This window comes from Streptomyces sp. NPDC090022, from assembly GCF_044748145.1.
In the GTDB taxonomy this organism is placed as follows: domain Bacteria; phylum Actinomycetota; class Actinomycetes; order Streptomycetales; family Streptomycetaceae; genus Streptomyces.
The window spans coordinates 1-43,782 of sequence record NZ_JBIVFN010000005.1 but is presented as its reverse complement, the minus strand read 5'-3'; the positions used below and the strand labels follow the sequence as shown (position 1 = coordinate 43,782).

The window sequence follows — 43,782 nt, the reverse complement described above, 5'->3', positions numbered from 1 at the left end:
TGCCCAGATTGGACAGCGAACGAGCGAGGTCGGGTTCGTAGGCGGCCGGATTACCCGCCACCAGCCGACGCCGGATCTCCACCGCCTCCAGCTCGGCGGTCAGAGCTTCAGCCTGCCGCCCCACCCCCGACAGCCGGTTGCCCAGGTTGGACAGCGCTGTAGCGAGGTCGGGTTCGTGGGCGGCCGGGTCGCCGGCCGTCAGCCGACGCCGAATCGCCACCGCCTCCTCCGTGGCAGTCAGAGCCTCAGCCCGCCGCCCCACGCCCGACAGCCGGTTGCCCAGATTGGACAGCGATGCAGCCAGATCGGCTTCGTAGGTGTCCGGTTCACCGGCAGCCAGCCGACGATAGACATCCACCGCCTCCTCAGTGGCAGTCAGAGCCTCATCCCGCCGCCCCACCCCCGACAGCCATGCCCCCAGGTTGGACAGCGCAGCGGCCAGATTGGGCTCGTTGGCAGCCGAGCCGCCGGCGGCCAGCCGACGGTAGACATCCACCGCCTCCTCAGTGGCGGTCAGGGCCTCATCCCGCCGCCCCACCCCCGACAGCCATGCGCCCAGGTTGACCAGCGCAGCGGCCAGCTCAGGTTCATGCGTGGGGTCAGTGCGCGTGAGGTCGCGCCAGACTCCCACAGCGTGTTGGCCGGAGGTGAGGGCTTCGTCGCGCAGTCCGGCGTAGTACTGGCGGATCGCGAGGGTCCCGTGGATGCCGGCACGTGTGGCGGGGTCGTCGGTGGTGGCCAGGCGGTGGTGGGCAAGCCGTGCAGTGATGGCGGCGATGCCGACGTCGAGGTCGGTGTACCGGTCGGCGGGGAGGTGGGGCTCGATGGCTTCCAGAACGGTCAGGTCGAGATTGTCGAGGCCTGCCAGAGCGGCCAGCGCGGTGCCGCCTGCGTGCAGGGCGAGTTCGGGGCGGTTCCTGAGCAGGGGGTAGAGCTGGCCGGTGGCGACGTGGGGCCAGCGGCGGGCAGTTTCGATCAGTACGGTCAGCGCGTCGCGGGTCCACGGCGCGGGAGCGCTGGGGTCGGCGGTGGCCAGGAGGCGGTGGGCGGCCTGATCGGCCCAGTCGTCGGTGACGGCCCCGGGCACCGGGTGGCGGGTGTCGTCGGGACCGGCCGGGGTGGACAGGCCGAGGAAGTCTTCGCCGAGGCGGTCCGGGTAGAGCGGTTCCAGCACCGTCACGGCATGGGCCGGCGCGGGGTAGCAGTAGCGGTGGTCGTCCAGGAGCGTATTGGCGGCCGCCGTGGAGTCGGCAAGCCCGACGTGCTGGAGGGCTGTCCAGCCGTGGGGGCGTGCCAGGGGGCGGGTGAGGGTGGCGGTCAGGACCGTGCGCCCCATCGCCTCGGGGGTGGTGGTCAGCGGCTGCGAGGGGCGCTGGTGCAGGGCGTTCCAGTGGGCCCGTTCGCGTTTGAGGAGGTAGGCGGAGGCGCGGGCGGGGTCGGCGGGGGCGCTCTCGTGGTGGAGGTCGGCGTCCACGGCGGCCAGGGCGGCGATGTGGATGGTCAGGACCTGGGCGTAGTCCTCGTCGGTGTCCAGGTCCGGGGGCGTGGCGATGCGGTCGGCGCGATCTGCCGGCAGCCCGAGGTGGTCGGCGAAGCGGTCCCGGGCCTGGTGGAACAGGTCGGCGCGCGCGTGCGGGTGATCAGCCAGCGGTGGTAGCGGGTGGGCTTCGGCCGGGATGTCGAGCGTGTCGGCGATCCAGGTGTCCAGGCTCTCCCACCAGACTCCGGCCGGGCGGGCGAGCAGCAGGATGCGTACGGGCTGGCCGGTGCGGTGCCAAAGGGGTTCCTGCAGGAGCTTGCGCAGGTCGGGTGTGGGCCAGCGTTCGGCGTAGTCGACGACCAGCAGGATTCCGTTGCCCGCTTCGGGGGGCTCGCTGGTGCCCATGGAGTCTGCGCCGGTTTCGTTGACGGCGGCCTGCCAGACGGTCCACCCCGCCTCGCGGCTCATGCTGGCGAAGTGGGCGGCCAGGCGGGTCTTGCCCTGGCCGCCCGGTCCGTGGACCAGCCTGACGGCGAGCTTCTCCGCCGGTGCGTCGCGCCAGCGGGCCAGCTCGCCCAGGTCGTGGTGGCGGCCGGTGAAGGGCACCACCTGATGCGCGGCCCGCAGCAGCCGGGAGGGCTGCTCGGCCAGCACCCGGGCGCGTACCGGGCGGGCGTCGCCGGGGAAGTCCTCGATCCGGTAGGCGGGCTTCCACTGGTAGACGAACTGGACGTGCTGGGTCGAGAAGGGCCCGACCTGCATGGCGGTCGGACCCTGGAAGGTGCTGTTGTGCACTCCGCCTGCCGTACCCGAGCCCGTTGCCGCGTCGGTCATGCCTGGGGGCCGAAGCGGACGTCCTGCCGGTTGTGGTTGCCGGCCTGGACGGCGGTCGGGCCGGAGAAGGTGTTCCCGGACACCAGGCCAACCCCACCAGAGGACTGCGGCACAGCTTCCTCCAGCAGGTGCCGGAGCTCAGCAGCCGCCCGGGCGCGCTGCTCGTCGTCGCCCATGTCCTCCAGCACGGCCTCGATACGGGTCTGCCACACGGCCTCCTGCCGTGTCCTGACCCGCTCGGCCGTGCCGCTGTCGGTGTCGTCGGCGGTGGCCAGGTCGGCCGCGCTGCGGTCCAGCCGTTCCAGCTCCCCGCGTTCGCGTTCGGCGTCGCCCCGGCCGAACCACCGCGCCAGCCGACCGCGCAGCCCGTACCACGCGTCGTTTCCCGCCGCCTGTACCACCGCGGCTCCCCCCGCTGCGGCCAGTGCCGTCATCGCCTCGGGCAGCATCGTGTCCCCCTCCTGCCGTCGCTCACTCGGTCTGAGACCGTAGCGTCCTACTTGCTGGTACGCAGCGCCTTCATCCGATAACGCTCGGCCACCGCCGCCCGGTTCCCACCCACCGCCGGAGAACCAGGTCAGCGCCCGACCAGGGCCTCCAACACCCGCGCCACCGCCGGGGCCGACTCCGCGCCGGTGCGGGTGGCCGCGATCACGTGGCGCGTGGGGCGGTCGTCGGGCAGGGGGCGGACCACCGCCCCGGCGACCCGGGTGGCGGCCATGCGCGGGACGAGGGCGACGCCCATACCGGCCGCCACCATCGACAGGATGGCCGTCCAGCCGGTCGCCGTATGGGCCTGTTCCGGGACGAAGCCCGCCGCCTCGCACGCCGTCCGCGTGATCTCCGACCAGGGTCCGGAGCCCCCGTAGATCCACGGGTCCGAGGCCAGGTCGGACAGGCGGACCTCGGCCGCCCCCGCCAGCCGGTGGTCCGGGGGCAGGGCGACGTCCAGGGGGTCGACCAGGAGCGGGGTCCGGGTGAAGCGCGGGTCGCGTGCCGTCGGGGCGTGGGCCGCCAGCGTCAGGGCGAGGTCCACCTCACCGGCGGCCAGCAGCTCGTACGCCTCCGCCGCCTCGGCCTCGCGGACCCGGATCGACACCCCCGGACACGACTCCCGCAACGTCGTCACGGCCGGGACGACCAGGGCCGGGATGGCGGTCGGGAAGGCGCCGACCCGTACCTCCCCGGCCTCACCCGCCCGGTACCCGGACAGCTCCGCGTCCGCCCGCTCCAGTTGGGCGAAGACGGCCTCCGCGTGCCGCAGGACCAGTTCGGCGGCGTCGGTGAGGCGGACCCGGCGGCCCTGGGGTTCCAGGAGCGGCACGCCCAGCGACCTGGCCAGGCCGGTCAGCGCCTGCGAGACGGCCGAGGGCGTCATGTGCAGCGCCTCGGCGGTTGCCGTGACCGTGCCCCGGTCCGCGAGCGTCCGCAGGATCCGCAGCTTCTTGATGTCCCACTCCGTCATGCGGCCGAACCTACCGGCGCGCCCCCAGCGCCACCCCACCCAGGATCAGCGCCATGCACAGCAGCTGCGCGGGGCCGGTCGGTTCGCCCAGGAGCAGGAAGCCGAGGACGGCCACGCACACCGGTTGCAGGTAGTAGACGACCCCGGCCCGGGCGGCGCCGATCAGGGTGATCGCCTTGTTCCAGGCGAAGAAGGCGACGGCGGACGAGAAGATCCCGACGTAGAGGAGCGGGCCGACCGTGCCGGCGTCGGCCTCGAAGCCGCCCTGCACGGTGACGGAGACGGCGTACGCGGGGGCCAGCATCAGCGCGCCCAGCACGAAGGTGGTGAAGAGGAAGGCGAGTCCGCCGATCTCCTCGGGCTTGCGGCGCAGCAGCGCGCTGTACGAGGCGAAGGACAGGGCCGCGGCGAACATCCACAGGTCGCCGGCGGCGAAGTCGAGGCCGGGCGAGCCGTCGCCGACCAGCAGCAGGACGCCGGACGCCGCCACGAGCAGCCCCACCGTGCGGCGGGCGCCGAGCTTCTCGCCGCCCACCCGGGCGAAGACCGCCATGATGACCGGCGAGGCGGCCATGATCATGCCCATGGTGCCGGCGGGGGTGGTCAGCCCGGCCTGGTGGACCAGGGTGTTGTAGAGGGCGACGCCGAGCAGGGCGGCCAGGGCGACGTACCCGAAGTGGCGGCGGATCGCCGCCCGCTGGCGCCAGGCCTCGCGGGCGGCGAAGGGGGCGACGGCGAGCAGGGCGATGACCCAGCGCCAGAAGACGGCCTGGACGGGCGGTACGGAGTCGGCCATGCCGCGGGTGGCGACGAAGCTCCCGGACCAGACGACCGTCGCGACCAGGGCGAGGAGGACGCCGAGCCCGGCCGCCCCCTTCGCCCGGGGGGCGCGCCGCGGGGTCGCGGCGGCGGTCGCGGCGGCGGTCGCGGCGGTGCGGACACGGTCCAGGACGGGCACGTCGGGTCTCTCCTCTGAGGTCGGCGGGCTGTGCCGTCCTACCGTCGCACCCGCTCATCCGTCAGGTCCATCGAAATGTTCCGATGGGTTTCTTCAGTAGAACTGAACGTTTCCTTGGGGGCCCGGGGCGGCAGCTGGCCGACCACGGTGGCGGCGAAGGCGATGACCATGCCCGCGATCTGCACCGGTCCGAGCGCCTGGCCGAGCGCGGCCCAGCCGATGACGGCGGCGGTGAGCGGGGAGAGCGGGCCGAGCAGGGTGACGGAGGTGGCGGAGAGCCGGCCGATGCCGCGGAACCACAGCCAGTACGCGATACCGGTGTTGATCAGCATCATGTAGCCGTAGCCGAGGAACGCCCGGCCGTCGAGCACCGGCGGCGCGCCCTCGATCAGGGCCGCGACCGGGATGATGACCAGCCCGCCGGCGGTGAGCTGCCAGCCGGTGACGGCCAGCGGGCCGACCCCCTCCGGGCGCCCCCACCGCTTGGTCATGACGGTGCCGGAGGCCATGGAGGCGGAGGAGATCACGCCGGCGATGACGCCGACCAGGTCGAGGCGGGCCTGCGCGGTGAGGACGACCATGCTCACGCCGAGCGCGGCCACGATGGCGGCGAGCACGGTCCGCAGCCGGGCCCGCTCCCCCAGCAGCAGCGCGGCGAGTCCGACGACGAACAGCGGGCCCGCGGCGCCGAGGACGGCCGCGACACCGCCGGGCAGCCGGTAGGCGGAGAGGAAGAGCAGGGGGAAGAAGGCGCCGATGTTGAGCGTGCCGAGGACGGCGGACTTCCACCACCACTCGCCCTTGGGCAGGGTGCGGGCGAGGGCGGTGAGCAGCAGTCCGGCGGGCAGGGCCCGCATCACGCCGGTGAACAACGGCCGGTCGGGCGGCAGGAGTTCGGTGGCGACGAAGTAGGTGGAGCCCCAGGAGACGGGGGCGAGGGCGGTCAGGGCGACGGTGCCGAAGCGGTTCATGACGGTAACTCCCCGGACGGGTCCAGCCGTTGGGTGTGGCTGAGGTCGTTGTCGAGCGCGATCGGTGCGAACTTCAAGCGTGGGTCCCGTCACTCAAGCGGCGGCCGGGGCCGGGCTGCGCGCCGGATCAAAGTAGATCACTGGCAAGTAGCTTATCGCTAAGCTACTTTCCGTCAAGCCACTTTCTTGCGATCGATCGAGGGGGAACCGGATACTGGGGTCCATGAGCGAGACCCCCGCGCACAGCCGCCGCGACGCCGTCGACGCGATCACCGACCAGTGGTTCGCGGTGCGCCCGGAGCTGGAGACCGGCCCCATGGCCGTCTTCGGCCGCATCTACCGGATCGCCCGGACCGTGGGGGACGAGATGGAACGGGCGTACGGGCGCCACGGCGTCTCGCGCGGCGAGTTCGACGTCATCGGCACGCTGCGCCGTTCGGGTGAGCCGTACACGCTGTCGCCGCGTCAGCTCTCGGCGACGCTGATGCTCACCACGGGCGGTATGACCGGGCGGCTGGACAAGCTGGAGAAGGCGGGGCTGCTCTACCGGCAGCCCGATCCGCACGACCGGCGGGGCCTTCAGGTGGTCCTGACCGAGCGCGGGCTCGAGGTCGCGGACGCGGCGGTCGAGGCCGGCCTGGAGGTGCAGCGCGCCGCGCTGGCGGACTGGTCGCCCGAGGAGGTCGAGCTGCTCGGCGGCCTGCTGCGCCGGCTGATGGCCACCGTCTGAAGCCCCGCCGCGGCACGCGGATCAGAGCACGACAAAGCGCCGGAGATCCCCTGGATCTCCGGCGCCCGGTACGCCCGGCGTCAGGCCTGCGGCTGCTTGCGCGACTTGTCGCCGATCATCACGAGGCCCGCGATGACCAGGAACAGCACGATCGGCAGAATCACGAACAGGCCGATGGTCGCGGCCATGCTCAGGGTCTGGCCCGGGTCGTCGCCGTCGTCGGGGGTCACCGCGAGCGCGGGAGACGTCATCAGCAGCATCATCAGCGTCGTTCCGGCCGTGACGGCGCCGGCGCGCAGAGCGTTCTTCTTGTCCACGATGCAAACGTAGCGAACACCTAAACGAACCGCGCGCCCGGGGGTGCCGTACGGGGCCCCGCCCCCTCCCGTACCGCTCCGAGCAGGGCGTTCGCCCGCTGCGACGCCCGCAGCTCCTCCAGGGTCAGCGGCCGCCCCGCGGCGTCGGCGAGCGGCAGCCGCCAGTTGGGGTACTGGTCCCAGGTCCCGGGCAAGTTCTGGGGCCGCCGGTCGCCGACCGCGTCCGGCAGCCATACGCCGACCAGCCGGGCCGGGGTGCGCGCCAGGAACCCGTACAGCGCGGCGACGGCGGCCTCCTCGCCCTCCGTCGCGAAGCCGTGGGCCGCCAGCACCGCCAGCCACTCGGCGGTGTCGGCGGCGTCCTCGGCCTTCTCCTGCTCCGCCGGGCGGGTCAGCAGGCCCAGCCGGTCGCGCAGTTCGACGTGGCTGCCGCTCAGCTTGGCGGCGGTCGGCGGCAGATCGTGGGTGGTGACGGTGGCCAGGCAGTCCGCACGCCAGGCCGCGGGCTCCAGCGGCCGCCCGTCGCCGTCCCAGTCCCGCTCGAACCACAGCACCGAGGTGCCCAGCACCCCGCGCCGGGCCAGCGCCTGCCGGACCCGCGGCTCGACCGTGCCGAGGTCCTCGCCGATGACCACGACCTGGGCGCGGTGCGCCTCCAGCACCAGCAGGGCGAGCATGGCCTCGCCGTCGTAGGTGACGTACGTGCCCTCGGCGGGCGGGCTGCCCTCGGGCACCCACCAGAGCCGGAACAGCCCCATCACGTGATCGATGCGCAGGGCGCCGGCCCCGCGGAACAGGGCACGCAGCAGCGCGCGGTACGGGGCGTAGCCGGTGGCGGCCAGGGTGTCCGGGCGCCAGGGCGGCAGCCCCCAGTCCTGTCCGCGGGCGTTGAAGGCGTCCGGCGGTGCGCCCACCGTCATGCCGGGGGCGTACAGACCGGGGGCGGCCCAGACGTCGGCGCCCTCCGGATGGACGCCGACCGCGAGGTCGTGGACGATCCCGACGCTCATCCCGGCGTCCTTGGCGGCCCGCTGGGCGGCGGTCAGCTGAGCGTCGGTCAGCCAGGCGAGCCAGCGGTGGAAGTCGGCCCGGTCCTCGCCGGCCCCTTCGGCGCGGGCGCACCAGGCGGCGTGGGCGTCGAGGTCGGGGCCGGCGGCGGCGCGGTAGGCGGCGTAGGCGGCCTCGCGGGCGGGCTCGCGGGGGACGGCGTACAGCAGTTCCAGTGCGGAGCGCTTGACGGCCCAGACCGCGTCGCGGTCGATGTGGGCGCCCTTGTCCAGGACCTCGGTCCGCAGCCGCGCCCCCTCGTCCGCCAGCGCCGCCAGGGCCTGGCGCGCGCCGCAGCGGGCGTACTCGGGGACGTCCTCGACGCGCAGGTAGACCGGGTCCGGGAAGCGCCGCGAGGAGGGCCGGTACGGGGAAGGGTCGGTGGGCGTCCCGGGTACGGCGGTGTGCAGCGGGTTGATCTGCACGAAGCCGGCGCCGTGGGTGCGCCCGGCCCAGTCGGCCAGCTCGGCGAGGTCGCCGAGGTCGCCCATGCCCCAGGAACGCTCCGACAGCAGCGAGTAGAGCTGGACGAGCAGCCCGAGCGCCCGGCCGGGCACGGCTGGGGCGCGCTCGGGGGCCACGATGAGGGTGGCGGTGGCCGTCCGGCCGTCCGGCGCGGTGGCGTGGGCCCGGTGGACGCCCAGCGGGAGTTCCTCCCGCCACGGCACCTCTCCGCCGCCCTCCAGCCGTACCCGTACGGTCAGGTCCGGCGCCGTGAGGGCGGCCGGGGCGGGGCCGCCGGCCCACTGCACGACCGTCGGCGGCAGCAGCCGCGGCGGCGTGCCGGGCTCTCCGGCGTCGGCCCCGAGGGCCCGGAGCACGGCGTGGACCGTGCGTTCGGGCACCTGGACGGTGACGTCCCGGGAGGGCTGGTAGGAGGTGGCAACGCCATGCAGGCCGGCGAGCCGGGCCAGGTCCATCGGCATCCCCTGTCTAGTCGCCCGCAGCGGCGGCGGGCGTGGTGGGCTCGCTCGTCAACGGTGCCTCGTCGGTGAGCGGCGGCTCGCTGGTCAGCGGCGCATGAGCGGTATCGGCAAGCGGGGGCTCACTCGTGAGCGGGCCCCGGACCTGGCGGGGCACGGCGAGCGCTCTGACACGGGCGGTGGCGGGCACGGACGCCTCCTGGCGGGGGGTGCGGCGGACACCGCAGCCTTACCCACGGGCGGGCCGCACACGCCTGCCGCGGCAACAACCTGCCGGGGCTCCACCGCCGCTCCCGCACGCCTCGAACGCCGGCGGCGCGGCAGGCGCTCGCCGGCGTCCGGGGCCGCCCGGCGTCAGGAGGCCACGACGGCCGGTGCCGTGATGCGGGCGAGGGCGTCGTCCGCACCGTACGGCTGGAGGTACGGCATCCAGCGCGGATCCCGGTGACCGGTGCCGATGATCCGCCAGGCCAGGCCCGAGGGCGGCGCCGGCTGGTGCCGCAGCCGCCAGCCGAGGTCGACCAGGTGCCGGTCGGCCTTGACGTGGTTGCAGCGCCGGCACGCCGCGACGACGTTGTCCCACACGTGCTGACCGCCCCGGCTGCGCGGGATGACGTGGTCGACGCTGGTGGCGACACCGCCGCAGTACATGCAGCGGCCGCCGTCACGCGCGAACAGGGCGCGCCGGGTGAGTGGAACGGGCCCCCGGTAGGGGACCCGTACGAAACGCTTGAGTCTGACCACGCTGGGCGCGGGGACGACTCTGGTCGCGCTGTGCAGGTAGGCGCCGGATTCTTCCAGGGAGACGGCCTTGTTCTCCAGGACGAGGACGAGCGCGCGGCGGAGCGGTACGACGCCGAGGGGCTCGTACGACGCGTTGAGGACCAGGACATGCGGCACGGATGCCTCCTTGTACGCCGGCGGCGCGTGGCTCGCGCCGGGACGATCTGCCTTCAGTCTCTCCTTCCTGCTGGCCGGAGCGCCACCACGCGCCCGTAACGGGTCGGAGGTGTTTTCAACCACACCCCGTTCATCCCCAGGTGAGCCTCGTCTCTCCCTCGAACATCGCGAACTCCCGGCAAGGGGGTACGGGGAATGCCCCGTTAGTGTGGAAGGCCTGCCCGTGCACCCCGCTTCCGGGCAGGCCGCTACACCTGGAGGTTTCCCGTCGTGCCCTGGCCCGCCGCCGCTGCGCTGCCCCTGGCAGCCGACGTTCCGGACACATCCGCCACGGTCAAGGAGGCTCAGGAGAGCGTCACCAACGCCGCGAGCTTCATCGAGGAGAACTGGGCCACCTGGCTGAGCATCGGCCTGCGCATCCTGCTGATCATCGTGATCGCGCTGGCGCTGCGCTCGGTGGTCCGCAAGGCCCTGACCAAGCTGATAAACCGTATGAACACCAGCGCCGAGGCCGTCGAGGGCACGGCCCTGGGCGGGCTGCTGGTCAACGCCGAGCGGCGCCGCCAGCGCTCGGAGGCCATCGGTTCGGTCCTGCGGTCGGTGACATCGTTCCTGATCATGGGCACGGCCGCGCTGATGGTGCTCGCCGCGCTGAAGATCGATCTGGCCCCGCTGCTGGCGAGCGCCGGTGTGGCCGGTGTGGCGATCGGCTTCGGCGCCCGCAACCTGGTCACCGACTTCCTCTCCGGCGTCTTCATGATCATGGAGGACCAGTACGGCGTCGGCGACAAGATCGACGCGGGTGTGGCCTCCGGCGAGGTGATCGAGGTCGGGCTGCGCGTGACGAAGCTGCGCGGCGACAACGGTGAGATCTGGTACGTCCGCAACGGCGAGATCAAGCGGATCGGCAACCTCAGCCAGGGCTGGGCGACCGCCATGGTCGACGTCCAGGTCCGGCCGTCCGAGGACCTGCACCGGATCCGCGAGGTGATCCAGGAGGTCGCCGAGGCGTTCGCCAAGGACGAGCCGTGGAACGAGCGCCTGTGGGGCCCGGTCGAGGTGCTCGGCCTGGACGAGGTGCTGCTGGCCTCGATGACCGTGAAGGTGTCGGCGAAGACGATGCCCGGCAAGCAGTTCGGCGTGGAGCGCGAGCTGCGCTGGCGCATCAAGGAGGCGTTCGACTCGGCCGGCATCAAGATCGTCGGCGGCCTGCCGGAGGCGGACGACGAGGCGCCCGCCGCCGACCCGGCGGCGGCCGTGGCCGCGCCGTCGGCGCTGGCCAACCCGGCCTCGCCGCAGTCGCTGGCGACCACCCCGATCCCGCCGCAGGCCGCGCCCGTCGGCCCCAAGATCACCAAATAGCCGGATCCGCACCGCGCCGCTGCCCCCGCGTCCCTTTTCGCGGGGGCAGCGGCATGGACACACCCATTGACACGCCTCAAAACACGATAGGAAACTTACCTAACAGTTCACCTCACCGAGGGATTCCTGAGGGAGACACGACCGACATGCCCGCCGGCACCACCCCCGGAACACCCAGCCTCCTGCGCGCCATGAACGACCGGGCCGCGCTGGAACTGCTGCTGGCGCACGGCCCGCTGTCACGGACCCGGATCGGCCGCCTGACCGGCCTGTCCAAGCCCACCGCCTCCCAGCTGCTCGCCCGGCTGGAGGCCGCCGGACTGGTCGTCGCCACCGGCACCGCCGGAGGCCGCCCCGGCCCCAACGCCCAGCTGTACGCGCTCAACGCCCGCGCCGCCTACGTCGCCGGCCTCGACGTCACCCCGGAGCGGATCCTGGCCGCCGTCGCCGACCTCGCCGGCGACCGCGTCGGCGGCTTCGAGCTGCGCACCGCCGGATCCCGCGTCCCGGTCGTCGAACAGGTCACCCAGGCCCTCGGGGAGGCCGTCAAGGACGCCGGGCTGCAGCGCTCCGACATCCACCGCCTGGTCATCGCCACCCCCGGCGCCTTCGACCCGCACACCGGGCAGCTGCGCTACGCGAGCCACCTGCCCGGCTGGCACTCCCCCACCCTGCTCAGCGAGCTGGCGGCGGCCCTGCCGATGCCGGTCGAGTACGAGAACGACGTCAACCTCGCCGCGGTCGCCGAGCAGCGCCTCGGTGCCGCCCGCGGCCACCAGGACTTCGTCCTGCTGTGGAACGAGGAGGGCCTGGGCGCGGCCCTGGTGCTCGGCGGGCGGCTGCACCGCGGCTGGACCGGCGGCGCGGGCGAGGTCGGCTACCTCCCGGTGCCCGGCCACCCGCTGGTCCGGCAGGTCACCCGGGCCAACAGCGGCGGCTACCAGGAGCTGGCCGGCGTCCAGGTGCTGCCGAGGCTGGCCGCCGAGTACGGGGTCGGCCTGCCGCCTGCCCCGGAGGCCGGGGCCGCCATCGCGTACGGGGCGCAGGTCGCCGCCGGCGTGGCGCTGCTGGCCTCGGCCGCCGCCGACCCCGAGGGGGCGCACCTGGCGTTCCTCCAGGCGTACGCCACCGGGCTGGCCACCGGTCTGGCCTCGCTGGTCGCCGTACTGGACCCGGAGATCGTGGTGCTGTCCGGCGCCCTGATCGCGGCGGGCGGCGAACCCCTGCGCCGCCTCGTGGAGGCCGAGCTCGCCGAACTGGCCCCTTCGCGGCCCCGCCTGGTCACGGGCGAGGTGTGCGAGCGGCCCGTACTGCGCGGCGCGCTGGAGAGCGCGCTGGCCGCCACCCGCGACGAGGTCTTCGACACCTCCCGCTGAACCACCCCCGCACCACCCGAGCGCCACCGAAGCCCCACCCCCGCACGTCCCGCACGTCCCGCACGTCCCGCACGTCCCGCACGTCCCGCACGTCCCGCACGTCCCGCACGTCCGCACCGCCTGCCAGGAAGTCCTCCCGCACGGAAGCGAGACACCGTCATGCCCAGAGCCCGCCGCCTCACCACCGCCGCGACCCTGCTGACCGCGATATCCCTGCTCATGAGCGCCTGTACCGGTCAGAGCGGGAACGAGGCCGCCGACGATCCGAAGGCCGACGTCACGCTCAACTTCTGGCACGGCTGGTCGGCTCCGAGCGAGGTCGAGGCAATCGAGGCGAACATCGACCGGTTCCGGGCGGCGCACCCGAACATCAAGGTCGACGTCACCGGCAACATGACCGACGAGAAGATCAACCAGGCGCTGCGCGCGGGCGGCGACAAGGCGCCGGACGTGGTCTCCTCCTTCACCACCGACAGCGTGGGCAAGTTCTGCAACTCGGGCGCCTTCATCGACCTGAACCCCTTCCTGAAGACGTCGCAGATCGACAAGACCAAGGTCTTCCCGAAGACGCTGCTGGACTACACCCAGTTCAACGGCAACCAGTGCACGCTGCCGCTGCTCAACGACGCGTACGGGCTGGTCTACAACAACGACGCCTTCAAGGCGGCCGGCATCACCGAGCCACCCCGCACCTGGAGCCAGTTCACCGAGGTCGCGCAGAAGCTGACCAAGCCCAACGGCGACTCCTACGACCAGGTCGGCCTGATGCCCACCTTCCACGGCTACGAGACCACCCCCATGCGGCTGGCCGCGCAGTGGAGCCCGACGTACTTCGGCCCCGACGGCAAGTCCAACCTGGCCAAGGACCCGGCCTTCGCGAAGATGCTGACGGCGCAGAAGGACCTGGTGGCCAAGCTCGGCGGCTACGAGAAGCTGGAGAGGTTCCGGGCCGGCTTCGGTGACGAGTGGAGCGCCGAGCACCCCTTCCACAAGGGCCAGGTCGCCATGCAGATCGACGGCGAGTGGCGGGTGAACATGGCCAAGGAGGCCGGGGTCGGCTTCGAGATCCGCACCGCGCCGCTGCCCGTCCCGGACGACCAGGCGGCCGACTACGGCAAGGGCTACGTCTCCGGCACCATCATGGGCATCGCCTCGGGCAGCAAGAAGCAGAACGCGGCCTGGGAGCTGGTGAAGTACATGACCACCGACACCGAGGCGGTGGTGGCCTTCGCCAACGGCATCCACAACGTGCCCTCCACGCTGGCGGCCCTGGAGTCGCCGAAGCTGAACGTGACGCCCGAGTTCAAGACGTTCATGGACATCGCCCGGCACCCCAAGTCCAGCACCACCCCGGCCCAGCCCGACGGCGGCACCTACCAGCTGACCTTCACCGACTTCGCGTACGCGGTCGAGAAGGGCGACGTCGCCGACATCCCGGCCGGTCTCGCCAAGACCGACCAGCAGATCGACACGGACATCGCGAAGGCGAAGTAGCACCCCGATGAGCACCTCCCCGCACCCCCTGCGGACGAAGCGCCGGCGGTCCGCCCTGCGGACCGCGGCCTTCATGTCCCCGTGGCTGATCGGGTTCAGCGTCTTCTTCGCCTACCCGCTCGTCTCCACCGTGTACTTCTCCTTCACCAAGTACGACGGCTTCCGCCCGCCCGTCTTCAACGGGCTGGACAACTGGACGTACCTGTTCACCCAGTACCCGCTGTTCTGGCCGGCCATGGGCAACACCGTGTGGCTGGTCATCCTGATGACCGGCTGCCGGGTGCTGTTCGGCCTGGGCATCGGCCTGCTGATCACGCGGATCAAGACGGGTGCGGGCCTGTTCCGGACCCTGTTCTACGTGCCCTACCTGGCCCCGCCGGTGGCCGCGACCCTCGCCTTCGTCTTCCTCCTCAACCCCGGCACGGGCCCGGCCAACACCCTGCTGGACGCGGTCGGGCTGCCCACGCCCGGCTGGTTCACGGACCCCGACTGGTCCAAGCCCGCGCTCACCCTGCTCGCCCTGTGGGGCGTCGGCGACCTGATGGTCATCTTCATGGCCGCGCTGCTCGACGTACCCAAGGAGCAGTACGAGGCGGCCGAGCTGGACGGGGCCGGGCCCTGGCAGCGGTTCCGGCACATCACGCTGCCGAACATCTCGCCGATCATCCTGTTCGCGGTGGTCACCGGCGTGATCCAGGCGATGCAGTACTACACGCAGCCGCTGGTCGCGGGGAAGGTGGCGGCCGGTGTGATCGGCGGCTCGGGGCAGCAGTTCGAGCCGGGCTACCCGGACAAGTCCACCCTCACCCTCCCCCAGCTCGTCTACAACGCCGGCTTCCAGCGCTTCGACTACGGCACCGCGTGTGCCGTCGCGCTGGTCCTCTTCGCGCTGAGCATGGCCTTCACCGCGCTGCTGATGCGGCGCCGGGGCGGCCTGATGGGGACAGGTGACCACGCATGACCCAGGTGATCGAACGGACCGCCCCGCGCGGTCCGCAGGCCCCCGGCCCGGCCGGCCCGGCGGCAGCCGCCCGCCGCGCCCGGCGGCAGGCGGTCCTGCACTGGATCGCGGTGCACTCCCTGGGCGTGGCCGCCGCCCTCTTCTTCATCCTGCCGTTCGTCTTCCTCTTCCTCACCTCCCTGATGAGCGACCAGCAGGCGCTGACCCGCGACCTGTGGCCGCGCACCTGGGAGTGGGGCAACTACGGCACGGTGTGGGACACGCCCGGCTTCCTGACCTGGTGGCGCAACACGCTGCTGTACGCCGGGCTCGGCACCCTGTTGACCGTGGTGTCCTCGATCCCCGTCGCGTACGCGCTCGCCACGTTCCGCTTCCGCGGGCGCAAGCTGTCGCTGCTGCTGGTGATCGCCATGATGATGCTGCCGCCGCAGGTCGTGGTCATCCCGATGTACCTGTTCTGGGCCCAGCAGCTGGACCTGTCGGGCACCCTGTGGCCGCTGATCATCCCGACGGCGTTCGGGGACGCGTTCTCCATCTTCCTGCTGCGCCAGTTCCTGCTGACCATCCCCGACGAGTACCTGGACGCGGCCAGGGTCGACGGCTGCGGCGAGGTGCGCACCCTGCTGCGGGTGGTCCTGCCGATGGCCAGGCCCGCGATCGCCGCCGTCGCCCTCTTCCAGTTCTTCGCGCTCTGGAACGACTACTTCGGCCCGCAGATCTACGCCTCCGACAATCCCGCCGCCTGGACGCTCAGCTACGGACTGGAGTCCTTCAAGGGGGCGCACCACACCAACTGGAACCTCACCATGGCCGCCACCGTGCTGGTCATGGCGCCGGTGATCGTCCTCTTCTTCTTCGCCCAGAAGGCGTTCGTCGAAGGCGTCACCCTGACCGGAGTGAAAGGCTGATGACGTTGAAACTCGCAGTGGTGGGCGGCGGTTCCACCTACACGCCCGAACTGGTCGACGGATTCGCCCGGCTGCGCGAGACCCTGCCGCTCGACGAACTGGTGCTGATCGACCCCGCCGCCGACCGGCTGGAGCTGGTCGGCGGCCTGGCCCGGCGGATCTTCGCCCGGCAGGGACACCCCGGCACCGTCACGACCACCGCCGACCTCTACGCGGGGGTGGCCGGCGCCGACGCGGTCCTGCTCCAGCTGCGGGTCGGCGGACAGGCCGCCCGGCAGCAGGACGAGACCTGGCCGCTGGAGTGCGGCTGCGTGGGGCAGGAGACCACCGGCGCGGGCGGCCTGGCCAAGGCGCTGCGCACGGTGCCGGTGGTCCTCGACATCGCCGAGCGGGTACGGCGCTCCAGCCCCGACGCGTGGATCGTCGACTTCACCAACCCGGTCGGGATCGTCACCCGGGCCCTGCTGCGGGCCGGTCACAAGGCGGTCGGCCTGTGCAACGTGGCGATCGGATTCCAGCGGAAGTTCGCGGCGCTGCTGGACCTGGCGCCGGGCGAGCTGCACCTGGACCACGTCGGGCTCAACCATCTGACGTGGGAGCTGGGCGTACGCCGCGGCGGCCCGGACGGCCCCGACCTGCTGCCGGAGCTGCTGGCCGCGCACGGCGAGGCGCTCGCCGCCGACCTGGGCCTGCCGCGGGCCGTACTGGACCGCCTCGGCGTCGTCCCCTCGTACTACCTGCGCTACTTCTACGCGCACGACGAGGTGGTGCGCGAACTGGCGACGAAGCCCTCGCGGGCCGCCGAGGTCGCCGCGATGGAGCGGGAACTGCTCCGCATGTACGGCGACCCGCAGCTGGACGAGAAGCCGGAGCTGCTGGCCAAGCGCGGCGGCGCCTTCTACTCGGAGGCGGCCGTGGACCTGACGGCGGCCCTGCTGGGCGACGGCGGGTCACCGGTACAGGTCGTCAACACCCTCAACAACGGGACCCTGCCGTTCCTCGCGGACGACGCGGTCGTCGAGGTCCCCGCCCGCGTGACCGCCGCCGGCCCGGTGCCGCTGCCGGTACCGCGGCTGGACCCGCTGTACGCCGGCCTGGTCGCGCACGTCAGCGCGTACGAGGACCTCGCCCTGGACGCGGCGCTGCGCGGCGGGCGCGACCGGGTGGCCGCCGCGCTGCTCGCGCACCCGCTGGTCGGCCAGTTCGACCGGGCCGAGGGGCTCACCGACCGGCTGCTGGCGCACAACAAGGAGCACCTGGCATGGGCGTGAGGCGGCCCGCCGTGCTCGCGGTCGACGCGGGCAACAGCAAGACGGACGTGGCGCTGGTCGACGCCGACGGCACGATCCTCGGCACCGGCCGCTCGGGCGGCTTCCAGCCGCCGCGGGTGGGCGTGTCCGCGGCCGTGGACATCATCGGGCAGGCCGTGGCGGAGGCGGCCCGGGCCGCGGGTCTGCCCCGGCCGGCCCCCGGCGCCCCGTACGCCGACCAGGTCGCCGCGTGCCTGGCCAACGCCGACCTGCCGGTCGAGGAACGGCGGCTGGCCGACGCGCTCCGTGCGCGCGGCTGGGGCGCGGCCACCGAGGTCCGCAACGACACCTTCGCGATCCTGCGCGCCGGGGTGGACGAGCCGCGCGGTGTCGCGGTGGTCTGCGGCGCGGGCATCAACTGCGTGGGGATGCTGCCGGACGGGCGCACCGCGCGGTTCCCGGCGCTGGGGCAGATCTCCGGCGACTGGGGCGGCGGGGCGGGGCTCGCGGCGGAGGCGATGTTCCGGGCGGCGCGGGCCGAGGACGGCCGGGGCGGTCCGACCGGGCTGCGGGAGGCGCTGCCGGCGCACTTCGGGCTGGGTTCGGTGTACGAGCTCATCGAGGCGCTGCACCTGGGCACCATCGAGTACCGGCGCACCCACGAGATGGTGCCGGTGCTCTTCGAGGTCGCCGCGGCCGGCGACCCGGCGGCCCGCTCGGTCGTGGAACGGCAGGCAGACGAGGTGGTGGCGCTGGCGGCGGTGGCCCTGGCCCGGCTGGACCTGCTGGAGCAGGAGGCGCCCGTCGTGCTCGGCGGCGGGGTGCTGGCGGCCGGGAACCCGCTGCTCAACGGCCGCATCGAGGCGGGGCTGGCCGAACGCGCCCCGCACGCCCGGGTGTCGGTGGTGACCGCGCCGCCCGTGCTGGGCGCGGCCCTGCTCGGGCTGGACGCGCTGGGCGCGCCCCGGGAGACGTACGCGAAACTCCGTGCTCATTTCGGGTGATCGGGACCGCGCGTACGGCGGGTCTGGAACCGTGAGGGTCGTCAGGACGTATTGACGGTGAAGGGGCGGCCGACGTCGGATGCGCAAGATCCGGGGCCGGGTGCTGTGGAGGACCGTCGTTGCGGCCATACTGCTGCGCTGGGGGACAGTCGACGACCGAGGGGGAGGTCACGGTGGCCATCACGACGCGCGCGCCCGCGCCCGGAGGCGGGGCCGCCGTGCCGCCGCCCCGGCGGGGCACGGCCTTCCGGGAAGGCGTCGAGCGGCTGCGGGCTGCCGCCACGACCGAGCCCGGGCGGCTGCGGATCATCGGCGCCGTGCTGGCCGTCCTGGTGCTGCTGTTCGGCGCGGTGACGGTCGCGGAGGTCTCCGCCCGGTCGAGTGCCGCGCGGGACGTGGTCGGGCGCAGCCAGCCGCTGAGCGCGGTCGCGGCGGGCATCTACCGTTCCCTGGCGGACGCGGACACGGCGGCCTCCAGCGGCTTCCTCACCAGCGGCCAGGAGCCGCGGGAGATACGCGAGCGCTACGAGGAGGACATCGCGACCGCCTCGCGGCTGCTGGTGGAGGCCGCGGCCGGCACGCGGGCCGACGAGGAGTCCCGGCGTGAGATCGCCCTGCTCGGCGAGCAGCTGCCCCGCTACACGGGGCTGGTCGAGCAGGCCCGCGCCACCAACCGGCAGGGGCTGCCGCTGGGCGGCGCCTATCTGCGGTACGCCAACGAGCAGATGACCACCCTGCTGCTGCCGGCGGCGCAGCGGCTGTACGAGACCGAGACCGGCCGGCTCCACCGGGACCACGACGAGGCCCGCGCCTGGCCGTCGGCCTCGCTCGCGGCCGGCGTGCTGGCGATCGCGGGCCTGGTGTGGGCGCAGCGGCGCGAGTACCGGCGTACCAACCGGGTGTTCAACCAGGGGCTGGTGGCCGCGACGGCCGCCACCGTGGTGGTGCTGCTGTGGCTGGCCGTGGGGCACGGGGTGGCCCGGGCGGGGCTGGGCGAGGCCCGCTCCGACGGGCAGGAGTCGCTGAAGGTGCTGGGCGACGCCCGGATCGCGGCGCTCCAGGCACGGGCCAGCGAGAACCTGACGCTGATCGCGCGGGGCGCGGTGCTGGCCGAGGACAACAAGTCCGACAAGTACGACGTGGACTTCACCACGAACGTCAAGGCGCTGGACGCGGGGCTGGCGGCGGCGCTGGAGCTGGCCGACGACGACGCGGGGCGCGGCCCGGTCACCCGGGCGGCGGAGGGCGTCGCGCAGTGGAAGGAACGGCACGCGGCGGCCCGCGAGACCGACCTGCGGGGCGACTACGAGCTGGCGCTGCCCCAGGTGATCGGCGGCAAGGACAGCAGCGGCGCCTCCTTCGACGTGGTGGACGCCTCGCTGGCGCAGGCGGTGGAACACGAGCAGCGGGAGTTCACCCGCGCCGCCGAGGCCGGACTGGGCGCGCTCGGCGGGCTGATGACGGGTGCGGCGGTGCTGGCCCTGGCGGGCGCGACGGCGGCCGTCCTGGGCATCGGTCGCAGGCTTTCGGAATACAGGTGAGGCGGATGCGCGTGCGCGGGCGGCGAAACGTGGGCCGGACACCGGCGGCGGCTCCCGGGACCGGCGGTCCGGGAACCGGAGCGGCAGCGCGGGGCGGCCGTACGGGCCCGGCCCGGCTGCGCGGCTGGGGCGGGGTCAGCGCCATGGCGGCCGCCTGCGCGGTGACCGCCGCCGCGGTGCTGGTCCCGCTGGCCCGGGACGCGGCGGGCGGGTCCGCGGTCCGCGAGGCCGCCGCGGCCCCGGCCGCGCCGGGGGCCCCGGGGGCTCCGGTCGTACCGCAGGCCCTGGCCGACACCTGCCCGGACCCGGAGGCCAGCCTGCGCCCGGGCGGGGTGGACGGCGAGGCCATCGCCCGTATCCGGAAGGCGGGCAAGCTGGTCGCGGGCGTGGACCAGAACAGCTTCCGCTGGGGCTACCGCAACCCGGTCGACGGCAAGCTCGACGGCTTCGACATCGCCCTGGTCAAGGCCATAGCCAAGGACATCCTCGGCAACGAGAACGCGGTCATCTACCGGGCCATCCCCACCAACCAGCGCATCCCCGCCCTCCAGGAGGGCCGCGTCGACATCGTGGTGCGGACCATGACCATCAACTGCAAGCGGCTGGAGGACGTCGCCTTCTCGACGGCGTACTTCGAGGCCGGGCAGCAGGTGCTGGCCCCGAAGAACTCGGCCGTCACCGGGTTCGACGACTCCCTGCGGGGCAAGCGGGTGTGCACGGCGGCCGGCTCCACCGCGGAGGCCGAGCTGAAGAAGGACGCGCACGGCGCGCGGCCGCTCACCGTCCCCAACCAGCTGGACTGCCTGGTACGGCTCCAGCTCGGCGAGGTCGACGCCGTCGTCACCGACAACGCGCTGGCCGCCGGCCAGGCCGCCCAGGACCCCTCGGTCAAGCTGGTCGGCCGGCCGTTCACCCGGGAGTTCTACGGTGTGGCGATGAACAAGGACGCCACCGACCTGGTGCGCCGCGTCAACCAGGTGCTGGAGAACTACCGTGCGGGTGGCGACAACAGCGAGTGGATGAAGGCGTACGTCCTGTATCTGCGGGACGATCTGCCCGGAGTCACCGCTCCCCCGGCGCCCAAGTACCGGGACGGCTGAGCGCGTGGCGGGCAGGGAGAGTCAGGGTGCGGCGGATACGGAGGCGGGTTCGAGGGTGATGGACCGGGACGACGTCGACCGTGCGCTGGCCCGGCTGGAGGCCGAGCACGAGGCGGTCGAGACCTCGCTGCTGGCGCTCCAGGACCATGCCGGGCGCCGGCTGCTGGAAGGGGCCGAGCTGACGGGGGTGACCCGGGAGCGGTGGGCGGCCGCGGACGCGGACATCGCCCGGCTGTGGACGTACTTCGACGCCTACAGCGGGGCGCTGACCGCCGCCCGCAAGATCCGCGAGCGGCGCCGCTGGCCCGGCCGGGAGGAGCTGGCCGAGCTCACCGAGCGGCTGCGCGGCCCCGGGGTGCTGATCGCCGGCTCGGCCGCCGAGGGCGCCCCGCTGGCGGAACGCTGCTCGCTGGCCGAGCTGGTGGCCCGGATGAACGAGCTGTACGCGAGCTCGCTGGACGTGGTGGTGGCCGCCGACGCGGTCTGGTCGGCGCTGCCCGCCCGGATCGACCTGCTCGCCGCCGAACTGCACCGCACGCGCTCGCTCGCGCACTCGGTGGGGGTACGGCCCGGCGAGCACCCCTCGGGCGAGGACCTGGCCCGGATCACCGCGGAGCTGACGGCGCTGCGCGCGGAGGTGATCGCGGACCCGCTGGCCTTCTGGACCCCGGCGGCGGGCAGTTCCGCGCCGGGCGGCGGGCGGCCGGACACCGTGCGCTACGACCGGGCGGCGCGCGCGCTGGAGGACGTACGGCGGGAGATCGAGGCGGTGCTGGCGGTCCGCCAGGACGCCGAGGCGCGGCTGATCAGCCTGCGGGACGTCCTCTCGCGCGCGGACCGGACCCTGGCGGAGGCCCGCACGGCGCGCGGCGAGGTGCTCGCGAAGATCGCGGCCTCCGAGGTGCCGGCGGTCAGCGGGCCGCCCACCGCGCTGCAGGAGCAGCTGTCGGCGGCGGCCGAGTACCGCAGGAACGCCCAGTGGCACCGGCTCTCGCCGCTGCTGGAGTCCCTGGAGGAGCGGGCCGAGGACGAACTGCGCCGGGCCCGGGAGTCCTTGACGGCCGTGACCGCGCCCCTGGCGGTCCGGGCCGAGCTGCGCGGACGGCTGGACGCCTACCGGGCGAAGGTGGCCCGGCACGGGATGGCGGAGGACCCGCTGCTGATCGAGCGGTACGACGTGGCGCGGCGGATGCTGTGGAGCGCGCCCTGCGACCTGCGGGTGGCCGAACAGGCCGTGCTGCGCTACCAGCAGGCGGCGGCCGAGGTCCTGGTGCCGCGGCAGTACGGGCCCGACGGGCCGCAGGAGGAGGGCGCATGAGCCTGATGGGGACCGCGTGCGGCCGCGCCGGCTGTCCGGGCGCGTACGAGGACATGGGCGGCGGCGAGCTGTACTGCGACACGTGCGGCCTGGCACCGGCGGGCGGCGCGGCGGCTGCGGCTGCGGCTGCGGCGTCGCCGGGGGCCGCGGAGCTGGTGTCGCCGCCGACCGGGATGACGAGCGCGGCACGCGGCGGCGGCTCCGGCCGCTCGCAGTCGTCGCGCTCGTCGGGGTCCGCGCGCTCCTCGCGGTCCTCGCGGTCCTCGCGGTCGTCCTCCTCGCGCCGCTCGGTGTCGGGGCGGCTCTCGCGCGCCCTGTCGGGCGCCGGGTCCGGGTCGGGGTCGGGGTCGGGGTCGGGGTCGACGTCCACCCGGTCGGTCTCGGTGCGCAGTTCGGGCCCCGCCTCGGCGTCCTCGGGCCGCAACCGGCTGGGCGCCGGCCTGGTCGCCGTACCGGAGGTGCCGCGTCCGGACCCGTCGGCGGCGGTGCTGGCCGACCCCGAGGTGCCCGAGCGCAAGCGGTTCTGCTCGAAGTCGGACTGCGGTGCGCCGGTGGGGCGCGCGCGGGGCGACCGGCCGGGGCGGACGGAAGGGTTCTGCACCAAGTGCGGCCACCCGTACTCCTTCGTGCCGAAGCTGCGGGCGGGCGACGTGGTCCACGGGCAGTACGAGGTGGCGGGCTGCCTCGCGCACGGCGGCCTGGGCTGGGTGTACCTGGCGGTCGACCGTGCCGTGTCGGACCGGTGGGTGGTGCTCAAGGGCCTGCTCGACACCGGCGACCAGGACGCGATGGCGGCGGCGATTTCGGAGCGGCGCTTCCTCGCGGAGATCGAGCACTCCAACATCGTGCGGATCTACAACTTCGTGGAGCACCTGGACCAGCGGACGGGCTCGCTGGACGGGTACATCGTGATGGAGTACGTCGGCGGCAAGTCGCTGAAGGAGATCGCGAACGAGCGGCGCCGGCCGGACGGCCGCCGGGACCCGCTCCCCGTCGAGCAGGCGTGCGCGTACGGCATCGAGGCGCTGGAGGCGCTCGGGCACCTGCACAGCAGAAACCTTCTGTACTGCGACTTCAAGGTCGACAACGCGATCCAGCAGCAGGACCAGCTGAAGCTGATCGACATGGGCGCGGTGCGCCGGATGGACGACGGCGAGTCGGCCATATACGGCACGATCGGCTACCAGGCGCCGGAGGTGGCGGAGGCCGGGCCGTCGGTCGCGTCCGACCTGTACACGGTCGCGCGCACGCTGGCCGTCCTGACCTTCGACTTCCAGGGCTACACGAACGTGTTCGCGGACTCGCTGCCGGATCCGGAGCACATCGAGGTCTTCCGGCGGTACGAGTCGTTCTACCGGCTGCTGGTCCGGGCGACGGACCCGGACCCGGGGCGCCGGTTCGCGTCGGCGCAGGAGATGGCGGACCAGCTGACGGGCGTGCTGCGGGAGGTCGTCGCCCTCCAGACCGCCCGTCCGCGCCCGCACCTGTCGACCCTGTTCGGCCCGGAGCTTCGCGTCCCGGACACCCAGCTGTACGCCGACGGCGTGGGCACGGAGGTCTCCCGCCTGGGCCTCCGCACGGCGACGCCTCCGAGGGCAGGCCTGTCCACCCTCTTCCCCCGCCGCCGCCCGAAGGCAACGACGCCGGTGGCGCCGACGGCGAGGGCCGCCGCGGACCCGGCGTCCGCGACCGCCCGGAGCACCCCGCCGGGCCCGGGACCGACGACCGGTCCGGCGAGCCCGGCGCCGATGGGCGCGGCGGCACCCGCTGATCCCGCGCTCGGGCTCCCGGGCCGGCCGCCGGTGAGCCCGAGCGGCACGGCGGGGCCGAGGTCCCACGGAGCCCCGAGCACCCCGGCACCCCACGGGGCGCCCCCTGTCTCAGCTGTTGCCCCGGCTACGCCGGGCGCGCCGACCACCTCCGGCCCCGGATCGGCCCCCGTGCCCGTCGGCGCGTCGTACCCCGGCGGGGCGGCCGGGGCGTGGCACGGCGGGAGCTCCGGGACGGACCCGATGGCGGGCAGCGGGCCGGGGCAGGCCCCGTACCCCGGCGAGCCGTCCGCACCGTGGCCCGGCACGGACCCGGTCCCGGGTACCCCGGCATCACCCCGTCACCCCGACGGCCCCCCGTCCGGCGGCGCGTCGTACCCCGGCGGGGCGGCCGGGGCGTGGGCCGGCACTGCCACCGGGACGGGCCCGGTCACGGGCGCCCCCGCGGGGCAGGGCGGGGGCGTCGCCGGCGGCAGTGGGTCGGTGCAGGGCTCCCCGGGCGGGACATCGGGCGGGGGTTCCGGCTCCGTCGGGGGAGCCGCGTACGCCGGGGCGGGCCGGAACACGGCCGGCGTCGGAACGGGGTTGGGGACGGCCGTCACGCATGTGGCCGGGGTGGGCGTGCCCGGGCCGCGGCCCGCGCCGGCCGTCACCGTCGCGCCGCCCGCGGTGGCCGGCCCGGGGCGGGCCCCGGCGACCACGGGCGGGCCGGCCATGCCCGACGCGCGCGCCACCGCGCTGGCGCTGCCCGTGCCGCTGGTCGACCCGCGGGACCCCAACGCCGGCTTCCTGGCCGGTCTGCAGTCCTCCGCTCCCGCCGACCTGGCGGCCGCCCTCGCCGCCGCGCCCGCCGACTCCGCCGAGCTGCGGCTGCGTGAGCTGCGCGCCCGCCTCGAACTGGACGAACTCGGCGTGGCCGGCCGCACGCTGGCCGAGCTGGAGGCCCGCCACCCCGACGACTGGCGCGTGGTCTGGGCCCGCGGCATCGTCTCGCTCGCCACCGGCGACGACGAGATAGCGGCGCTGTCCTTCGACGCGATCTACGACGCCTTCCCCGGCGAGCCCGCGCCCAAGCTGGCGCTGGGGCTGTGCGCCGAGATCCTGGGACAGCTGGACAACGCGGCCGAGTACTACCACCTCGTCTGGATCACCGACCCCGCTTTCGTCAGCGCCGCGTTCGGGCTGGCCCGGGTCCAGCTGGCAACCGGGGACCGGGCCGCGGCCGTACGCACGCTGGAATCCGTACCGGAGAGTTCCATCCACTACACGGCCGCACGGGTGGCAGCGGTACGGGCACGCCTGCGCGACCGGGCGCCGCACGAGGAGCTGCTGCCCGACCTGACGGCGGCCGCCGCGCAGGTGGAGGCGCTGGGACGGGCCGGACTGGACGCGGTGCGCCACGAGCGGCTGGCCACGGAGGTTCTGGGCTCGGCCCTCGACTGGGTACTGTCGGGTAGCCGGGGTGCCGACCCCGGCCGGACCTCGCTGCTCGGCAGTCAACTGGACGAGCGGGGCCTGCGCTTCGGCCTGGAGCGCTCGTACCGCGTCCTCGCTCGGCTGGCGCAGCGAGGCGAGGAGAGGATCGAACTGGTGGAACGGGCAAACCGTTTCCGTCCCCGGACGTGGGTGTGAGTGATGTCGATGCATCGGCCGTCGGGCTGCCCCAGCTGCGCTGAACCCCTGGAGGAGGGTGACCGTTTCTGCGGCGTCTGCGGATACGACGTCTCCGCGCCGCCGCCGTCCCCGTCCACGGACGACGACCACCCGACGGTTCCGCTGGCCCCCGGCCACGGCGGACCGGCGGCCGGACCGGCGGCCGGACCATCCGTACCGGCCCCGGCGGCGCCCCCGGTCCCGTCGGCACCGCCGGCCACGGCCGCCGCGTGGGAACCGGCCGCCATGCCCGCGCCCCCGGCCGCTCCTCCGGTCCCGCCCGCCCCGCCCGCCGTGCCCGCGCCGGCTCCCCCGGCCGCCGCGCCGTACCCGGCCGCGGCCGGGTACGGCCAGGCGCCCGCGCCCGGCTGGGGCAGCGTGTCCGACGCCGCGCCCACCCTGGTCGGCGATGCGGCGGGCTGGCAGGCCACCGGGACCGCGCAGGCCGCCGCGGCCCCGGGCGGCTTCGGCCCGCCGGCCGAGCCCGTCGAGCCGGCCCCGGAGCCGGCCGAGCCGGCCGGCGCGCGGCCCGGACCCGGTTCCGACCGGCCGACGCGGTACGACGGACCGAGCGACGCCGCCCACCAGGCCCCCTGGGCCGCCGCCCACGCGGGCGATGCGCCGGACCCGGCCGGGCCGGCGGACCCTACGGGCCCGACGGGCGCCCCCGAGCCGGAGCCCGCCGCCCAGCCCGACAACGGCAGCGGCAGCGGCAGCGGCAACGGCAACGGGGCCAAGACCTGTGTCGCCTGCCGGGCCGGGCACGTCGGCACCGACGGCTACTGCGAGCACTGCGGCCACGCCCAGCCCCGCGAGCGCGACCACATGGAGGAGGAGCTCGGCAGCGTGGCCGCCGTCAGCGACCGCGGCCTGCGCCACCACCGCAACGAGGACTCCTTCGCGGTCGCCGCGACCGCGCTGCCGGACGGGTCCGCGGCGACGGTGGCGATCGTCTGCGACGGCGTCTCCTCGGCCAGCCGGCCCGACGACGCCTCCGCCGCGGCCGCCGCCGCCGCCAACGAGACGCTGCTCGACGCGCTCCCCCGGGGCACGCACCCCCAGGAGGCCATGCACGAGGCGATCCTGGCCGCCGCGAGCGCGGTCAACGCGCTCGCTCCCGAGACCCCCGGCGCGCAGAACGCCCCGGCCTGTACCTTGGTGGGCGCCGTCGTCAGCGGCGGCCTGCTGACCATCGGCTGGGTCGGCGACAGCCGCGCGTACTGGATCCCAGACGACCGTGCCGCCCACCCGCAGCGCCTGACCGAGGACGACTCCTGGGCCGCCCAGATGGTCGCGGCCGGCCTGATGGGCGAGGCCGAGGCGTACGCCGACGTCCGCGCGCACGCCATCACCGGCTGGCTGGGCGCCGACGCCTACGACCTGGAACCGCACACCAAGACCTTCAAGCCGGACCACCCCGGCGTGGTCGTGGTCTGCACGGACGGGCTGTGGAACTACGCCGAGTCCGCGCAGGAGATGGCCCACGTGATCCCGGCCGACGCCGCGCGGCGACCGCTGCACAGCGCCCAGGTGCTGGTGGGGCACGCCCTCGACGGGGGCGGCCACGACAACGTGACCGTGGCCGTCGTGCCGTTCGCCGTCCCGCCGAGCCCCGAGGCCTGATCCGTACCCCTGGAGTGGAGACGATGGCGAACTTCGCCAAGCCGAGCGTCCCGCGGTTCGCCGTGGAGGCGTACCAGAACGAGTTCCTCCCGGCGGGCGGCCGCGACGTCCACGCCATCGTCACGGTCACCGCGACCGGCGGCGCCACCGCCACCCGCGCCGTCGCCCCCGGCGGCGCGGCCGTCGTGATCATGGTCGACTGCTCGGGTTCGATGGAGTACCCGGCCGCCAAGATGCGCGGCGCGCGCGAGGCGACCGCCGCCGCGATCGACACCCTGCGCGACGGCACCGCCTTCGCCGTGATCGCCGGTACCCACGAGGCCCGGGAGGTCTACCCCGGCCAGGGCCGCCTCGCGCTCGCCGACGCCACCACCCGCGCGCAGGCCAAGGAGGCGCTGCGCGGGCTGACGGCCGGCGGCGGTACCGCCATCGGGACCTGGCTGCGGCTGGCCGACGCCCTGCTGCTGGGCTCCTCCGCGACCATCCGGCACGGCATCCTCCTCACCGACGGGCGCAACGAGCACGAGGAGCCGGCCGCGCTGCGGGCCCGGCTCGACGCCTGCGCGGGCCGTTTCACCTGTGACGCGCGCGGTGTCGGCACCGACTGGGAGGTCGAGGAGGTGACCGGCATCGCGAGCGCGCTCCTCGGCACGGCCGACATCGTCGCCGACCCGGCCCACCTGACCGAGGACTTCACGCACATGATGGAGAAGGTCATGGGCAAGGAGGTCGCCGACGTCGCCCTGCGCCTGTGGACACCGGTCGGCGCGGAGATCCAGTACGTCAAGCAGGTGGCCCCGGCCGTCCTGGACCTGACCGGTCGCCGCACGGACGCCGGTCCGCGGGCCGGTGACTACCCGACGGGCTCGTGGGGCGACGAGTCGCGCGAGTACCACGTGTGCGTGCGGGTCCCGGCGGGCGGCTCGGTGGGCCAGGAGATGCTCGCCGCCCGCCTCTCGCTGGTCCTGCCCGGCCCGGTCACGGCGATGACCCCGGCCGCGGCCCCGGCCCCGGCGCTCATCCGGGCCGTGTGGACGGACGACCTGGCCGCCTCCACCGCCATCAACCCGCACGTGGCGCACTACACCGGCCAGGCGGAACTCGCCCAGGCCATCCAGGCGGGCCTTCGGGCCCGCAAACTCGGCGACGCGGACGGCGCCACGGCCAAACTGGGCCGCGCCGTCCAGCTGGCCCAGGCCTCCGGGAACGCGGACACCGCGAAATTGCTGGCGAAGGTGGTGGATGTCGTCGACGCCGCTGCGGGTACTGTGCGGCTGAAGGCGACGGTCGCCGACGCCGACGAGATGACCCTCGACACGCGTTCGACCCAGACCGTCCGAGTGAAGAGAAGCTGAAGAGAAGCTGACGTCCCGACGCAGGGAGAAGGGGGAAAGGCCGACATGCCGACCTGCCCGAACGGGCACCAATCGGTCTCCGACGACTGGTGCGAGGTCTGCGGCCACCGCATGGCCCCCGCGAGCGCCCCCGCGGCGCCCCCCTCCTACGGCTACGACTTCCCGTCCGCGGGCGGCGACGCGACGGCGCAGGCGGAGCTCTGCCCGCAGTGCCGCACCCCGCGCGAGGCCATGGCGCCGTTCTGCGAGGAGTGCCGCTTCAACTTCCTGACGCGTACGGCGACCTCGTACACGCCGCTCGCGCCGCCGACCGCCACGCGTCCCCCGGCCTCCGCCCAGGCGTCCGCCCAGGCGTCCGCCCAGGCCGCGGCCCGGCCGGCGGTCCCGCCGCCGCCCCCGGCCCCGGCCCCGCCCGTGGCCCCGCCCCCGCCGCCCCCGGCTGCCCCTTCGCAGGGCCAGGGGCAGGGCCAGGGGCAGGGCCAGAGCCGTGGCCAGGGCTTCGGGCAGGAGCCGGACCCGTTCGAGTACCAGGGTTCGCGCCCCTCCCAGATCAACCGCCCGGCCGAGCCGCTGCACCGTGAGGACGACTGGGTGCTCCAGCCGCCCTCGCGGCAACCGCAGTCGTCGCCTCAGCCGCAGCCGTCCCCGTACGAGCGGCCGTCCCCGTACGAGCGGCCCCCGGCGTACGAGCCGCCGCGGTACGAGCAGCAGCCGCCGCAGGAGGTGCCGCACCAGTCCGGGGGCTGGAGCGCGACGATCGGCCCCGACCGTACGTACTTCATGGCGATGATGCAGCGCAGCGGACCCGAGGCCGCCGGGCTCAACCTGCCCGCGTACTCCCCGGAGCAGCACCTCCCGCTGGCGGGCGGCCAGATCACGATCGGCCGCCGCCGCGCCTCCACCGGCGAGTCCCCCGACATCGACCTGTCGGTGCCGCCGGAGGACCCGGGCGTCTCGCACCAGCACGCCGTCCTCGTCGAGCAGCCCGACGGCAGCTGGGCGGTCGTGGACCAGAACTCCACCAACGGCACCACCATCAACGGCGGCGAGGAACCGATCCAGCCCTACGTCCCCGTCCCGCTCGGCGACGGCGACCGCGTGCACGTCGGCGCCTGGACCACCATCACCGTCCACCGCGGCTGACGGGGCTGTCCTCGGTCTCCCCCAGGGGCCACACGTAGGGCCCCTGGGGATCGTCGAGCCAGGACCACTGCCCGTCGGCGCTGACCGTCACCCCGAACCGCTCGCGGCCGGGCCGGTCCTCGCCGCGCCACAGGTCCAGCGCCTCGCGCGGGTGCAGCGCTCCCGCCGTGAGCAGCAGCATGAACTGGAAGCGCTCGTTCTCCAGCAGCTCGTACGGCACCCCGCCGCCCGGGGCCGCCGCGCCCGCCCCGCGCAGCGGGACGAAGTAGGCGGAGGTGTGCAGGAAGTGCCCCTCGGCGAAGTCCGCGTCCCGCACGGTGAGCGCGATCAGCCCGGTCGAGAGCGGCGCGAGGATCCGCGCCCCCGGCCGGCACTGCCCGAGCCAGGCGTGCGGGATCCGCGGCAGGGTGCAGGTGACGATGATCCGGTCGTACGGCGCCCGGGCCGGGCAGCCGCGCGCCCCGTCACCGGCGACCACGGTCGGGTGGTAGCCGAGCCGGGCCAGGTGCGTACGGGCGGACTCGGCGATCTCGTCGTCCAGTTCGACGGTGGTGACCAGGCCGTCGCCGAGCCGGTGGCAGAGCAGGGCGGCGTTGTACCCGGTGCCCGAGCCGATCTCCAGGACGTTCTGCCCGTCGTGGACGTCCAGCGCGGTCAGCATCTTGGCCATGAGGGAGGGCTGGCTGCTGGAGGAGACCAGCTCGCCGTCGCGCATCCGGGTCGCCAGCGGCGTGTCCGCGTACACCCCGCGCACCCAGCGCGCCCGCAGCTCGGGGTCGGGGTCCTCGCCCCACAGCCGCTCGTGGCCGGCGCCGCGGCCGGTGTAGAAGAAGGGCACGAAGACGTGCCGCGGCACGGCCGCGAAAGCGGCCCTCCAGAGCGGATCGCCGAGCACCCCGGCAGCGGTCAGCTCCCGCACCTGGGCGGCGTGCGCCGCCTCGGGATCGACCGTATGCGCCTTGTGTGCGCCCATGGGTCCACTGTGCTGCGCCCGCGGGGCAAAGGCGAGCGGTCCTAGGACCGGGGTCCTCCGTCCGGGCGTCTGAGACGATGGTCGGGTGAACGAGATTCCGCAGGGCACGCTTCCGGAGAAGTCCTTCTACGAGCAGGTGGGCGGCGAGGAGACCTTCCGCCGCCTGGTCCGGCGCTTCTACCAGGGGGTCGCCGAGGACCCGTTGCTGCGTCCGATGTACCCGGAAGGGGACCTGGGGCCCGCCGAGGAGCGGTTCGCGCTGTTCCTGATGCAGTACTGGGGCGGTCCGACCACCTACAGCGAGAACCGCGGCCACCCGCGGCTGCGGATGCGGCACGCCCCGTTCCAGGTGGACCAGGCCGCGCACGACGCGTGGCTGCGGCACATGCGGGAGGCGGTCGACGAGCTGGCGCTGCCGCCGGAGCAGGAGGCGCAGCTGTGGCGCTACCTGACGTACGCCGCCGCATCGATGATCAATACGGCGGGCTGAGCGCCGAACGCCCGAGCCGGTCAGGCCCCGAGCGGGTCGGGCCCGAGCAGGTCAGGCCCCGAGAAGACAGGTCAGGCAGGGCGGACCGGGCTCACCGGGAGCGCGCCGAGGCCGCCGCCCGGCCGCCGGGTGGCGATCGAGCCGTACGGGGTGCGCAGGCGCAGCCAGCTGCCGGCGGCGAACAGGGCCACGGGGCCGGGGGCGCCGGGTGCGGGGGCCGGGGCGGGCACGGTGGCCCGTACCGGCCGCAGGAAGCCCAGGGACTGCGCGGCGTGCACGGCGCGCAGCGGCAGCTCGCTCTCGCCGAGCGTGCGGGACCAGATCTCGCGGCCGATGCGGTCGCGCTCGGCGCGGGTGCGCCGGTCGGCCGGCAGGGCCTCGTCACGGGCGCGGAACTCACGGACGGCGGCCGCGACCGCGGCCCGCATCGCCTCGGCACCCGGCAGTCCGGGCACCGGGCGCCAGCCGCCGCGGGGCGGCAGCACCCCGGTCCACGGCGGGCCGGTGACGGGGGCGGGTACGTCGGCGGTCCCGGCGGCCTCGTCCACCGACTCCAGCAGTTCGCCCGCGGAGACGGTCAGGTCCAGGGACACCGGCTCGGCGAGCCGGGCCGTACGGATGGCCAGCACCTCGAAGGACGGCGGCCGGCCGAAGACGGCGAGCGCGCCGCCGCCCGCCTGGAGGCGGACCGCGGCGGCGCGGTCGTAGTGCACCAGCCGTCCCAGGAAGGCGGCGAGATCCGCCGCCTCCCCGGCATCGGCGAGGCGCAGGCGCTGGGTCATGCCGCGAGGGGCCCTTCGGGACCGCCGGCGCTGTCGTCGACGTACTCCTCGAGGAAGCTGCGCTCCTCCTCGGTGATCCGGCGCGGACGCTGCGACTCCAGATCGAAGGGCACGACGACCGTGGAGGCGCGGACGTACACCACGTCCGCGTCCTTGACCTCGTAGGCGATGGTCAGCGAGGCCGCGCCTATCTTCGTCACCCACGACTCGATGGTGACCGGCTCGTGCCGGTGCACCAGCGGCCGCTTGTAGTCGATCTCATGACGGGCCACGACGGACCCGCCCTGGAACGACTGCGAGCCGTTGCCCGGCGCCAGCCGGAACATGAAGTCGATCCGGGCCTCCTCCAGATAGCGGAGGAACACCACGTTGTTGACGTGCCCGAAGGCGTCCATGTCCGACCAGCGCAGCGGGCAGCGGTAGATGTGACGGGTCACACTCAGCCTCGCGTGAGCTTCTTGTAGGTCGCGCGGTGCGGACGGGTGGCGTCCGGGCCGAGGCGCTCGACCTTGTTCTTCTCGTAGGACTCGAAGTTGCCCTCGAACCAGAACCACTTCGACTCGCCCTCGTACGCCAGGATGTGCGTGGCGACGCGGTCGAGGAACCAGCGGTCGTGGGAGACGACCACGGCCGCACCGGGGAACTCCAGCAGCGCGTTCTCCAGCGAACCCAGGGTCTCGACGTCGAGGTCGTTGGTGGGCTCGTCGAGGAGCAGCAGGTTGCCGCCCTGCTTGAGGGTGAGGGCCAGGTTCAGGCGGTTGCGCTCACCGCCGGAGAGCACGCCGGCCGGCTTCTGCTGGTCCGGGCCCTTGAAACCGAAGGCGCTGACGTAGGCGCGCGAGGGCATCTCGACGTTGCCGACGTTGATGTAGTCCAGCTCGTCCGACACGACGGCCCAGAGGGTCTTCTTGGGGTCGATGTTGGCGCGGCCCTGGTCGACGTACGAGATCTTGACGGTCTCGCCGACCTTGATCTCGCCCGAGTCCGGCTTCTCCAGGCCCTGGATCATCTTGAACAGCGTGGTCTTGCCGGCGCCGTTCGGACCGATGATGCCGACGATGCCGTTGCGCGGCAGCGTGAAGGACAGGTCGTCGATGAGGACCTTGTCACCGAAGGCCTTGGAGAGGTTGTTGACCTCGACCACGATCGAGCCCAGACGCGGGCCCGGCGGGATCTGGATCTCCTCGAAGTCCAGCTTCCGCATCTTGTCGGCCTCGGCCGCCATCTCCTCGTAGCGGGCGAGACGGGCCTTGGACTTGGCCTGGCGGCCCTTGGCGTTGGAGCGGACCCACTCCAGCTCTTCCTTGAGGCGCTTGGCGCGCTTCTCGTCCTTCTTGCCCTCGACCTTGAGGCGCTCGGCCTTCTTCTCCAGGTAGGTGGAGTAGTTGCCCTCGTAGGGGTGGGCGCGGCCGCGGTCGAGCTCGAGGATCCACTCGGCGACGTTGTCGAGGAAGTAGCGGTCGTGGGTGACGGCCACGACGGCGCCCTTGTACTGGGCGAGGTGCTGCTCCAGCCAGTTCACGGACTCGGCGTCGAGGTGGTTGGTGGGCTCGTCGAGGAGCAGCAGGTCGGGGGCCTCCAGCAGCAGCTTGCAGAGGGCCACGCGGCGCTTCTCACCACCGGAGAGGTTGGTGACCGGCCAGTCGCCGGGCGGGCAGCCCAGGGCGTCCATGGCCTGCTCGAGCTGGGCGTCGAGGTCCCACGCGTTCGCGTGGTCCAGGTCGTCCTGGAGCTTGCCCATCTCCTCCATCAGCTCGTCGGTGTAGTTCGTCGCCATTTCCTCGGCGATCGCGTTGAACCGGTTGAGCTTCTGCTTGATCTCGCCGACGCCGTCCTCGACGTTCTCCAGGACGGTCTTGGACTCGTCGAGCTTGGGCTCCTGCATGAGGATGCCGACGGAGTAGCCGGGCGACAGGAAGGCGTCACCGTTGGACGGCTGCTCGATGCCCGCCATGATCTTCAGGACGGTGGACTTACCGGCGCCGTTCGGGCCGACCACACCGATCTTGGCGCCGGGCAGGAAGTTCAGGAAGACGTCGTCGAGAATCACCTTGTCGCCGTGCGCCTTGCGCGTCTTGCGCATGGTGTAGATGAACTCAGCCAAGAGAAACCGTCCGGCAGATCGATGATGGGCAGATACAACCCATACTGCCTGACGTCGACCCCCGGGCGGAAACCCGTATGGTCAGCGCCCCGGAGCGGCGCGGCCGGCGCGATGGGCCCGCGGGGGTGCCGTCCGGGGTCGGGCGGCACCCCCGCGGGGAGGCGGAAGGTCGGCCCAGGTCAGCCCTCGGCGCCCGTACGGCGCATCCGGGCGGCGAGCAGCAGGCCCGCGCCCGCGACGAGCGCGGCGCCCGCGCCGCCGACGGCCCAGGGGGTCTCGGTGCCGGCGCCGGTGGCGGCGAGGGACTGGCCGGAGGCGTTCGCGCTCACGTGCGCGTTGCCCGAACCGGTGGCGACGGCGGGCTGCACGGTGGTGGTGCCGGTGCCCGCGCCGGTGCCGCCGCTGCCGCCGGTCGTGCCGCCGGTGCCGGTCGTGCCGCCGTCGGTGGGCTCGCCGGTGTTCTCCTGGGCCTTCTTGTCCTTGGCCCGCGCCTCGTGCTGGCCGGTCGCGAGGAACTCGGCCCGGTCGGCGGCGGAGCCCTTGAGCGCGGCGCGGCCGGCCTTGACCAGCTCGGGCCCGCCGCCGTGGATGATCTGGGCGATCAGGACGCGGCTGTCCTCGTCACGCAGCTGGTGCTGGGTGACGTCGAGGAAGTGGCGGGCGTCGGCCAGCGTGTGCTTCTTGTCGAAGAAGGCCTCGATCCCCTCGCGGAGGATGGGACCCGCGGTGTGCGTCAGGCGCAGGATCTCGATGCGGGCGTCGTCGAGGCGGATGCCGGGGACGTCCTTCTCCAGGAAACGGCGCATGTCGGCGGGGGTGCCGTCGAGGGCCTTGTTCGCGGCCTCGCGCATGTACCCGGTGCTCTTCGGGTCCGCGAGGATCCGCAGGATCGCCATCCGGTCCTCTTCGGCCTGCTTGTCCGCGTCGGAGGTCTGGCCGGCCGGCTTCTCGGCGGGCTTGTCCGCCGGCTTGTCAGCGGGCTTCTCCGCGGACTTCTCCGCGGGCACCGTCCCGGCCGGCGCCTGGTCGGGAACGGTCGGCGCCGGCGGCGGCACGGCCGGCGCGGGGGCCGTGTCGGCGGCGAACGCCGGGGAGGCGAGCAGGACGGCCGGAGCAAGGGCGGCGGTGGTGACCGCCGTGGCGATCCGGGACAGCTTCACAGACAGCACTCATCCTCGTGTGACTCATGGTGATCGATTCAGCGCCACCCTAAGGGCAGAACCGCATGATCATCACCCAATAATTACCGACCAGTAGCGAGATCTGATCGTTCCGGCCGGTAGACGACGAGCGCGTCCGGCAGTTGGTCGAGGACGAAGGCCCGCGGCGCGGGCGCGAACTCGCCGTCGTACGCGAGCGGGGTGCCCTCCGGGACCTCCGAGACCCGCAGGCTGCGCAACCGGGTGGCCGTGTGCACCGGCGACCGGCTCAGCGGGCCCGCGGCCGCCGCGGCCAGCAGCCGCGGCCCGGGGCGGCCGCCGCCGTAGACGAGGCGTACGTCGAGCAGCCCCTCGCCCAGGCTCAGCCGGCGCCGCGGGGCGGGGCCGGTGCCGTGGTAGGTGCCGTTGCCCGCGAAGAGCAGCCACACCGCGCGGGGGCGGCCGGCCAGCCGCAGCCGTACGGGGCGCTGCGCCCGCAGCACCCGGCCGGCGGCCAGCAGGGCGGCCGGACCGCTGCCGATCCGCGGGGTCCAGCGGAGCCGGTACCCGAGCAGCTCGGGGTAGACCCCGATGCTGAACGTGTTGAGGAAGTACCCCGGGGCGCCGTCCGGCTCCGGGCCCGGGGCGAACCGGCCGAGGCCGACGCGCACCGCCTGCCCCGCGGCCACGGCCCGGACCGTGTCCTCGGGGCCGGTGAGACCGAAGTCCAGGGCGAAGTGGTTGAGGGTGCCGCCGGGGAACACGGCGAGCGGGACCCCGGTGCGCAGGGCGGCGGTGGCCGCCGCGTTCACGGTGCCGTCGCCGCCGCAGACCCCGAGCACGGTGGCCCGCCGGGCGGCCGCGGCGAGCTCCGTCGTCAGCTCCGGGCCCGCGCACTCGACCACCTCGGCCCGGGGCAGCGCGGTGCGCACGCTGTCGAGGCCCGCCGTCGCGGCCGTGCCCGAGGCGGTGTTGACGACCACGACCAGCCCGGCACCGTCCGGCAGCGCCGGGGCCCCGGCCGCCGGCCGCTCGTCGCCGGGCAGCACCCGCGCCCGCTCGGCGACACGCGTCAGCCGTCGTACGCCGAACCCGGCGGCGACCCCGAGCGCGGCGCCCGCCAGGACGTCGCTGGGGTAGTGCACCCCGGTGTACACGCGGGAGAAGGCGACCAAGGCCGCGACGGGCGCCACCGCCACACCCCAGCCGGGATGATCCAGGGCCAGCCCGGCGGCGAAGGCGAACGCGGAGGCCGCGTGCCCGGACGGGAAGGAGGTGGTCATCGGCTGGGTGGCGAGCTGGCGGACCGCCGGAACCCCGTCCAGCACGGGCCGCGGCCTGCGCACCGACCACTTGCCGACGGTGTTGATGGTGCCGGAGGCCAGCGCGAGCGAGGCCATCCCGCGCAGCGCGGCCCGGCGCGCCGTGGCCGACCCGAACATGGCGAGGGCCGCGGCGGTCCCGCCCCACAGCAGCCCGTGGTTCGCGGCGCGCCCGAGCCGCGGCAGCACCCGGTCCCCTCCCGGCCAGTGCCGCCGTGCGACCACGTCGAACAGCGTCCGGTCCCAGACGGCGGGGGCGTGCCGCCAGGTCAGCGGCGTTCCATGAGGTGTCTCGGTCGTCATTCCGCACCTCTACCCGATTCCCCCGTGCGCTATCTTGAACACGTTCACATTGAACATGTTCAGTTCGATCACCGAACCGGACAGCAGGAACCGTGCGAGGAGCCGCGCCACATGACCACCCCGACCACCCGGCCGACGCCTCCGACCGCGACCCCGACCCCCACAGCGACCACCCCCACGGCCCGGCTCGTCCGCGCGCTGCGCCGGCCCAGGACGATCTGGAGCCTGCTGGCCGTACTCGCCACGCTGGTCGTGGGCGCCCTCGGCGTCGGCGTCTGGTACGCCTGCGTCCTCTTCCAGCTCTTCAACGGGACCCTGTCCGTGCCCTGCGCGGAGGCCACCCGCTTCGCCGCCGCCCAGCCGCTACCGGCATCCGCGCGCACGGCCGAGTGCCACCGGGGCCAGTGGCTCGGCGTCCAGTACACGGCCGAGTTCCACATCCCCCGCGAGGACTTCGAAGCCTGGCTCCGGGCCTCCTACCCCACCGCACGTCCGCCCTTCGCCTGCGAACCCACGGCCGATCTCTGCGTCGACGTGAGCATGCCCGCCGACACCACCCCGCCGGACGCGAAGGGGAGAGTCGTACGGCACCTCGCCGACGGAACGGTGATCGAAGCCTGGACCGTGCCCGACGGCACCCTCCGCGTCGAGCTGAGGGCCTACACCGTCTAGTCGTGCCGTGCCGCGACCGGAAGGGTTCACCGGGCACAGCGCCGGCGGTGTCCGGCCGGGTGCTACGAGGCGTCTTCCTCGTCCAGCGGCCGCTTGCGCAGCACCAGGACCACCATGCCGCCCAGCACCACCAGGCCCACCGCCAGCGCCGCGATCACCGGGGTGGCCGCCGAGCTGCCGCTGGCCGCGAGCAGGTCGTCGCCGTCCTCCTCCGGCGAGGTGGCCCCCGAGGCGCCGGCGGCCGCCGCGACGGTGACCGGCGTGCCGGGCCCGCCCTGCGCCTCGGCCTGGAGCGTCCGGGTCTGCGGCCACAGCGCCGTCGCGCCCGCCGTGGTCGACGACGCGCTGGACCCGGCCACGATCTGGGCCTGCGACCACTCGCCGCTGGTGAACACCCGGCCCACCGGGACCCGGGTGGCCCCCTGGACCGATACCGAGGCCGTGCCGTCCGGCGTACCCACCGGAACCTCGAAGTACAGCCGGCTGCCGTGCGAGGCCGCGGTGACCGGCCGCCCCTCGGCGTCGACCACCCGCACGCCCATGGCCCGGGCGGCGGCGTCCGGCGTGACCGTCACGCTCTGGGCACCCGTCCGTACGGTCACCGGTCCGATCCGGCTGCCGGCCGGGCCCGAGACCTGCCCGGGATCCAGGCTCAGCGACGCCGGCGGCTCGCTCATCCGCCCGGCCGACTTCTGCAGATAGTCGGCCAGCTTCTGGGCCGCCGGGTCGGTCGCCTCCACCTGGACCCCGTCGGCCAGCCGCCAGATCGCCACCTGGGTCCCGGCCGCCGCGCTCTCCGCGGTGAGCACGCCGGCGCCGGCCGCCTTCGCCAGTCCGGCCAGATCGTTCAGCTGGGGGTAGGAGTGCTCCAGCACCCAGCGGATCCGGCCCGCCTCCCCGTTGCCGCCGAGCGGGCTGCCGCTCCACGCGGTCTCCGTGTAGCGGGCCTGCGGCTGTGCGGACCCGGCCAGGCCGACCCCGTACGTCTGCAGCATCCCGCCGCCGTCGACGCGCATCTCGTACAGCCCGGCGGGAATCTGCCGCACGGCGCCGTCACTGGTGCGCAGGACCGCCTGTCCGTACGTCTTCAGGCCGTCCAGCACGGCGCTCGCGCCCTCCTGCGGCCGCTGCACCAGGCCGTCCCCCTCCGCGGCGGCGGCCGAGGCGCCGGGCGCGGTCGCGAGCGCGGCGGCGAGCAGTGCCACCGCGAACGGCCGCCGGGCGGCAGCCCGGACTCCACCACCACCGGCACGCGCACCGGCGCTGCCGGCGGTATCGGTGGCGGGCCCTTCGGAATCGGCAGGAACAGAAGAAGCGGGAACGGCAATCGACACAGTCTTCCCCTTCGGGCCAACGACCCAGATGCCCGTGTATTCCGGGGAATCCTATAGGTCTCGAACACCTAGACCACCGCCACCCTCTGAGCTTCCGTCAGGGGTGCGCCCACCTTGATCACCCTGCGGAACGCGGCGGTCCCCCGGGTCAGGTCGTGTCCGGCGGCGAACGCGTCGACCTCGGCGGTGACCCAGCGCTTGCCGTCATCCGTCTCGTCCCGCACCCGCAGCCGCCCGTGCAGCACCAGGGGCTCCCCCACCGACACCGACGCCGCGAGGTTGGCGGCCAGGGTCCTCCGCGCCCACACGGTGTAGAAGCTGGCCGCCCCGTCGGCCCAGGCCTCCTTCTGCCGGTCGTAGAACCTCGGCTGCACACAGAAGCGGAACCTCGCCGAAGGTCCGCTCGGCGTCTCGCGGTAGTCGATCTGGGTCGCCACATGACCCACCAGCGTCACCACGGTCTCGTTCATCCCGGTGTCCCCTCCTCATCGTCCCGGCACGTGCGAACCACGCGAGACCAGAGTGCGCCCGCCCCACCTCACCCCGCCCGCGCCTGTGGACTACTGACGGATTGTGGACAACTTCGCGCCCAGACCACCCGAACGGCCGGATCCACCCGAGCCACCACCCGACCCACCCGAGCCACCCGAGCCACCGCCCGGTCCGCCCGCGCCACCACCCGAACCGCCGCCCGAACCACCCGAACGGCCCGCCACCGCGCCCGCGGCCACGTTCACGTACTGCTCCCGCACCTCCTGATAGCGCAGCAGTTCCGCCGCCACCGGTTCCAGCACCCGGGCCCGCCCGCACCCGGCCGCCGCCTGCCGCAGCCGCTGCTCGGCGTCCTGCCCGTACCGCCGGGCCGGCCCCCGCGCCGCCATCGAGCAGGCCCACTCCACCAGCGGCCCGCCCACGATGCCCGCCACCATCAGCAGCACCGGCGGCAGCAGCCGCGGCGGAAGCACCCCGGCGATCTGCCCGACCAGCCACAGCCCCCCGAAGATCTGCAGCAGCGTCATCGCGGCCTGCGTGAGGACGGCCACCGGCCACCACGCGGGCCGCGGCGGCTTGCCGGTCGGCACGCCCACCGTCACCGCGAGTTCGTCCAGCGCCTCCGGCAGCTGGTCCGCGCCGCGCACCGCCGCCTCCCGCACGGCCTGCGCCCAGGGTTCGGGCAGCCCGGCGGCGGCCTCGTCGGCGACCGTGCGCACCGCCTGTTCCACCCGCTGACGAGCCGTCACCTCCTCCTCGGGTTCCGGCTCCGGCTCTCCGCCGAAGGTCCGCCCGCCGAGGGCCGCCAGCGCCGCCAGCCCGCCGAGCCGGTGCGGGGCGCGCTTGCCCTCGTACCAGCGCCACAGCCGCAGCCAGGGGGTGCCGCAGGCCTTGCCGGCGTTGCGCCGCCAGGACCGTTCCGCGGCGAGTCCGGCGGCGTACGCGCCGACCGCCTCCGCGAGCCGGTCCTCGAACTCGGCGCGGGCGCTCTCCCCGATCTCCGGCCGGCCGTGTCCGTCGGCGACGTACAGGGGCCGCAGCCGCGCCGCCGCCCGGTCGACGTCGGCGGAGATCCGCCGGGTGGCGGCGCCGCGTTCCTGGGTGAACTGGCCCAGCAGCTCGCGCAGCTCGCCGACGCCCTCGCCGGTCAGCGCGGACAGCGCCAGCACGGTGGCGCCCGGCTCGCCGTGCTCGCCCAGCGCGATCCCGTCCTCGTCCAGCAGCCGGCGCAGGTCGTCGAGCACCTGGTCGGCGGCCTCGCCCGGGAGCCGGTCGACCTGGTTGAGGACGACGAAGGTCACCTCGGCGTGCCCGGCCAGCGGCCGCAGGTACTTCTCGTGGAGGACGGCGTCGGCGTACTTCTCCGGGTCGACCACCCACACCACGGCGTCGACGAGGGCGAGCACCCGGTCCACGTGCTCGCGGTGTACGCCGAGTGCCGAGTCGAGGTCGGGCAGGTCGACGAGGACGAGGCCCCGCAGCGCCTCGCCGTCCGGGCTCTCGCGGGGCCGGCGGCGCAGCCGGCCGGGGATCTCCAGCCGGTCCAGCAGCCCGGCCGCGCCGTCCGACCAGCTGCACGCGATGGGCGCGGCGGTGGTGGGACGGCGTAGTCCGGTCTCCGAAATCTGTACCCCGGCGAGTGAATTGAAGAGGGTGGACTTGCCACTTCCGGTGGCACCGGCGACGGCGACGACCGTGTGCTGCGGCGAGAGGCCGCGGCGTGCCGCGGCCTCGTCCAGCACCCGGCCGGCCTCGGCCAGCGTCTTGCCGTCGAGCCGGGTGCGCGACAGGCCGACGAGCTGGCGCAGCGCCTCCAGGCGGGTGCGCAGCGCCTGCCCCTCGGGGCTGAGCGGCGGCGCGGACGCCTTGCCGCCGTCGCTGCCGGCCCCGGAGACGGCCCGGACCAGCGCCTCGTCGGAGGCGCCGTCCTCGTCGTCGAACTCGCCGTCGGCGTCCGGGCGGCGCGAGCGGGCGATGAGCCCGTCGTCCCAGCGGTCGTCGGTGCGGTCGGTCAGAGCGGTCACCGCGTCACCTCTCCTTCTGCAGAACGGACAGTGCGGCGATCAGCTCGGACTGGGGCTCCGGGGTGACCTCGAGCGCGTCGAGGGGGGCGAGGCGGCGGTCGCGTTCGGCGCGCAGCACCTGGTCGAGGTGTTCGCCGACGAGTTCGCCGCCGCGGTCGCGCAGCCGCAGCGCGGCCTGGACGCCGATCCGTTCGGCGAGCTTCTCGCCGGCGGCCCGGGCGCGTTTGCCGCCGAGCAGGGCGGCGACCAGCAGCGCGGCCACGGCGTCGGGGTCGGGGGCGGGCTGCTTGGCGAGCCCGGCCACCTCCTCCTCGGCGAGCTCCTCCAGGACGCGCCGCCAGCGGCGTACGGCCATGCCGATGCGTTCGGCGGCCTCCCGGTCGGGGGCGGCCAGCGGGACGGCTCCGGAGGCGGGTTCCCGGCGCCAGGCCTGGGCGATCCGCTCGTCGGCGGCGGCTACGGCGCACTGGAGGAGGGCCGCGAGGCTCTCGGCGAGCGAGTCGAGCAGCTCGTCGGCGGTGGTGTCGAGGGGGTAGCCGCGCCAGCGGGTGAGGGCGTCCCCGGCCAGGACGGCTCCGGCGTCGAGCCGCGCCCGTACGCGCTTGCCCTCCCGCTTGAAGGCGTCCTCGACGGCGGTGGTGAGCCGTACGGCGGCGGCGTGCTGGGCGGCGACGGCGGAGGCGAGTTCGGGCATCCGGCGGCGGAGGGAGTCCAGCATGCCCATGGCGGTACGGCCGACCGCCTGCTGGCGCGCGGCCGGGTCCTGGGCGTGGTGCAGCAGCCAGGCGGCGAGCGGCGCGACGGCGCTGGCGGGCAGCAGCCCGCTGCCGCCGGCGGACTCGGGCAGCTCGGGGACCGTGAAGCGCGGTACGTCGCCCAGCCCGGCCCGGGTGAGCAGGGCGCCGTACTGGCGGGAGACCTCGGTGAGCACCTGGTGGGGGACCCGGTCGAGGACGGTGACGAGGGTGGCCTTGTACTCCTTGGCGGTGCGCAGGAGGTACCAGGGCACGGCGTCGGCGTAGCGGGAGGCGGTGGTGACCATGACCCAGACGTCGGCGGCGCAGAGGAGTTCGGCGGCGAGCGTCCGGTTCTCCACCACGAGCGAGTCGATGTCGGGCGCGTCGAGGAGGGCGAGGCCGCGCGGCAGGCTGCTGACGGTCTCGATGCGCAGCTCGCGGGTGGCGCCGCCGCGCGTCCTGGCGCCCCGGCGGGCGGGGTTCCTGTCCTGGGGGACGGCCTCCTCCTCGCCGGGCGGCAGCCAGACCCGCATCAGGTCGGGCAGGACCCGCATGCCGGCGAACCAGTGGTGGTCGTCCGGGTGGCAGACGAGGACCGGGGTCCGGGTGGTGGGCCGCAGCACCCCGGCCTCGCTGACCTGGCGCCCGACGAGGGAGTTGACGAGGGTGGACTTCCCCGCGCCGGTGGACCCGCCGACGACGGCGAGCACGGGGGCCTCGGGGGCCTTGAGGCGCGGTACGAGGTAGTCGTCGAGCTGCGCGAGCAGCTCGGCTCTGGTCTGGCGGGCGCGCGGGGCGCCGGGCAGGGGCAGCGGGAGACGCACGGAGGCGACCCGGTCGCGCAGCGCGGACAGGGCATCGAGCAGCTGAGGCCGAACATCCAAGGTCACCACATGCGAAGAATGCCCAATTTGTGACCTTTTTTGAAGCTTATACGTCCTCTGCGCGCCGACCGCGACTCCGGAGGGACATCACGGACAGACGGGATGAGTGGGACGCAGGCATAACGAGTGCACAACACCCGGGGCGCCACGGCGCAAAAGCGGTGCGCGAATCGCACCTGCCTGCGATTATCGGGACCGCTTCACCGAACCTCCACATCGTGGCACGCGGGTGAAGCAACCGGGACAAGGCGACCGGAGCCCTATCCTTGACCCGGCACGGACCGAAGTCCCACCCCCACCTCGGGGCTCCAGGCCGCACACGGTCACCTTCCGGCCCCCGTAGCTCAGTGGATAGAGCAGGCGCCTTCTAAGCGCTTGGCCGCAGGTTCGAGTCCTGCCGGGGGCACTCTTCCTCCACAGCCCTCCGTCCCTCCGGACCGGAGGGCTTTTTCGGGCTTTCTCGCAGGTCAGCGCACCTTAGCGCGGCCCCGGTAGCAGCTGCGTAAGGCCGGGTCACGGTGCATACACGGTGGTGTTCCGCGGGCAGCGGCGGCGGCCGCGCGGCCCCCGAGGTCTCGGGTCGGCCATCCCTGCGTCAGGGCGACATCAAGAGTTCCGGGGGCGCCGTATGGAGGGCGTCAAAGCGTCTTAACGCGGGGACGAGCTCGCGGTTTGCTCGTCATCGGCCAAGACGGCCGATTCCCATCTCATCACTTCATCCAGGAGCTCACGATGGCCGACGTGGCCTTCGTCGTCACCACGGTCGCGGTCTTCGCGCTGGTGGCGCTTGTCGCCAAGGGGGTGGCAAAGCTGTGAGCGTCGAGAACATCGTCGGCCTCGCGGTGGCCGTATCCCTGCTCGGTTACCTCGTCCTTGCGCTTGTGTACCCGGAGAGGTTCTGAGCACCGAAATGAGCCCCGTCACCGCTGGTGTGCTCCAGCTGCTCGCGCTGATCGCCGCCCTGGCCCTGGCCTACCGCCCGCTGGGCGACTACATGGCCCGGGTCTACTCCTCCGAGAAGCACTACCGCCCGGAGAAGTGGAT

Annotated in this window: 38 protein-coding genes and 1 tRNA gene; 20 read left to right on the top strand and 19 right to left on the bottom strand. The window is 74.1% G+C overall.

Annotated elements, in window-relative coordinates:
- The 5 genes from ACIPXB_RS13185 to ACIPXB_RS13165 all read right to left on the bottom strand — a co-directional run.
- Nucleotides 1-2,275 (bottom strand): tetratricopeptide repeat protein (locus ACIPXB_RS13185; RefSeq protein WP_401448409.1); only part of this gene is annotated, 2,275 nt, incomplete at its 3' end.
- 35 nt (nt 2,276-2,310) lie between these two features.
- Nucleotides 2,311-2,763: a hypothetical protein gene (locus tag ACIPXB_RS13180; RefSeq protein ID WP_401448407.1), complete on the bottom strand. Its 453-nt coding sequence runs from the start codon at nt 2,761-2,763 to the stop codon at nt 2,311-2,313.
- Nucleotides 2,764-2,891: 128 nt separating this feature from the next.
- Nucleotides 2,892-3,779 (bottom strand): LysR family transcriptional regulator, encoded by an 888-nt coding sequence (locus ACIPXB_RS13175; protein WP_401448404.1) that lies wholly within the window; start codon nt 3,777-3,779, stop codon nt 2,892-2,894.
- Between the two features lie 10 nt (nt 3,780-3,789).
- On the bottom strand, nt 3,790-4,737 hold the full coding sequence (locus tag ACIPXB_RS13170) for a DMT family transporter (RefSeq protein WP_401448401.1): 948 nt from the start codon (nt 4,735-4,737) through the stop codon (nt 3,790-3,792).
- 38 nt (nt 4,738-4,775) lie between these two features.
- Complete coding sequence (locus tag ACIPXB_RS13165; RefSeq protein WP_401448399.1) at nt 4,776-5,708, bottom strand: EamA family transporter; 933 nt, start codon at nt 5,706-5,708, stop codon at nt 4,776-4,778.
- Nucleotides 5,709-5,931: 223 nt separating this feature from the next.
- Here ACIPXB_RS13165 and ACIPXB_RS13160 point away from each other — a divergent pair, with 223 nt between their 5' ends.
- Complete coding sequence (locus ACIPXB_RS13160; RefSeq protein WP_401448396.1) at nt 5,932-6,438, top strand: MarR family winged helix-turn-helix transcriptional regulator; 507 nt, start codon at nt 5,932-5,934, stop codon at nt 6,436-6,438.
- An 80-nt stretch (nt 6,439-6,518) separates the two neighbouring features.
- Here ACIPXB_RS13160 and ACIPXB_RS13155 read toward each other — a convergent pair whose 3' ends face one another.
- The 4 genes from ACIPXB_RS13155 to ACIPXB_RS13140 all read right to left on the bottom strand — a co-directional run bounded on the left by ACIPXB_RS13155 (nt 6,519) and on the right by ACIPXB_RS13140 (nt 9,625).
- Nucleotides 6,519-6,755, bottom strand: a complete 237-nt coding sequence (locus ACIPXB_RS13155) for a hypothetical protein (protein WP_401448393.1) — start codon at nt 6,753-6,755, stop codon at nt 6,519-6,521.
- Between the two features lie 20 nt (nt 6,756-6,775).
- Nucleotides 6,776-8,722 (bottom strand): 4-alpha-glucanotransferase, encoded by a 1,947-nt coding sequence (malQ, locus tag ACIPXB_RS13150; protein ID WP_401448391.1) that lies wholly within the window; start codon nt 8,720-8,722, stop codon nt 6,776-6,778.
- Between the two features lie 13 nt (nt 8,723-8,735).
- Entirely contained in the window at nt 8,736-8,915 is a 180-nt protein-coding gene (locus tag ACIPXB_RS13145) for a hypothetical protein (protein ID WP_401448388.1), read from the bottom strand.
- A gap of 164 nt (nt 8,916-9,079) precedes the next feature.
- The gene (locus ACIPXB_RS13140) at nt 9,080-9,625 is read right to left on the bottom strand and encodes an HNH endonuclease (RefSeq protein ID WP_401448386.1); all 546 of its coding nucleotides are present in this window, start codon (nt 9,623-9,625) and stop codon (nt 9,080-9,082) included.
- A gap of 270 nt (nt 9,626-9,895) precedes the next feature.
- Here ACIPXB_RS13140 and ACIPXB_RS13135 point away from each other — a divergent pair, with 270 nt between their 5' ends.
- The 14 genes from ACIPXB_RS13135 (at nt 9,896) to ACIPXB_RS13070 (ending at nt 29,482) form a co-directional block, all read left to right on the top strand.
- Nucleotides 9,896-10,987, top strand: coding sequence for a mechanosensitive ion channel family protein (locus ACIPXB_RS13135; RefSeq protein WP_401448384.1), 1,092 nt, complete (start codon nt 9,896-9,898; stop codon nt 10,985-10,987).
- Nucleotides 10,988-11,133: 146 nt separating this feature from the next.
- The gene (locus ACIPXB_RS13130; RefSeq protein ID WP_401448382.1) at nt 11,134-12,363 is read left to right on the top strand and encodes an ROK family transcriptional regulator; all 1,230 of its coding nucleotides are present in this window, start codon (nt 11,134-11,136) and stop codon (nt 12,361-12,363) included.
- 159 nt (nt 12,364-12,522) lie between these two features.
- Nucleotides 12,523-13,857 carry an ABC transporter substrate-binding protein gene (locus ACIPXB_RS13125; RefSeq protein ID WP_401448381.1) on the top strand — a complete coding sequence of 445 codons (1,335 nt, stop codon included), beginning with the start codon at nt 12,523-12,525 and terminating at the stop codon, nt 13,855-13,857.
- 7 nt (nt 13,858-13,864) lie between these two features.
- Complete coding sequence (locus ACIPXB_RS13120; protein ID WP_401448379.1) at nt 13,865-14,818, top strand: carbohydrate ABC transporter permease; 954 nt, start codon at nt 13,865-13,867, stop codon at nt 14,816-14,818.
- Entirely contained in the window at nt 14,815-15,726 is a 912-nt protein-coding gene (locus ACIPXB_RS13115) for a carbohydrate ABC transporter permease (protein ID WP_401448377.1), read from the top strand. Before ACIPXB_RS13120 ends, ACIPXB_RS13115 begins: the two co-directional genes overlap by 4 nt.
- Nucleotides 15,727-15,731: 5 nt before the next feature.
- The gene (locus ACIPXB_RS13110; RefSeq protein ID WP_401448908.1) at nt 15,732-16,997 is read left to right on the top strand and encodes a 6-phospho-beta-glucosidase; all 1,266 of its coding nucleotides are present in this window, start codon (nt 15,732-15,734) and stop codon (nt 16,995-16,997) included.
- Nucleotides 16,988-17,980 (top strand): N-acetylglucosamine kinase, encoded by a 993-nt coding sequence (locus ACIPXB_RS13105; protein ID WP_401448375.1) that lies wholly within the window; start codon nt 16,988-16,990, stop codon nt 17,978-17,980. The genes ACIPXB_RS13110 and ACIPXB_RS13105 overlap by 10 nt, the downstream gene beginning before the upstream one ends.
- A 173-nt stretch (nt 17,981-18,153) precedes the next feature.
- Nucleotides 18,154-19,521, top strand: a complete 1,368-nt coding sequence (locus ACIPXB_RS13100; protein WP_401448373.1) for a hypothetical protein — start codon at nt 18,154-18,156, stop codon at nt 19,519-19,521.
- A gap of 143 nt (nt 19,522-19,664) precedes the next feature.
- Nucleotides 19,665-20,621: a glutamate ABC transporter substrate-binding protein gene (locus ACIPXB_RS13095; protein ID WP_401448906.1), complete on the top strand. Its 957-nt coding sequence runs from the start codon at nt 19,665-19,667 to the stop codon at nt 20,619-20,621.
- A 58-nt stretch (nt 20,622-20,679) separates the two neighbouring features.
- Nucleotides 20,680-21,939: a hypothetical protein gene (locus tag ACIPXB_RS13090; RefSeq protein WP_401448370.1), complete on the top strand. Its 1,260-nt coding sequence runs from the start codon at nt 20,680-20,682 to the stop codon at nt 21,937-21,939.
- 5 nt (nt 21,940-21,944) lie between these two features.
- Entirely contained in the window at nt 21,945-25,340 is a 3,396-nt protein-coding gene (locus tag ACIPXB_RS13085; protein WP_401448903.1) for a tetratricopeptide repeat protein, read from the top strand.
- A 3-nt stretch (nt 25,341-25,343) separates the two neighbouring features.
- Complete coding sequence (locus ACIPXB_RS13080) at nt 25,344-26,984, top strand: protein phosphatase 2C domain-containing protein (protein WP_401448368.1); 1,641 nt, start codon at nt 25,344-25,346, stop codon at nt 26,982-26,984.
- A gap of 23 nt (nt 26,985-27,007) precedes the next feature.
- Nucleotides 27,008-28,339: a VWA domain-containing protein gene (locus tag ACIPXB_RS13075; RefSeq protein WP_401448366.1), complete on the top strand. Its 1,332-nt coding sequence runs from the start codon at nt 27,008-27,010 to the stop codon at nt 28,337-28,339.
- 45 nt (nt 28,340-28,384) lie between these two features.
- Complete coding sequence (locus ACIPXB_RS13070; protein ID WP_401448364.1) at nt 28,385-29,482, top strand: FHA domain-containing protein; 1,098 nt, start codon at nt 28,385-28,387, stop codon at nt 29,480-29,482.
- Here ACIPXB_RS13070 and ACIPXB_RS13065 read toward each other — a convergent pair.
- On the bottom strand, nt 29,463-30,455 hold the full coding sequence (locus ACIPXB_RS13065; RefSeq protein ID WP_401448361.1) for a methyltransferase domain-containing protein: 993 nt from the start codon (nt 30,453-30,455) through the stop codon (nt 29,463-29,465). The genes ACIPXB_RS13070 and ACIPXB_RS13065 overlap by 20 nt on opposite strands.
- An 85-nt stretch (nt 30,456-30,540) precedes the next feature.
- On the opposite strand from ACIPXB_RS13065, the gene ACIPXB_RS13060 reads away from it, so the two are divergent.
- Nucleotides 30,541-30,945 carry a globin gene (locus ACIPXB_RS13060; RefSeq protein ID WP_401448359.1) on the top strand — a complete coding sequence of 135 codons (405 nt, stop codon included), beginning with the start codon at nt 30,541-30,543 and terminating at the stop codon, nt 30,943-30,945.
- Between the two features lie 71 nt (nt 30,946-31,016).
- On the opposite strand, the gene ACIPXB_RS13055 is transcribed toward ACIPXB_RS13060, so the two are convergent.
- The 5 genes from ACIPXB_RS13055 to ACIPXB_RS13035 all read right to left on the bottom strand — a co-directional run bounded on the left by ACIPXB_RS13055 (nt 31,017) and on the right by ACIPXB_RS13035 (nt 36,595).
- A complete protein-coding gene (locus ACIPXB_RS13055; RefSeq protein ID WP_401448358.1) occupies nt 31,017-31,727 on the bottom strand; it encodes a hypothetical protein in 711 nt (236 codons plus the stop codon).
- Entirely contained in the window at nt 31,724-32,164 is a 441-nt protein-coding gene (locus ACIPXB_RS13050; protein ID WP_401448356.1) for an acyl-CoA thioesterase, read from the bottom strand. Before ACIPXB_RS13050 ends, ACIPXB_RS13055 begins: the two co-directional genes overlap by 4 nt.
- A 2-nt stretch (nt 32,165-32,166) precedes the next feature.
- Nucleotides 32,167-33,831, bottom strand: coding sequence for an energy-dependent translational throttle protein EttA (gene ettA, locus ACIPXB_RS13045; protein ID WP_401448353.1), 1,665 nt, complete (start codon nt 33,829-33,831; stop codon nt 32,167-32,169).
- 179 nt (nt 33,832-34,010) lie between these two features.
- Nucleotides 34,011-35,000, bottom strand: coding sequence for an ALF repeat-containing protein (locus ACIPXB_RS13040; protein ID WP_401448350.1), 990 nt, complete (start codon nt 34,998-35,000; stop codon nt 34,011-34,013).
- A 74-nt stretch (nt 35,001-35,074) separates the two neighbouring features.
- Nucleotides 35,075-36,595, bottom strand: a complete 1,521-nt coding sequence (locus ACIPXB_RS13035) for a bifunctional phosphatase PAP2/diacylglycerol kinase family protein (protein ID WP_401448348.1) — start codon at nt 36,593-36,595, stop codon at nt 35,075-35,077.
- 111 nt (nt 36,596-36,706) lie between these two features.
- On the opposite strand from ACIPXB_RS13035, the gene ACIPXB_RS13030 reads away from it, so the two are divergent.
- Nucleotides 36,707-37,267 (top strand): hypothetical protein, encoded by a 561-nt coding sequence (locus ACIPXB_RS13030; protein WP_401448345.1) that lies wholly within the window; start codon nt 36,707-36,709, stop codon nt 37,265-37,267.
- 62 nt (nt 37,268-37,329) lie between these two features.
- Here the strand turns inward: ACIPXB_RS13030 and ACIPXB_RS13025 are convergent, their stop codons facing one another.
- The 4 genes from ACIPXB_RS13025 to ACIPXB_RS13010 form a co-directional block, all read right to left on the bottom strand.
- Nucleotides 37,330-38,472 carry a thioester domain-containing protein gene (locus ACIPXB_RS13025; protein WP_401448343.1) on the bottom strand — a complete coding sequence of 381 codons (1,143 nt, stop codon included), beginning with the start codon at nt 38,470-38,472 and terminating at the stop codon, nt 37,330-37,332.
- A 197-nt stretch (nt 38,473-38,669) separates the two neighbouring features.
- Nucleotides 38,670-39,071: a single-stranded DNA-binding protein gene (locus tag ACIPXB_RS13020; protein WP_401448341.1), complete on the bottom strand. Its 402-nt coding sequence runs from the start codon at nt 39,069-39,071 to the stop codon at nt 38,670-38,672.
- 90 nt (nt 39,072-39,161) lie between these two features.
- Nucleotides 39,162-41,117, bottom strand: coding sequence for a GTPase (locus tag ACIPXB_RS13015; protein WP_401448339.1), 1,956 nt, complete (start codon nt 41,115-41,117; stop codon nt 39,162-39,164).
- Between the two features lie 4 nt (nt 41,118-41,121).
- Nucleotides 41,122-42,747: a dynamin family protein gene (locus ACIPXB_RS13010; protein WP_401448337.1), complete on the bottom strand. Its 1,626-nt coding sequence runs from the start codon at nt 42,745-42,747 to the stop codon at nt 41,122-41,124.
- Nucleotides 42,748-43,071: 324 nt separating this feature from the next.
- Here ACIPXB_RS13010 and ACIPXB_RS13005 point away from each other — a divergent pair.
- The 3 genes from ACIPXB_RS13005 to kdpF all read left to right on the top strand — a co-directional run bounded on the left by ACIPXB_RS13005 (nt 43,072) and on the right by kdpF (nt 43,640).
- Nucleotides 43,072-43,144, top strand: a tRNA-Arg gene (locus tag ACIPXB_RS13005).
- 266 nt (nt 43,145-43,410) lie between these two features.
- A complete protein-coding gene (locus tag ACIPXB_RS13000) occupies nt 43,411-43,554 on the top strand; it encodes a hypothetical protein (RefSeq protein ID WP_401448335.1) in 144 nt (47 codons plus the stop codon).
- Nucleotides 43,551-43,640 carry a K(+)-transporting ATPase subunit F gene (gene kdpF / locus ACIPXB_RS12995; RefSeq protein WP_376619487.1) on the top strand — a complete coding sequence of 30 codons (90 nt, stop codon included), beginning with the start codon at nt 43,551-43,553 and terminating at the stop codon, nt 43,638-43,640. The genes ACIPXB_RS13000 and kdpF overlap by 4 nt, the downstream gene beginning before the upstream one ends.
- The last annotated feature ends 142 nt before the right edge of the window (nt 43,641-43,782 follow it).

Coding starts and splice junctions, on each gene's coding strand:
- ACIPXB_RS13180 (WP_401448407.1), bottom strand. CDS start 2,763: ATGCTGCCCGAGGCGATGACGGCACTGGCCGCAGCGGGGGGAGCCGCG.
- ACIPXB_RS13175 (WP_401448404.1), bottom strand. CDS start 3,779: ATGACGGAGTGGGACATCAAGAAGCTGCGGATCCTGCGGACGCTCGCG.
- ACIPXB_RS13165 (WP_401448399.1), bottom strand. CDS start 5,708: ATGAACCGCTTCGGCACCGTCGCCCTGACCGCCCTCGCCCCCGTCTCC.
- ACIPXB_RS13160 (WP_401448396.1), top strand. CDS start 5,932: ATGAGCGAGACCCCCGCGCACAGCCGCCGCGACGCCGTCGACGCGATC.
- malQ (WP_401448391.1), bottom strand. CDS start 8,722: ATGGACCTGGCCCGGCTCGCCGGCCTGCATGGCGTTGCCACCTCCTAC.
- ACIPXB_RS13130 (WP_401448382.1), top strand. CDS start 11,134: ATGCCCGCCGGCACCACCCCCGGAACACCCAGCCTCCTGCGCGCCATG.
- ACIPXB_RS13125 (WP_401448381.1), top strand. CDS start 12,523: ATGCCCAGAGCCCGCCGCCTCACCACCGCCGCGACCCTGCTGACCGCG.
- ACIPXB_RS13120 (WP_401448379.1), top strand. CDS start 13,865: ATGAGCACCTCCCCGCACCCCCTGCGGACGAAGCGCCGGCGGTCCGCC.
- ACIPXB_RS13115 (WP_401448377.1), top strand. CDS start 14,815: ATGACCCAGGTGATCGAACGGACCGCCCCGCGCGGTCCGCAGGCCCCC.
- ACIPXB_RS13105 (WP_401448375.1), top strand. CDS start 16,988: ATGGGCGTGAGGCGGCCCGCCGTGCTCGCGGTCGACGCGGGCAACAGC.
- ACIPXB_RS13095 (WP_401448906.1), top strand. CDS start 19,665: ATGGCGGCCGCCTGCGCGGTGACCGCCGCCGCGGTGCTGGTCCCGCTG.
- ACIPXB_RS13090 (WP_401448370.1), top strand. CDS start 20,680: ATGGACCGGGACGACGTCGACCGTGCGCTGGCCCGGCTGGAGGCCGAG.
- ACIPXB_RS13085 (WP_401448903.1), top strand. CDS start 21,945: ATGGGGACCGCGTGCGGCCGCGCCGGCTGTCCGGGCGCGTACGAGGAC.
- ACIPXB_RS13080 (WP_401448368.1), top strand. CDS start 25,344: ATGTCGATGCATCGGCCGTCGGGCTGCCCCAGCTGCGCTGAACCCCTG.
- ACIPXB_RS13075 (WP_401448366.1), top strand. CDS start 27,008: ATGGCGAACTTCGCCAAGCCGAGCGTCCCGCGGTTCGCCGTGGAGGCG.
- ACIPXB_RS13070 (WP_401448364.1), top strand. CDS start 28,385: ATGCCGACCTGCCCGAACGGGCACCAATCGGTCTCCGACGACTGGTGC.
- ACIPXB_RS13065 (WP_401448361.1), bottom strand. CDS start 30,455: ATGGGCGCACACAAGGCGCATACGGTCGATCCCGAGGCGGCGCACGCC.
- ACIPXB_RS13055 (WP_401448358.1), bottom strand. CDS start 31,727: ATGACCCAGCGCCTGCGCCTCGCCGATGCCGGGGAGGCGGCGGATCTC.
- ACIPXB_RS13035 (WP_401448348.1), bottom strand. CDS start 36,595: ATGACGACCGAGACACCTCATGGAACGCCGCTGACCTGGCGGCACGCC.
- ACIPXB_RS13030 (WP_401448345.1), top strand. CDS start 36,707: ATGACCACCCCGACCACCCGGCCGACGCCTCCGACCGCGACCCCGACC.
- ACIPXB_RS13020 (WP_401448341.1), bottom strand. CDS start 39,071: ATGAACGAGACCGTGGTGACGCTGGTGGGTCATGTGGCGACCCAGATC.